Origin of the sequence: Virgisporangium aurantiacum (assembly GCF_016863635.1) — a bacterium.
Classification (GTDB): Bacteria; Actinomycetota; Actinomycetes; order Mycobacteriales; family Micromonosporaceae; genus Virgisporangium; species Virgisporangium aurantiacum.
On record NZ_BOPG01000033.1, the window covers coordinates 286,325 to 343,131 of the forward strand.

Consider the following 56,807-nt stretch of genomic DNA (forward strand, 5'->3'; position numbering starts at 1 on the left):
GCGGGGTCGAGCCACGCGACCACGCCGGCGATCTCCGGCGTCTCGGCGGCGAGCCGGAGCAGGTCGGCCGCCTCGGCGCGGTCGCACCGGCCGCCCTCCACGAGCACCGTGTGCCGCACGCCGACGGCGCTCAGTTCGGCCTGCAGCATCGCCGGCGTGAACGTGCGGCGGATGGGCTCCAGGCCGGCGTCGTCGAGCCAGGTGTAGCCGCCGTCGACCGTCCATAGGTGCTGGTGCGCGTCCACCGTCACCGAAAAATCGGCACTCAAGCTGTGCCTCCGAGGGCGAAAAGCCAAAGCCTCCGGCATGCCCGCCTCCGCTTCGCTCCGGCGATCATGCCGGAACCTGCGCGATCAGCCCGGCCGCCGCGAGCGCCGGCCACAGCTCCGGCGGCGGCCCGTCCGCGAAGAGGTCGGCGTTGCGGCGCACCTGCTCGGGCGTCTCGGCGCCGACGAGCACCGTCGACACGGCCGGATGCCCGGCGGCGTAGGCGATCGCGGCCGCCGGCAGGGTGCTGCCGTGCCGGGCGCAGACGTCGGCGATCGCCTGCGCCCGCGCGACGAGGTCGGCCGGCGCCGCGTGGTACTCGTACGCCAGGCCGGTGCGCGGGTGGTCGTGCGCGAGCAGCCCGCTGTTGAAGACGCCGCCGATGATCACCTTGGTGCCGGCCTCGACGCACGCGGGCAGCAGTTCGGCGAGCGCGGGCTGTTCGAGCAGCGTGTACCGGCCGGCGATCAGCACGGTGTCGGGCCGGCACTCGCGGACGAAGCGGGTCAGGTACGCGGTGTTGGTGGACCCGGTGCCGATCGCGCCGACCACTCCCGCGTCGCGCAGCTCGGCCAGGGCCGGGAACGCCGTGCCGATCGCGGCGTCGGCGTGGCCCTCCGCGTCGTGGATCAGCGCGATGTCGAGGCGGTCGTGGCCGAGGCGGGCGAGGCTGTCGTCGATCGAGCGGCGGACGCCGTCGCGGCTGAAGTCCCAGACCCGCTTGTGGGTGGCGGGCACCAGGAAGTCGGTGTCCATCCCGCCCGCGTCGGTCGGCTCCAGCACGCGCCCGACCTTGCTGCAGAGCGTGTACCCGCCGCGCGGCCGGCCGGCGAGGGCCGCGCCGAGCCTGCGCTCCGACAGGCCGAGCCCGTAGTGCGGCGCGGTGTCGAAGAACCGGACACCGGCGTCCCAGGCCGCGTCCACTATGGACCGTCCCTGCTCGTCGGTGATCTCGACGAACAGGTTTCCCAGTTGCGCGCAGCCGAGCCCCAGCGAAGTCATCGAATGCCTTTCGTGGTCATCGCCACCTTGGCGGCGGGGGGAATGAGGTCCTTGGTAGTTGGCGCGGCTTCAATGCGTAGCAAAGCAGTACCGGTAGTTTGTCTGATATGGGGAGGGTGGTGAAGCGGGCGTTCAAGTTTCGCTTCTATCCCACCGATATGCAGGCGGCTGTACTCGCCCGCACCTTTGGCTGTGTCCGCAAGGTTTACAACCTCGCGCTGGCCGCGCGGTCCGAAGCATGGTCGGTCCGGCGGGAACGGCTCACCTACGACGCCACCAGCGCGATGCTGACCGGCTGGAAGAAGTCCGAGGAACTGGCCTTCCTCAACGAGGTGTCGGCGGTGCCGTTGCAACAGGTGCTGCGGCATTTGCAGACGGCGTTCACGAGTTTCTTCGCCAAGCGGGCCCGGTATCCGAGGTTCAAGAGCAGGAAGCGTTCGCGGAGGTCGGCGGAGTACACCAGGAGCGCCTTCCGTTGGCGTGATGGCCTCGCCGTCGACGGTCACGGTGTCGCAGGACGCGGCCGGACGCTGGTTCGTGTCCCTGCTCTGTGAGGACACCATCCCGGACGCCGCAGCCACGAACGCGGCAGTAGGTGTCGATGTCGGGCTGGACAGTCTGTTGACCTTGTCCACCGGTGAGAAGGTCGCCAACCTGCGGCACGAGCGCCGTGACCGTGACCGGCTCGCCCTCGCTCAGCGTCGCCTTGCCCGCAAGGTCAAAGGCGACGGGGCCAACCGGGCCAAGGCCCGGATCAAGGTCGCCCGGATCCATGCGCGGATCGCCGACCGGCGTCGGGATCACCTGCACAAGCTGACCACTCGACTCGTTCGTGACAACCAAACGATCGTGATCGAGGACCTGACCGTGGCAAACCTGGTCAAGAACCACAGCCTTGCCCGGGCCATCTTCGACGTGGCCTGGCGACAGTTCCGCGAACTGCTGGAGTACAAAGCAGACTGGTACGGCCGCACGGTGGTCGCCGTCGACCGCTGGTTCCCGTCCACCAAGCTGTGCTCGGCCTGCGGCACGCTGGCCGAGACGATGCCCCTGGGCGTCCGCACGTGGATCTGCCGGTGCGGTGTCGTCCATGACCGTGATGTGAACGCGGCACGCAATCTGCTCGCCGAAGGGCTTTCGGTGATTGCCTGTGGAGGCGGTGTCAGACCTCAACGGGAGTCCTCCCGGATGGGGCAGTCGTCTGCGAAGCAGGAAACCCAGCGGGCGACCGCTGGACTCCCACCTTTGACAGGAGAGAGATGCCAACCGATGAATGTACGGGGCAGAAAATGTTCGCGGTAGCGTGTCCGGGCGACCGGTGGGGCTCCGACGTCTCCTTCGACAGCCCCGACCGAAGGAGAAACCGATGAAGTACATGATCCTCCTCTACGGCTCCCAGCAGGACTACGACGTGCTCGGCGGCAAACCGCCCGCGGAGGGCTACACCGGGCAGCCGATGACGCCCGACGAGGTGGCGGCCATGCACCAGTACATGGGCGACTACAACCAGAAGCTGGTCGACTCGGGCGAGTTCGTCGACGGCCGCGGCCTCACCGCGCCGGTGCACGCCCGCCGGGTGCAGTTGAAGAACGGGGCGCCAGTGATCACCGACGGTCCGTACCCGGAGACGCAGGAGGTGCTCGCCGGGTTCACGATCGTCGAGTGCGCGAGCTACGACCGGGCCGCCGAGATCGCCGCGGGGTTCGTGAACCCCGGCAACCCGGGTGAGTACGTCGACATCCGGCCGGTGGCCGAGGGCTTCGAAGAGCTGATCTGAGCGTGGCCGGCTTGCCGTCCGAGGACCTGTTGCGCCGGTTGGCGCCGCAGGTCCTCGGCGCGGTCGTGCGGCGGTTCGGCCACTTCGACACGGCGGAGGACGCCGTGCAGGAGGCGCTGCTCGCCGCGACCCGGCAGTGGCCGGTCGAGGGCGTGCCCGACAACCCGTTGGGCTGGCTGATCCGGGTGGCGTCGCGGCGGCTCACCGACCTGCTGCGCAGCGAGCAGGCCCGCCAGCGTCGCGAGTCCCGGGCGCTGCCGGTCGACCAGCCGGTGGTGTCCGACGTCGACGACACGCTGATCCTGCTGTTCATGTGCTGCCACCCGGCGCTCGCACCCGCGTCCCAGATCGCCCTGACCCTGCGCGCCGTCGGCGGCCTGACCACCGCGGAGATCGCGCGGGCGTTCCTGGTGCCGGAGCCGACGATGGCGCGGCGGATCAGCCGGGCCAAGCAGAGCATCCGCGCCAGCGGGATCCCGTTCGGGATGCCGACGGGCGAGGAGCGGCTCACCGCGGTGCTGCACGTCCTCTATCTGATCTTCACCGAGGGTTACCGCACCACCGCCGGCCCGCACCTGCACCGCGCCGACCTGTGCGCCGAGGCGATCCGGCTGGCCCGGATCGTCCACCGCCTCCTTCCCGACGACGGTGAGGTCGCCGGCCTCCTCGCCCTGATGCTCCTCACCGATGCCCGCCGGCCGGCCCGAACCGCACCCGACGGCGCGCTGATCCCCATGGCCGAGCAGGACCGCACCCGCTGGAACGCCGACGACATCGCCGAGGGCGTCGCCCTGATCACCGCGGCGCTGCCGCGCGGCACCACCGGCCCGTACCAGTTGCAGGCCGCGATCGCCGCCGTCCACGACGAGGCGCCGAGCGCCGACGGGACCGACTGGCCCCAGATCCTCGCCCTCTACGAGGTGCTGCTGAAGCTCAACGACAACCCGATGGTGTCGCTGAACCACGCGGTGGCGGTCGCGATGGTGCACGGCCCTCTCGCCGGCCTCTCGCTCGTGGACGATCTGCGGCGCGACCCCCGGATCGCCGAGGACCACCGCGTGTTCGCCGTCCGCGCCCACCTGCTGGAGAGGGCCGGGGACCCGGCCGGAGCCCGCGCGGCCTACGAGGCGGCGGCCGAACGCACGATGAGCCAGCCGCAGCAGCGCTACCTGCGCGCCCGTGCCTCTAGGGTTGGGGGATGAAGGTCCGGTTCGGGGTCGGGCTGGGAACGTCGAACGTGCTGGGGGAGCCGGCCGCGTTCGCGACCCTGGTCGACAAGCTGGAAGAGTTGCGGTTCGACTCGCTGTGGATCTCGGAGCGGGCCACCGGCCCCACCCTCGACCCGTTGACGGCGATCGCGTTCGCGGCCGGCCGCACCCGGCGGCTCAAGTTCGGCACCAGCGTGCTGGTGGTGCCGGGCCGCAACCCGGTGCTGCTGGCCAAGGAACTCGCCACGGTCGACGCGCTCAGCGGCGGCCGGCTGCTGCCCGCGTTCGGGCTCGGCACGCCCGACCCGCGCGAGCACGCGGCGTTCGGCGTCTCGCGGGGCGAGCGCGCGGCGTGGTTCGAGGAGGCGGTGCCGTTGATGCGCCGGCTCTGGTCGGAAGACCATGTGACGCACGAGGGGCCGCGCTTCCCGGTGAGCGACCTGTCGTTGTGGCCGAAGCCGGTGGGCCGGATGGAGGTGTGGCTCGGCGGCCGCGGCCCCCGGGAACTCGACCGCACCGGCCGGCTGTCGCAGGGCTGGCTCGGTGCGTTCCAGTCCCCTTCCGAGGCGGGTCGGTCGCGGGAGCAGATCGAGGCGGCGGCCGCGAAGCACGGCCGCACCGTCGACGACGACCACTTCGGCACCGTGCTGCTGTACGCGCGGTCCGGCGCGCTCCCGCCGGCGGTGGTGGAGCGGATCGCCCGGGTGAGCCCCGGCACGCCGATCGGCGACGTGGTGCCGACCGGCGCCGACGGGTTCACCGACCTGGTGCGGCGGTACGTCTCGGCCGGTATCACGAAGTTCGTGCTGGTACCGGTCGCGAAGCCGGAATCGTGGGCGGAGGAACTCGCCTGGCTGTCGCCGCTCGTGCGGGGCTTCGAGGAGACGTAGCACGGTTGCCAGTCGCTCTGTCGCGCCGCTATTGTCTACCGGAACGATAGAGAATGCCGGAAAGACAGGTTGACTGGTATGCGCAAGCTCGTCCTCCTCGCCCTGGTCGGGCTGGGTGCCCAGCTGGTCGACGGCAGCCTGGGCATGGCCTACGGCGTCACCTCGACGACCCTGCTCCTGGCGATCGGCACCAACCCGGCCGCCGCCTCGGCCACCGTGCACCTCGCCGAGATCGGGACCACGCTGGTGTCCGGGGTGGCGCACTGGCGGTTCGGCAACGTCGACTGGAAGGTCGTGCTGAAGATCGGCGTGCCCGGTGCGGTCGGCGCGTTCGCCGGGGCCACGTTCCTGTCGAACCTGTCCACGTCGACCGCGGCGCCCCTGATGTCGGTGATCCTGCTGGCGCTCGGCGTCTACATCCTCACCCGGTTCACGGTCGCCGGCCTGCCGAAGGACCAGCTGCGCAAGCCGCTGCGCAAGCGGTTCCTGTCACCGTTGGGCCTGGTGGCCGGCTTCGTCGACTCCACCGGTGGCGGCGGCTGGGGCCCGGTCGGCACGCCGGCGATCCTCGCGAGCGGGCGGCTGGAACCCCGCAAGACCATCGGCTCCATCGACACCAGCGAGTTCCTCGTGGCGGTGGCCGCCAGCCTCGGCTTCATCCTCGGCATCGGCGGCGAGGGCGTACAGGCGACCTGGGTGATCGCCCTTCTGGTGGGCGGCATCATCGCGGCCCCGATCGCCGCGTGGCTGGTCCGGCTCCTGCCACCGCGCGTGCTGGGCTCCGCCGTGGGCGGCGTCATCGTGCTGACGAACGTGCGCACGCTGCTCCGCAGCGACTGGATCGACGCTCCTGACCCGGTGCGGTACGCCGTCTACGTCGCTGTCTACGCGGTGTGGGCGGCCGCGGTCACGTACTCGATCCGCCAGCACCGCGCCGAGTCCACCACCGCTCGCCCCACGGAAGCCCGCGACCTGATCCCCACCGGAGCCGGCGCCCGCCGTTGATCCTGCTGCCCGCGCCCTCGGTTGGCCCGTGGGTGCAGCATTTGTGAACCCCGAATTCCGGATCTTGGACTGCATGAGGGGTCATAGCCCCTTCGGGAGTCCAAGATCCGCAAATCAGGCCCACGTCAGCCGGCCACCGGACCCGTGCCCGGTCCACGGAAGGCCGCGACCTGATCCCCGGGCGTCAGTCAGCGGAGCGGCGGCGGTACCACACGGCGCCGCCACTCGCGGCGGCCAGCACCAGCGCCGCCACCAGGAGCCACACGAACGGCGACACGCCCTCGTCGGAGGAGGAGGCGGAGGAGGACGTCGCGACGTCGGCGGGCCGGGTGGTCGCGGGAGCGGCGGCCGCCGAGGTCTCTGAAGCCGACGGAGACGGGCGCGACGCGGCGGGATTCGCGTTCGTGAAGTCGAAGGTCCCCTCGATCGGGTGACCGTCGGCCGAGACGGTGCGCCAGGTGACCTTGATCTGGCCGGGCGGCAGCGCCTTTACCGGCTGGGTCAGCGTCACGTCGGCGACGGTGGCCGGACCGTTGGTCATGTTCACGCCGTCCGGGCCGGCGATCACGATCGTGCTCAACTCGGCCTTCACCGGTCCGCTGAAGGACAGTGTCACCACCGGCAGATCCGCGGTGACCATCTGGCCGGCCTGCGGGTTCGAGCCGGTGAGCTTGGCGTGCGCCGAGGCCGGGGCGGCGGGGAGCAGCACGACGGCGAGCAGCCCGAGCACGGCTGCGGTTACCCACTTCTGCATGGAGGTCATAGTCGTCGGTAATGCCCGATCGGTTCCCACCGGGTCCGATGCCAAAGATAGCTTTGACAACCCGGGATGCCAAAGCTAGCTTTGACATATGCGCGTCACGGATCCGCGGGCGATGCGGGCGCTCGCCCACCCGCTCCGGCTCGACCTCATCGAGGCCCTCACCGTGCTCGGCCCGGCCACGGCGGCGGCCTGCGCGCGTCATCTCGGGTCGACGCAGGCGCTGTGCTCGTTCCACCTGCGGCAGCTCGCCAAGTACGGGTTCGTCGAGCAGGCGGCCGACAGCGGCGACCGGCGGGAGCGCCCGTGGCGCCTCACCGACATCGAGCAGTCCTGGGGCCACGAGAACGCCGAGCACCTCGACCGCGTCTTCCTCCAGCGGGAGGCCGACAAGATGCTCAGCTGGGTCGACCGGTCGAAGACCGAGCCGGACACGTGGCGGCAGGCGGCGTTCGCCGGTGGCGCGACGCTGCCGGTCACGGCGGACGAGCTCGCCGACATCGCCACCCAACTGCGCGCCGTGCTCGCCCCCTACGTCGACCGGCTCACCGACCACGAGCGAAGGCCGGCCGGCGCCCGCTCGGTCCGGATCATGCTCGCCGGCACCCCGCAGCATCCACTGGAGGAGCGCGATGATGCCTGAACTCACCAAGGTCCGCGACCTGCGCGCCGGCATCTGGGTCCCCGCGGACCACCCGCAACCCCTGCCCGGCCTGGTCGTCGTCGACGGCTCGGGCGACGGCGCCTTCGACGACTTCGGCGACTGGCCGGCCCGGCTCGCCGGCTGCGGGGCCGCGGTGCTCGTCCACGACAAGCCGGGCTGCGGCGGATCGCCCGGTCACTGGACCGACCAGACCATCGACGACCGTGCCGAGGAGACGCTGGCCGCGATGGCGGTGCTGCGGCGCCATCCCGCGGTCGCCGGCCGCCCGGTCGGCCTGCTCGGCATCAGCCAGGGCGGCTGGGTGTCGCTCCGGGCCGCGGCGCAGGGCCCGGTGGATTTCGTGGTCACGCTGTCGGGCCCCGGCGTCGGTCCGGCCGCGCAGGAGCGCGTCCGGATCGAAAGAGAACTTCAATATGACGGCGTGAGCGCGGCCGACGTTCGCGAAGCGCTCGGGTGGGTCGACGAGCGCACCCGTCGCCTCATCGACGGTGAACCGGTCACCGACGTGATCGCCCACCAGTCGCGGTTCGCCGACCGTCCCTGGTTCACGATCGCCACGCAGCACTTCGACGACCCGGCGACGATGCGGTTCCTCGCCGGGATCCTCGCGTTCGACCCGGTGCGGTACATGCCCGACGTCACCTGCCCGGTGCTGGCGCTGTTCGGCGCCGCCGACCCGCTCGTGCCGGTGCCGGAGAGCGTGGTCGCGTTCGCCACCCACCTCCGCGAGACGCCCGGCATCGCCGTGTTCCCGGGCGCCGACCACGGCCTGTTCACCGCGCCGCCCGACCCGACCCGGTCGCGCGCCGACCAGTTGGCACCCGGCTTCCTGCCGATGCTCACCGGTTTCCTGGCAGCGCGGGGTCTGGAGCGGGTCTAGACGTGTACCGTCGGCCGGCCCACGGCGTCGATGACCTCGGTGAGCACGCGTTCGGCGTCCTCGTGCGGCACCTGGCAGGTGCCGGCCGCGACGTGCCCGCCGCCGCCGTACCGGAGCATCACCGACCCGATGTCGGCGGGTGACGAGCGGTCGAGGATCGACTTGCCGACAGCCAGCACCGTGTTCAGCTTCTGCCGGCCCCACATCACGTGGATCGACACCCGGGCGGCGGGGAACAACGCGTAGACGAGGAAGCGGTTGCCCGCGTAGATCGTCTCCTCGTCGCGCAGGTCGACGATGACCACGTCGTGCACCATCCGGCTCACCCGGCGCAGCTGGTCCTCGAACAGCCGCCCGTGTGCGCGGAAGAGGTCGGCCCGCTCGGCGACGTCGGGCAGCGCGAGGATGTCGTCGACCTCGTCGTGGTCCATGCACGCCTCGATGAGCCGCATCATCAGGTCGTAGTTGGAGATGCGGAAGTCGCGGAACCGGCCCAGCCCGGTGCGGCTGTCCATCAGGAAGTTCAGGAGCGTCCAGCCGGTGGGGTTGAGGATCTCGTCGATCGTGTACGCGGCGGAGTCGGCCCGGTCGACCGCGTCCATCAGCTCGACGGAGACGTCCGGGAAGCGCTCCGCGCCGCCGTAGTGGTCGTAGATCACCCGGGCGGCCGACGGGGCGTCCGGCCGGATGATGTGGTTGCTCGCGATGGCGCCGAGGCGCAGCGTCTCCGAGTGGTGGTGGTCGAACACCAGGTAGGCGAGGGGCAGGTAGGGAAGGTTCGTGAGGATGTCCCGGCCGGACACCTCGACCGCGCCGTCCTGGACGTCCTTGGGGTGCACGAACGTGATGTCGTCGACCATGTCCAGATGCCGCAGGAGCACGGCACAGACCAGGCCGTCGAAGTCGCTGCGGGTGACGAGTCGGTACTTCACGCTGGAGGCCTTCCGTCCGGAGTACATCTCCCGGATCGGCGCCCGGTCGGGGCAGCTGAGGACTTCGGTACCGTCGAATCATGATCGTGGGCAGGGTGGCGTCGCTCTTCCGGTATCCCGTCAAGGCGATGGCGGCCGAGCCGGTCGAGTCGGCGGAGGTGTCGTGGCACGGGCTGGAGGGCGACCGCCGGTGGGCGTTCGTGCGCTCCGGCCAGGCCCGCAACGGGTTCCCGTGGTTCACGTTGCGCCAGCACCCCGGCCTGCACGGGTACCGGCCGGTGTTCGGCACGCCGATGCTCGTCCACACGCCGTCCGGTGACAAGTTCGAGGTCGACGATCCCGAGCTCGCCGCCGAGCTCTCCGTCGCCGGGCCGGTGTCCGCGCAGAAGCTCGACCGCGGCACATTCGACTCGGCCCCGCTGTCCCTGCTCAGCGTGCAGACGGTCGACGCCGTCGGTGCCCACGTGGGCATCGATGTCAGCCCGTTGCGGTTCCGGCCCAACATCGTCGTGGAAACCCTCTCGGGCACGCCGTTCGCCGAGGATTCGTGGGTCGGCGCCACGGTGTCCGTCGGGCCCGTGCGGGTCCACGTGGAGCGGCGCGACAAGCGGTGCATGGTGATCAACATCGACCCGGCGACGGGCGAGCGCGATCCGGCGGTGCTGCGCGGGGTGGCGCAGCTCAACGACGTCACCTGTGGGGTGTACGGGTCGGTGCTCGTCCCGGGTCGGATAGCCGTAGGTGACCCGGTCGATCTCGCATAGCTGCGGTACCGTCACGGCCGTGCCCACCGGAGACCTCGCCATCGATTACGGAACGTCGAACACGGTGGCGCTGGTGCGTGGCTCGGACGGCCGCACCCGGCAACTCCTGTTCGACGGCTCGCCGCTGCTCCCGTCCGCTGTCCTGGCCGCGGCCGACGGCGGCGGCCTCCAGGCCGGCCGCGACGCCGTGCGCGCCGCCCGCGTCGACCCCGCGCGGTACGAGCCGAACCCGAAACGCCGCATCGACGAGTCGGAGGTGCTGCTCGGCGAGCGGGTGTACCCGGTCGGCAACCTGATCGCGGCGACGCTGGCGATGGTCCGCGCCGAGGCGCAGCGGATCACCGGTGACCTCCCGGCGCGGGTCCTGCTGACCCACCCGGTCGCCTGGGGCGCCACCCGCCGCGCGGTCCTCTCCGACGCGTGCGTGCGCGCGGGCCTCCCGGCACCGACGCTGATCCCCGAGCCGGTGGCCGCCGCCACGTACTTCGCCGCGCTGCCGTACGTGCGGATCGGCTCCGGGCAGGCGGTCGTCGTCTACGACCTGGGCGCCGGAACGTTCGACGTGAGCGTGGTGCGCAAGGGGCAGCAGGGCTTCGAGACGCTGGGCTACAACGGCCTCGACGACGTCGGCGGCCTCGACCTCGACGCGGTGGTGGTGCAGCACGCGCTGGGCCCGCTGGCGCAGGCGAACCAGCCGGTGTGGCAGCGGCTCACCCACCCCCGCAGCACCGACGACCGCCGGCACCACCGCATGCTCTGGGACGACGCCCGCGAGGCCAAGGAGACGCTGTCCCGCCAGCAGAAGGCCACGTTCCCCCTCCCGCTGACCGACGGCGACGCCATGATCACCCGGGCCGAGTTCGAACGCAGCGCCCAGCCGCTGCTCCTGCGCACGGTCGAGGTGACCACCGAGGCCATCCGCCAGTCCCGGGTACCCGCCGACCAGTTGGCCGGGGTGTTCCTGGTGGGCGGCGGAAGCCGGATCCCCCTGGTGGCGACGCTGCTGCACCAACGGCAGGGGGTGGCACCGACGGCGCTGGAGCAGCCCGAGATCGTGGTCGCCGAGGGCGCGCTGGCCGTGGTCTACGGCGGCGGCATCCGCCAGCCGCAGCAGGGATCGGGCGGTCCTCCGGCCGCGGCCGGCCCGGTCGGCAGGCCGCCGTCGCCGCCGGTCGGGGTGGGTGCCGGTGGTGGCCGCCCGCCCGCGGCGAACCCGCCGGCCGACCGCCCGCAGTCGGGCGCCGGTGCCGGCGCGGCGACCCCGGGACTGTTGTGGCCCGGCGCCACCTACACCCCGCCCACCCAGCCACCGACCCCGCCGCTGAGCGGCCCGCCCGCCCAGTCCCCGTCGAACCGGTCGGCCTCCGGCGGCGCCGGATCCGACGATCCTTTCGGTCCGCCACCGGCGTTCAACGTCCCGCAGCAACCGTCGATGCTGTGGCCGGACGCCCCGTTCGAACACGGTCCACCCGACAGCCGGTCCGCCGGCAGCGCCCGCCCGGGTTCCGGTAGCGCCCGGCCGACCTCCGGCAGCGGCTATGCCGGTGGCCCGGCCTCGGGTGGCCCGGCCTCGGGTGGCCCGGCCTCGGGTGGCGCCCGGCCGACGTCCGGCAGCGGCTACAGCGGTGGCCCGGCCTCGGGTGGCGCCCGGCCGACCTCGGGCAGCGGCTACGGCGGTGGCCCGGCCTCGGGCGGCGCCCGGCCGACGTCCGGCAGCGGCTACAGCGGTGGCCCGGCCTCGGGCAGCGCCCGGCCGACCTCCGGCGGCGGCTACGGGTCCGGACCGTCGTGGCCGTCCACCGAACCCGGCGGTCGCGGATCCGCTCCACCGCCCGGCGGCTCACAGGGTGTGGCGCAGAACTGGTCGGGTGGCGCCCGCCCGACCCCACCGTCGACGGGTCGGGCCTACGGGCGCCCGGCCCGCGCCCGCCAGGTGTTCGCGGCCACCGACCTGCTGTGGCTGGTGCCGGCCCTGGTGTGGATCGCCGTCATGTTCGGCGTCACCCGGAACGACAGCAAGCCCGCCCTGTTCACGATCGCGTCGCTGGCGCTGTGCCTGCTCGGCTACCCCCTCGACACCCGCTTCGGCCGTCGTCTGCCCTGGTGGGGCAAGCTGGCCATCCCCGCGGTGGGCGGCGTCGCCGCCGGTGTGGCCCTGGCCGCCACGCCGTACCCGACCCCGTTCGCCGTACTGGCGCTGGTCGCCACCGTCGGGGTCGCCTGGCTGGTCATGCGCCGCCGCTGACCCGCGCCGCCGCTGACCCGAGTCCGCCGATCTTGGACTCCCTGAGGTGCCAGGGCACCGCAAGGAGTCCAAGATCGCGAAAGCGTGGGGCCGCCCGCCGCGCGCGGCCGCGCAGGTCAACGGGTTAGGTGGCGAGCACCACGACCAGGGTGCGGGGGCCGTGGACGCCTTCGACCCGGTGCAGTTCGATGTCGCTCGTCGCCGACGGGCCGCTGATCAGCGTCAACGGGCGGTGCGGGTCCAGCCGCGCGATCAGCTCGGGCACCGTCTGCACCACCTGCTCGGCGCGCACCACGCACACGTGCAGGTCGGGCACCAGCGTGATCGCGCGACGGCCCTGGCCGGCCGATCCGTCGAGGGCGATCGTGCCGGTCTCGGCGGCGGCCACCGTGCACTCCGTGAGCACGCCGTCGAACGCGTCGAGGTCGTGCGGGGTCAGGTCGCCCGGGTCCACCACCGCGTCCGGCACGGTCAACGACGACGGCAGGCCCGGTGGGACCACGAACCGCGCGCCGGTCGGGATCGCCGACGCCACCGCGGCGGCGAGACCGTCCACAGTGGACCGGATAACCGTGGCCTTGTAGTCGACGAGCCGGTCGGTCAGCAGCTCCAGCAGTTCCGGTGCGCCCGGCGCGAAGGAGCCGTGCGAGCGGTAGTCGCGGGGAATGTCCACAGTGGACCGTGACAGGCCGATCGCGGACCGCACCCGGGCCAGGATCTCGTCACGCATCGGCGTTCCCGGACGTGCGGCGCCACCAACTGCGGAACGTCTCGCGGGGCGGCAGGGGCGCGTCGCGCGTCGCGGTCCAGGCCGACAGGGGCGGTGGCAGGGACCGGATGCGGCCGCGCCGCCCGAGGATGCGTCCGCCGCGCGCGGCCCGGCCCGCACCCGCGAAGAGCTTCGGTGACGACATGACCCAGCCCGCCGCGGCCATCGCGACCGACTCGGCCGTCGGCATCCGCTTCTCCTCGACGACCCGCGCCCGCAGGTGCACCAGCAACTGAGGGATGTCGATGCGCACCGGGCAGGCGTCGAAGCACGCTCCGCAGAGCGACGACGCGTACGGCAGCGTCGCGTTGTCGGCGACGCCGGTGAGCTGCGGGCTGAGCACCGCGCCGATCGGGCCCGGATACACGGATCCGTACGCGTGGCCGCCGGTGCGTTCGTACACCGGGCACACGTTGAGGCAGGCGCTGCACCGGATGCAGTGCAACGCCTCGCGGCCCACCTCGTCGGCCAACGTGGCGGTGCGTCCGTTGTCGAGCAGCACCAGGTGGAACTCCTGCGGCCCGTCGCCGGGGGTGACCCCGGCCCACATGGACGTGTACGGGTTCATCCGCTCACCGGTCGACGAGCGGGGCAGCAGTTGCAGGAACACGCCGAGGTCGTCCCACGTCGGCACGATCTTCTCGATGCCCATCACGGTGATGAGCGTCTGCGGCAGCGTGAGGCACATGCGTCCGTTGCCCTCGGACTCGACCACCGCGAGCGTTCCCGTCTCGGCGACCGCGAAGTTGGCCCCCGACACCGCGACCCGCGCCGTGAGGAACCGGCGGCGCAGGTGCGCGCGGGCGGCCATGGCGAGCCGGCGCGGCTCGTCGGTGAGGTCGGCCGGCGCGTCGGCCATCTCGCGCTGGAAGATCTCCCTGATCTCGGACCGGTTGCGGTGGATCGCGGGCACCAGGATGTGCGACGGCTTGTCGTGTCCCAACTGGACGATCAGCTCGGCCAGATCCGTTTCCACGGCGGCGATCCCGGCCTCTTCGAGCGCCTCGTTGAGCCCGATCTCCTGCGTGGCCATCGACTTGACCTTCACCACCTCGGTGGCGCCGGTCGCCCGCACCAGCGAGGTGACGATCCGGTTGGCGTCGTTCGCGTCGTTGGCCCAGTGCACGGTGCCCCCGCGCGCCGTCACCTCGCGTTCGAGCCGCTCCAGGTGAACGTCCAGCGAAGCCATCGTGGCGCGCTTGATGGCCGCGCCGGCGAGCCGCAACTCCTCCCAGTCGGGCACCTCGCCCACCACCGCCGCGCGCTTGTCGCGGATCGTGCGGGTGGCGTGGCCGAGGTTCTTCCGCAGCTGGGTGTTCGCCAGCGCCTCCCGCGCGGCCACCGGGAACGTCTGGGAGCCGCGGAGGGCGCCGACGCCGCGCGGCGCGGTCGGCAGTCCGAGGTAGGTCTTCATTGGACACTCGCAAGGATCTCGGCGAGGTGGACGGTGCGGGTGCCGGTCTGCAGCCGCGACAGCCCGCCGCCGATGTGCATCAGGCACGACGAGTCGCCGGCGCACACCGCCTCGGCGCGCGTCGACAGCACGTTGCGCATCTTGTCGGCGAGCATCGCGGTGGACGTGTCGGCGTTCTTCACCGCGAACGTGCCACCGAACCCGCAGCACTGGTCGGCGTCGGGCAGCTCGACGAGGTCGATCCCGCGTACGTTGCGCAGCAACCGCAGCGGCTTCTCGCCGACCCGCAGCATGCGCAGCGAGTGGCAGGTGGGGTGGTACGTGACGCGGTGCGGGTAGTACGCGCCGACGTCGTCGACCCCGAGCACGTCCACCAGGAACTCCGACAGCTCGTACGTCCGCGAGGCGACGGAGGAGGCGCGCGAGGCCAGTCCGCGCGATCCCGCCCGCGACGCCACGAACGAGTGCTGGTGCCGCACCGACCCGACGCACGACCCGGACGGTGCGACGATCGCGTCGTACGGGTCGAACACCTCGGCGTGATGCTTGATCAGCGGCAGCGCGGCCCGTTGGTAGCCGGTGTTGACGTGCATCTGCCCGCAGCAGGTCTGGTCGGCCGGGAACACCACCTCGTGTCCGAGGCGGCGCAGCAGGCTGGTGGTGGCCTTGCCGACGTCCGGAAACAGCGCGTCGACCAGGCAGGTCACGAAGAGTGCGATCCGCACGGGGCGACCATACGCCACGCCGGCCGGTAAAAGCGATCTTGGACGCCGGTCCGGACCGTCGCCGAACACGGCTCTTGACGGGCGCACACACCGGAACTAGCGTGCGTGGCTACCGGGTTTGAATCGATTCACCATTCCGCCCCGAACACTCGTGAAACGATTCATGCCCCAAGGAGGACGATGTCACCGCCAGGACCGCCACCCCTGCTCGCGCTGAGCGGCGTCCAGAAGAGCTTCGGCGCCGTGGCCGCGCTGCGCGACGGGCGCCTCGACCTCCACGCCGGCGAGGCCCACGCCCTGGTGGGTGAGAACGGCGCGGGCAAGTCCACGCTGGTGCGGATCCTGGCCGGCGTGCACCCGCCCGACGCGGGATCGATGACGCTCGACGGCGAGCCGCTCGTGCTGCGGGGCCCGGCCGACGCCCGCGCCGCCGGCATCGCCGTGATCTACCAGGAACCCACGCTGTTCCCCGACCTCTCGGTCGCCGAGAACATCTTCATCGGGCGGCAGCCGCAGAAGTCCTGGCGGCGCATTGACACCGCCGCGATGCGGCGCAAGGCGACGGAACTGTTCGACCGCCTCGGCGTCCACCTCGATCCGGACCGCCCCGCGCGCGGCCTCTCGATCGCCGACCAACAACTCGTGGAGATCGCCAAGGCGCTGTCGTTCGACGCACGGATCCTCGTCATGGACGAGCCGACCGCCGCCCTGTCGGGCGTGGAGGTCGAGCGGCTGTTCGCGGTGGCGCGGTCGCTGCGCGACGCCGGCGCGGCCGTGCTGTTCATCTCACACCGCTTCGACGAGGTGTTCGCGCTGTGCCAGCGCGTCACCGTGATGCGCGACGGCGCCTGGGTCTCCACCGACCCGACCGACGCGATGACCGTCGACGGCCTGGTGCGGCGCATGGTCGGCCGCGACATCTCCGCGCTGTTCCCGCATGTGGACAAGACCGTCGGCGACCCGGCGATCGAGGTGCGCGGCCTCACGAGCGCGGGCGTCTTCGACGACGTGAGCTTCACCGTGCGCGCCGGCGAGATCGTGGCACTCGCCGGGCTGGTCGGCGCCGGGCGCAGCGAGGTCGTCCGGGCGGTGTTCGGGGTCGACCGGTACGACAGCGGCGAGGTGCTGGTGGCCGGCCGCCGGCTGCCGACGGGCAACCCGGGCGCCGCCATCGCCGCCGGGCTCGCGCTCGTTCCCGAGGACCGTCGTCAGCAGGGTCTGGTGATGGATCTCTCGGTGGAACGAAACGCCACGCTGGTGCGCCGCTGGAAACTGAGTCGACTGGGCCTGCTCGGGTTCGGCGCCGAACGACGGAGCGCCCAGACGTGGACGCAACGCCTGCAGGTCAAGGCCGGCAGCCTCGGCGCCGACGTGTCGACGCTGTCCGGCGGGAACCAGCAGAAGGTCGTGCTGGCCAAGTGGCTGGCCACCGAGCCGACGGTGCTGATCGTCGACGAACCCACCCGGGGCATCGACGTCGGCACGAAGGCGGAGGTGCACCGGTTGCTCTCCGAGCAGGCGGCGCGCGGCGTCGCGGTGCTGATGGTGTCGAGCGAACTGCCCGAGGTGCTCGGGATGGCCGACCGGGTGCTGGTGATGCACGAGGGCCGGCTGGTCGACGACATCCCCAGCGACCGGGCCGACGAGGAGTCGGTCATGTTCGCGGCCACGGGGTCGGCGTCATGACCACGATCGCGAAGGCACCGGAGCAGGCGACGGCGTCGACGGGCGTCGTGCACAAGGTCTTCCTCGTGCGCGAACTCGGCATCGCCCTCGCGCTGCTGATCCTGATCGCGGTCACCGCGATCACCGAGCCGCGCTTCCTGTCCGCGCAGAGCGTCAAGGACCTGCTGCTCGGCTCGACGATCCTGGCCGTGCTCGCGGTCGGGCAGGCGATCGTGGTGATCACCCGCAACGTCGACCTGTCGGTCGGCTCGGTTCTCGGCCTCTCCGCGTTCGCGACCGGCACGCTGTTCGTCAACACGCCCGGCCTGCCCATCCCGCTGGCCGTGCTGGCCGGAATGGCGCTCGGTGCGGCGTGCGGGTTCGTCAACGGCGTGCTGATCGCGGCGGCGCGGGTGCCGGCCCTGGTGGTCACGCTCGGCACGCTGTACGTCTTCCGCGGCATCGACTACACCTGGGCCACCGGTCGCCAGATCAACGCCGCCGACATGCCGACCGGCTTCCTGCACATGGGAACGAACACGATCCTCGGCGTACCCGTGCTGACGCTGTACGCCGTCGTGGTGCTGGCGATCGCCGGGTACTACCTGCGGTCGTTCCGCAGCGGCCGCGAGTTGTACGCGATCGGGTCGGAACCCGCGGCCGCGCGGTTGTCGGGCATTCCGGTCGGGCGCCGCGTATTCGCCGCGTTCGTCGTGTCCGGGACGCTCGCCGGGCTCGCCGGTGTGCTCTACGCGGCCCGGTTCGGCACCCTCGACGCCAACGCCGGCAGCGGACAGGAACTCGAGGTGGTGGCGGCCGTCGTGGTCGGCGGCGTGGCCATCTTCGGCGGCAGCGGTTCGGTGTACGGGGCGGCGCTGGGCGCCGTGCTGCTCACCACGATCGGCAGCGCGCTGCCGGTGCTCGGCGTCAGCCCGTTCTGGCAGCGGGCGGCCGTCGGCGCGCTGATCCTGGCCGCGATCGGCCTGGACCGGGCGCTGGCCGCGCGGATAGCCATCCGGCTACGGGGGAGGAGGGCGCGCCGTGGCTAGAGACCTGCGGAAGTCAGCGTGGGACATCGCCGTGATCGTGGCGCTGGTGCTGTTCATCGCCGTCGCCGGCCAGACGATCGACGGGTTCGGCACGGCCAAGTTCTGGCGCTTCGTGGCGCTGGAGGTCATTCCGGTCGCGCTGATCGCGCTGCCGCTCGCGCTGGTGGTGATCACCGGCGAGATCGACCTGTCGGTGGCCTCGGTGCTCGGGCTGACGTGCACGGTGTTCGGCAAGCTGTGGGCCGCGGGCGTCACCTCGTTGCCCCTGCTCGTCGTTCTCTGCCTGCTGCTGGGTGGGTTGCTCGGTGCGCTGAACGGCCTGTTTATTACCGGGTTCGGGCTGCCGTCGTTGGCGGTGACGATCGGCACGCTCGCGCTGTACCGCGGCCTCGCGTACGTGGTGCTGGGCGACAAGGCCGTCGCCGACTACCCGATCTCGTGGACCAGCAACGCGATCGCGCCGATCCCGGGGCTCACCATCCCGTGGATGGTGCTGGTGGTCCTCGGCGTCGCGGTGATCCTCGGCGTCGTGCTGCACGCCACCCCGATCGGACGCGGGCTCTACGCGATCGGCAACAACGACGAGGCGTCGGCGTTCGCCGGAATCCGGGTGGCCCGCACCAAGTTCTGGCTCTTCGTGCTCACCGGCACCATGTCCGCCCTCGCCGGTGTGTTCTGGACGTTCCGCTTCGCCAGTGCCCGCGCCGACAACGCGACGGGTCTGGAACTGGCCGTCGTCGCCGCCGTGCTCCTCGGCGGCGTCTCGATCTTCGGGGGACGCGGCGGCATCGTGGGCGTGCTCGCCGCCGTCGTGCTGCTGGCCACGCTCCGCAACGCACTGCAACTCGCCGACGTACCGGCGAACACCCTCACCATCGTCACCGGATCGCTGCTCATCGCCTCCGTGGTGGGCCCCAACCTCGTCACCCTCACCCGCGACGCCCTCCACCGGCGTCGAACGAAAACCGCCCTCACCCTCGCTGCCTCGAAGGGAGCCTCCCCATCATGAAGAAGGTCCTCACCGCCTCGTTAGCCGCGTTGCTCGCGGTCAGCCTGGCCGCCTGCGCCGAAGACGGTGACAGCGACACCGGTACCGGCGAAACCACCAACGGCATCAAGTCCGGCCTGAAGATCGCCTTCCTGCCCAAGCAGGTCAACAACCCGTACTTCACCTCCGCCGGCACGGGCGGCAAGAACGCCGTCACCGAGTTCAAGGGCACCTACAGCGAGACCGGCCCGTCGGAAGCGTCGGCGTCGTCCCAGGTGAGCTACATCAACACGCTGTCGCAGCAGGACACCGACGTGATCGTGGTGTCGGCCAACGACAAGGACGCCATCTGCGGCGCGCTCTCCGAGGCGAAGTCGGGCGGCACGAAGATCGTCACCTACGACTCCGACACCAAGCCCGAGTGCCGCGACGTCTTCGTGAACCAGGCCACCGCAGACGGCATCGCCAAGTCGCAGATCAAGCTGATCTCCGACGCGGTCGGCCCGGCCGGCGGGAAGATCGCGATCCTCTCGGCGACGGCGAACGCCACGAACCAGAACACCTGGATCGAGAAGATGAAGGCCGAACTGGCGAAGCCCGAGTACAGCAAGCTCCAACTCGTGGCGACCGTCTACGGCGACGACAAGGACGAGAAGTCGTTCCAGGAGGCGCAGGGCCTGCTCGCCAAGTACCCGGACCTGAAGGGCATCATCTCGCCGACCACCGTCGGCGTGGCCGCGGCGGCCCGGTACCTGAGCGGCTCGACGTACAAGGGCAAGGTGGCGCTGACCGGTCTCGGCACGCCGAACCAGATGCGCGCGTTCGTGAAGGACGGCACCTGCAAGGCGTTCGCGCTGTGGAACCCGGAGGAGCTGGGTTACCTGGCCGCGTACGCGGCGGGCGCGCTGGCGTCGGGCACGATCAGCGGCAAGCAGGGCGACAAGTTCACCGCCGGCAAGCTCGGTGAGTTCACCGTCGGCGCCAACGGCGAGGTGCTCCTCGGCGACCCGACCACCTTCGACGCGTCGAACATCGACAAGTTCAACTTCTAGGTAACCAATGAAACGCGTCTGCTTCACGCTGCAGGTCCGGCCCGACCGCCTGGACGAATACCGTCGACGGCACGCGGCGGTCTGGCCGGACATGCTGCGCGCGTTGCGCGACGCGGGCTGGCACGACTACTCACTTTTCCTGCGCGACGACGGGCTCCTCGTCGGGTACCTGCTGACCGAAGACCTGGCCGCCGCACAGGCGGCCATGGACGCCACCGACGTGAACAGCCGGTGGCAGGCCCAGATGGCCGAGTTCTTCGAGGGTCTGGACGACGGCCGTCCGGACCTGGGTTTCCAGGTACTCGACGAGGTGTTCAACCTGGACGATCAGTTGGAGGCGATCGATGACTCCTGAGACCCGCACACGGGTGCTGGATGCATTGCGGCGGCAGCACATCGAACTACCGTCGTGGGCGTTCGGCAACTCCGGCACGCGGTTCAAGGTCTTCCCCCAGGAGGGCGTGCCACGCACCCCGCAGGAGAAGATCGCCGACGCGGCGACGGTGCACCGCTTCACCGGTGTGGCGCCCAGCGTCGCGCTGCACATCCCCTGGGACAAGGTCGACGACTACGCGGCGTTGTCGGCGTACGCCGCGTCGGAGGGCGTGCAACTGGGCGCCATCAACTCGAACGTGTTCCAGGACAACGACTACAAGCTCGGCAGCGTCACCAACCCCGACGCGGGCGTGCGCCGCAAGGCGACCGACCACCTGCTGGAGTGTGTGTCCATCATGGACGCCACCGGGTCGCGCGACCTGAAACTGTGGTTCTCCGACGGCACCAACTACCCGGGCCAGGACTCGATCCGCGGCCGCCAGGACCGCCTGGCCGCCGCGTTGTCGGAGGTCTACGACCGGCTCGGCGACGAGCAGCGGATGCTGTTGGAGTACAAGCTGTTCGAGCCGGCGTTCTACACCACCGACGTGCCCGACTGGGGCACGGCGTATGCGCACTGCCTGCGGCTGGGCGGGAAGGCGCAGGTGGTGATCGACACCGGTCACCACGCACCCGGCACGAACATCGAGTTCATCGTGGCGTTCCTGCTGCGCGAGGGGAAGCTCGGCGCGTTCGACTTCAACTCCCGCTTCTACGCCGACGACGACCTGATGGTGGGCGCGGCCGACCCGTTCCAGCTGTTCCGCATCATGTTCGAGATCGTCTCGGCGGGCGCGCTCGACCCCGACTACGGGATCGCGTTCATGCTCGACCAGTGCCACAACATCGAGGCGAAGATCCCGGCCGTGATCCGCTCGGTGATGAACGTGCAGGAGGCGACGGCGAAGGCGCTGCTGGTCGACGTCGAAGCGCTTGCGGACGCCCAGGCGGCCGGCGAGGTCCTCGACGCCAACGCGGTGCTGATGGACGCGTACAACACCGACGTGCGTCCCCTGCTGCGGGACCTGCGCGAGGACATGGGCCTGGACCCCGAACCCCTGAAGGCGTACGCCAGGTCGGGCTACGCCGAGAAGGTCAAGGCCGACCGGGTCGGCGGCGAGCAGGCCGGTTGGGGCGCCTAAAGATCCTTCTCGAAGAAGTGGTGGCCGTAGACCTCGTCGTTGAAGCGGTCGACCTCGCGGTAGCCCGAGGTGCGGTACATCCGGATCGCCTCGGGCAGCGCCCGGTTCGTCTCCAGATGGACCTTCGTGTGGCCGCGCTCCCGCGCGGTCCCCTCGAGTTCGCGCAACAGGCGACGGCCGAGACCGAGCCCGCGGACCGTGCGTGACACCCACATCCGCTTGATGTACGCGGGCTCGCCGGGGTGGAACAGCAGCGCGCCGCAGCCGACCGGCTCGTCGGCGAGCGTGGCCACCAGGAGCAGGCCGTTCGGCGGGCGCAGGTCGGCTTCGCCGGTGGCGCTCGCCGCGGGGTCGAACCCCTCCTCGAACCGCTCGGCCAGCTCCGCGTAGTAGGAGCCCAGGCAGAACCGGGCGTGCGGGTGGCCCGGGTCGACGACGCCGACCCGCACCGTCGACGCGATCAGCAGCCGCTCGACCTCGCCCATCGCGGCGACCAGGCGGTCGCGCTCGGCCGGGCTCAGGCCGCCGAGCATGTCGGCGGCCATCGTGTCGGAGCGCCGGTCGAGCTCCGCGCGTTCGGCGCGGCCCTCGTCGGTGAGCCGGGCGGTGCGGACGCGCGCGTCGGCGGCGCTGTTCTCGACCCGCACCAGCCCGTCGTCGGCCAGCGCGCGCAGGAGGCGGCTCAGGTACCCGGAGTCGAGCCCGAGGCGGGCCCGCAGGGTACGGATGTCGACACCGTCGGTGCCGATCTCCCACAGCACCCGGGCCTGGCCGAGCGGCCGGTCGAGGGCCAGGAAGTGGTCGTCGAGGGCACCCACCCGCTGGGTGACCGTGCGGTTGAACCGGCGCACCCGCGTCACCGCTTCTTGTGAATCCATTCTCTGACTTTAGTCAGAGGAATCCGTCCTGTCATGGAACAGCCGGTCCGAAACGCTCTCCTGGGCGAGCCGGCGCAGGCCGGCGAGCAGCGCGTCGCCGAGGATCGTGCCGACCACCGCCCGGTAGACGACCGTCTCCGGGTCCGCGGCCTGCACCAACTGGAGATCGAGTTCGGCGATCCGCTCGACGGCCGCCGCGTACTCGTCGATCATCTCGACCTGCTTGGCGTTGTCGAGCCGACGCAGCGCCGCGATCACCTCGGCGACCCGCCGCCGGGCCGGCGCCTCCTCCGACACCAGCCAGCCGCGCCGGCGCAGCAGGTCGTCGACCTCCAGTTCGGCGGTCGCGACGTCGCCGGTGGCCGGCGGCTCGGGACCGCCGGCGGGTGCCGACTTCAGGGCCCGGCCGAGCGCGTGGTGCAGGTCGGGGTCGGGCCGGTCGAGGTCGGCGAACAGGTCGCGGATCGCGGCGACCGGCAGCCGCCCGACGTCGATCAGCACCCGCACCAGGCGCAGCCGCTGGAGGTGCCGCTCGTCGTATCTGGCCTGGTTGGCGCGGATCGACTCGCCGGGTGGAAGGAGCCCCTCCCGCAGGTAGTACTTGATCGTCGGCACCGGGACGCCGCTCCGCTCGCTCAACTCCGCGATCCGCACCCTTGACCCCCTCGCGTGTTCGATGGATAGTGTAGCTATCGATAGCGGATAGCACCGCTATCCATTCTTGGGAGGGATCATGAACGCGCCCCGACTGCACCGGCCGCTCGCGGTCACCGCCGTGGCCATGGCGGGACTCGCCGCCGTCGCGGCCGCCGGGATCGTCGTCGACGACCGGGTCCTGCTCGGCGTCCCGATCTGGCTCAAGCCGTTCAAGTTCGCGATCTCCCTGGTCGTCTACACCGGAACGCTGGCGTACCTGATCGGCTCGCTGCAGGACGGCTCGCTGCGGGGCGGCTCGCAGCAGGACGGCTCGCTGCGGGGGAGGCCCGCCCGGCACGCCGGCTGGCTCGGCAACGTGATCGTCGCGGCCTCGTTCGTCGAGATGGCGGTCATCGTCGGGCAGGTGGTCCGGGGTCGGCGCAGCCACTTCAACGTCGAGACGCCGCTCGACAGCGCGCTGTGGGGCGTCATGGCCGTCACGATCCTGATGCTGTGGATCGCCACCGCGCTCATCGGCGTCGTCCTGCTCCGCCACTACCAGGGCGACCGGCCGACCGTGCTCGCCGTGCGCTACGGCCTGCTCATCTCGCTCGCCGGCATGGCCATCGGGTTCCTGATGACGCAGCCGACCGCGGAGCAGCAGGCCGGATTCGCCGACGGCCCGCCCACCCTCGTGGGTTCGCACAGCGTCGGTGTGGCGGAGGGCGGCCCCGGCCTGCCGCTGGTCAACTGGAGCACCACCGGCGGCGACCTGCGCGTCGCGCACTTCATCGGGCTGCACGCCCTGCAGGCCCTGCCGCTGCTGGCGTTCGGGCTCGCGCGGGCCGCGCGGCGCTGGCCGGTGCTGCGTCCCGACCGGGTACGCAACCGCCTGGTCGGGCTCGGTGCCGTCGGCATGGCCGGCATCACCGCGCTCACCACCTGGCAGGCCCTGCGCGGCCAGCCCGTCGCGTCCCCCGACACGCTCACGCTGGGCTCCGCCGGCCTCCTCGCCGCCGGGCTCGCGGTGGGCGCGGCGGTCGCGCTCCGCCGTCCCGTTGTTCGTGACGCGGTGCGCGTCGGATGACCGAGTTGGCGTTCAACCTGGCCTTCCCGTTGGCTGTGCCGTTCTGGGCGCTGATGATCGTTGCCCCGCACTGGCGCTGGACCCGGACGATCGTCAGCTCGCCGCTGATCGTGCTGGCGCCGCTCGTGGCGTACCTGTTCGCGGTGATCCCGATCTTTCCGGAGTTCGCCGCCGAGATGGTCAATCCGAGCTTCGACGGCGTGCGCGAGATCGTGAGCACCGCCGACGGGACGGCGTTGGTGTGGGCACACCTCACCGCGTTCGACCTGTTCGTCGGGCGGTGGATGTACCTCGACAGCCGGGAGCGGGGGATTCCGGCCCTGGTGATGGCGCCGCTGCTCGTCCTGACGATCCTGCTCGCGCCGTTCGGGCTGACTATCTACCTGGCGCTGCGTACCCGGTGGGCGGCGCCGGCATGAAAAGCTGGGACCCATGCGCATCACCTGGTGGGGACACGCCACCGTCGCCATCGACGACGGGGGTACCACCGTCCTCACCGATCCGGTGCTGCGGAGCCGGTTCGCGCACCTGTACCGGAGACGGGGCCCGGCACCGCGGCTGCCCGCCCCGAACGCGGTCGTCATCTCGCACCTGCACGCCGATCACTGTGACCTGGGCTCGTTGCGCGGGCTGCCGGCGTCCACCGCTCTGGTCGTGCCGAAAGGCGCGGGCGCGTTTCTCCACCGCAAGCTCGGCGGCGTCCGCGAGATCCAGGAGGTCGTCGCCGGCGACGAGGTGACCGTCGGCAGCCTCCGGATAAGCGCGGTGCCGGCGGTGCATCCGGCCGGGCGGTCGCCGGGGTCGCGGATCCGGGCCGCCGCCGTCGGCTACCTGGTGAAGGGCAAGCGGACGGCCTGGTTCGCCGGCGACACCGACCTCTTCGACGGCATGAGCGGGTTCGGACCGGTCGACGTGGCGCTGGTGCCGGTGTGGGGCTGGAGCTGGACGATCGGCCCCGGTCACCTCGGTCCGGCGGAGGCCGCCGAGGCGGTGCGGCGGGTAGCGCCGGGCTGGGCGGTGCCGGTCCACTGGGGCACGCTGTGGCCGGTCGGCTTCGCCCGCGTGCGGCCCGACCGGTTCACCGAACCCGGCCCGGAGTTCGCCCGGTTCACGGCGGAGAAGGCCCCGGAGGTCCGGGTCCGCGTGCTGCCGCCGGGCTCGAGCCTGCAAGTGGACGACGTGAGGTCGCCCCAGTGACCACGATCGGCGCCGTTCTGGCGGCCCTGGGGACCACGTTCGCGCTGGTGCTCGTCGGTTCGATCGTGCCGGTCGTGCCGACCGGTGCCGTGGTCAGTGCCACCGCCGTCGTCGCGCTGCACCGCGACCCGGTCACGCCGGTGCTGGTGATCGCGATCGGCGCGCTCGCCGCCTACCTCGGCGACGGCGTGGTGTTCTCGATCTGCCGGCGCGGCGGCGAGGCGGTCACCCGGCGGCTGCACCTGTCGGCGAAGCCGGTCAAGGCGGCCGAGGCGGTGCGGGAACGGCTGCGGAAGCGGCCGGTCACCGTGCTGCTGATCTCGCGGCTGATCCCGGCCGGCCGGATTCCGGTGCTGCTCGCCGCCGCCCTGGTGAAGCTGCCGTGGCGGCACTTCCTGGTGGCGAACTGGCCGGCGTGCCTGCTGTGGTCGACGTCGTACGCGGCGATCGGCGTGCTCGGCGGCTCGGTGTTCCCGGAGCCGTGGCAGGGGATCGTCGCGGTGATCGTGCTGGTGCTGGTCGTCACCCAGGTGGCGTCGATGATCCAGAAGCGCGTTCAGACCGACACGGACTCGGGCTCCGGCTCCGCCGAAGGCGCCGCGCGCAGCCCCAGTTCGTCGAGCCAGTCCACCAACTGACGGTAGACGGCGTCCGGCCCGCGGATGTCGTCGTGCTCGCGGTGCCAGGTCGCCGGGTACACCAGCACGGCATCGGTCTGCCAGCCGCCGATGCCGCCGTGCGAGCCGACCAGTTCCTCGAACGCCGCCACCTCCTCGGTGCCGCGGTCGAGGCGGCTGACCGCCACGATGTCACCGACGTGCGCGATGCCCTGGTGGTCGAGCAGGTCGCGGGCGGCGTGCGGGCCGTACCGCAGCAGCGGGTCAATGCCGTCGACGTGACCGTCGCGCAGCCGGTGGCGTCCGATCTCACCGATCGCGACCGGGCCGTCGATCGCGGACTCGACCACGACGAACCCGACCCCCGGATGCCGGACCAGGCCCGGCACCAGGTCGGGGTGCAGGTGGTCGAGGTCCTCCAGGGTCAGCCGGTGCGGCTGGCCGGTCAGGTAGATCATGGCGAGGTTGCCCGACGCGACGGTGACCACCGGCTGGCCTTCCGGCAGCGCGCGGCCCGCGCTGAGCCGGTCGCGGCGCTGTTCGGGCGCGCAGGCCCGCACCGCCGCACCCTTGACGCCGCGCTGGTGGGCCATGCCGGTGAGCAGGACGTTGACCCGGCCCCACTCCTCGGCGTTGCTCCCGCCGTCGGCGCTCGGGTCACCGTCGTCCTCCGGGACGTGCACCAGCTTCGTGACCACGTCTTCGAACGTCTCGCCGTACCGCTGCCGGAACGTGGCGCCCTGGCTCTGCCCGTGGTCGGAGAGCACCACGATCTCGTACCGGCGGGCGGCTGAGTCGGCGAGCCGGTGCAGCGTGCCGAGCACCCGGTCGAGCCCTTCGAGCGATTCCATCGCCTCCGGCCGCAGCGGCCCCGCGTGGTGGGCCACCTCGTCGTAGTCGACGAAGTCGCAGAAGATCACCGGCGCGCCCTTGCTCATCTGCTCGGCGATCAGCGACACGTTGAGGTCGCGGAGGACGACGTTCGTCACGGCCCGCAACGCGACGTAGGCGCCGTGCCGGGCCACCCGCGGGTAGACGTCGCGGCGCCGCTGCCGGCGGGCCTGCTGGATCTCCTTGAGCATCTCGCCGATCGACAGCACCAGCGCCCGGGCCAGCCCGTACGGGCTCGCGACGAACGACAGGTAACCGCGGGCCGAGCGGCCCGGCAGCGACGCGTTGCTGAACGTGAGCAGGCTGACCGGCGCGTCGCCGGAGAACACGTTGCTGATGCTCACGCCCCCGTCGGCGAGCAGGCCGCGGCCGTTCGAGATGCGCTTCTCGACGTCGGCGGCGTCGCGCGGCCGGTTGGTGACGACGAGCCGCTGCGTCTCCTTCTCGTACCAGCGGAACGCGGGCACCTGGCCGACCTCGCCGTGCATGATGCCGGCCTGGCTGGCCGGGGTGGTGGCCGGCATGCCGGTGTGCCAACCGGTCATCGCGTGGCTGCCGTTGCGCAGCCAGCGGCCGAGGTTGGGCAGGTTGCCGGCCTTCACGGCCCAGTTCAGCAGCGGCTCGCTGAGCCCGTCGAGCTGCACGATCAGCACGCCGGGGCGGTTCGGCGGCTCGTCGAGCGGGCTCCGGGCCATCTGCCGCAGCGTCTGGCGCAGGAAGACGTCGTCGCTGCCGGCATCGGCCAGCCAGTTGATCGTGGCGGCCAGGATCGCCGCGATCCAGCTGGCCACCCACGCGTCGGCGAAGTTGTTGGCGGACACCCCGTCGGAGATCAGCAGCCCGGTGTACATGACGATCGCCTGCAGCACCGTGCCGAGAGCCAGCACCCCGATGCCGCCGACGAGCACCGCGACGCCGAGCAGCACCCAGCGCATCACCATGCCGACGAGCGCCAGCACCACCATCAGCTCGACCAGCGCCGCCGGCCCGCCGCTGGCATAGACCCCCGGCAGCAGCCAGAAGGTGACGGCGAGCACGCCGAAGCTGGTGGCGCCGCTGCGCAGCATCGACCTGGCCCAGGCCATCGTCGGCCGCCATTCGCGCCAGAGCCGCAGCGTGAGCACCAGGCGTCGACGCACGGTCCTAACGTTCACCCTGCAAGGTTACGGGCCGTCAGTCGATCAGGGCCTGATACACGAGCTGGCGCAGCTGCGGTCGCAACGGCCACCGGCTCGACGGCACCAGCTGCGTGAACAGCATCGCGGTGAGCTGCTCCACCGGGTCGACCCAGAACGCCGTGCTCGCCAGCCCGCCCCAGTAGTACTGGCCGACGCTGCTGAGCGTCTTGCTCGGCACCGGGTTCTCGATCACCGCGAAGCCCAGCCCGAACCCGATGCCCTCCATCGTGGTCTCGGCGAACCCGCCGGCCGAGAACGTGTCCAGGTCGGCGCCGCCGGGCAGGTGGTTACGGGTCATGAAACGCAGCGTGTGCGGGCCGAGCAGGCGCACGCCGTCGAGTTCGCCCTCGCGGAGCAGCATCTGGGTGAACCGGTGGTAGTCGGCCGCGGTCGAGATCAGGCCGTGACCGCCGGCCAGCATCGTCGGCGCGGTGAAGGCGTGCGCGCCCAGCTGCGGCATCGGTACGGCCTTGCCGGTCTGCGGATGGGCGCCGTACAGGGTCGCGGCCCGCGGCGTGCTGGCCTCGTCGACCCACCACCGGGTGTCGGTCATTTTCAGGGGACGCAGGATGCGCTCGGCGAAGAACTCATCCAGTGTCTGCCCGCTGATCACCTCGACGAGCCGGCCGAGGACGTCGGTGGAGACGCCGTAGCCCCACTTGGTGCCGGGCTGGAACAGCAGCGGCAGGCGGGCCCATTCGGCGCAGGCGGCGGCGAGGTCGAGGTCGCGCTCCGGTTCGAGGTCGAAGCCGGCGGCCCGGTACAGCCCGTCGACGACCGACTCCTGCAGGAAGCCGTACGTGAGCCCGGACGTGTGGGTCAGCAGGTGCCACACCCGGATCGGCTCGGTGGCCGGCACCGTGACCGGCGCCTGCATCGAGCCCTTGGCATAGACGCGCAGGTCGGCGAACTCGGGCAGCCACCGGCTGATCTCGTCGGTGAGCTCGAAGTGGCCCTCCTCGTAGAGCATCATCGCGGCGACGGAGGTGACCGCCTTCGTCATCGAGTAGATGCGCCACAGGGTGTCGGTCTCGACCGGCGCGCCGCTGGGCAGGTCGCGCACCCCGTACGTCTCCGACAGCGCGACCTGGCCGTACCTGGTGACCACGATGTGCCACCCCGCGAGCCGGCCGTCGTCGACGTATCGGGCGAAATGCGGCCGGATCCGGGCCAGCCGCTTCGCGTCGAAACCGACGTGATCAGAGTCGATCGTCTGCTGCAGGTTTGTCGCCGAGTGAGGCGACGAGGCCAAGGTCACGCGCCGGAGGATACTCCCCGCAGATACGTAGCGACCTCGTCGTGCTTGCGGAAGGCGGCCCAGCCGGCGGCGTCCTGCTCGAACTCGGTGTCCCTGGTCGAGGGGTCGGCGCCGTGCTTGAGGAGCAGTTCGACGATCTCCTGTTCGCCGTGCGCGGCGGCGTAGTGCAGGGCGGTGATGCCGCCCGACGCGGTCACGTCGAACCCGAGGTCGACGAGCATGCGCACCGCGTCCCACCGTTCGCGGGCGGCCATGTCGCTCACCAGCGGGGTCGACCGCAGCGACGGGTCCTCGCCCAACCGCTCCTCGACGGCGGCCCGGTCGCCGCGCTCGGCCGCCGCGAGGATCGGGTCGGTGGCGGCGAGCGCCCGGTACAGGTCCCGCATCGCCGCGATCTCCGACCCGTGGTGGATCAGCTCGTCGAGTTCGTGCAGCACGAACGCGAACCGGGTCTCCTCGGCGTACGGGCCGGCGATCGGGCCCATCGGGGTGAGCAGGCCGGCCGGGTCGGCGGCCTCGACGTTCCGGGTGAACAGGTCGTAGGCGCGTTCGAGGTCCCGTAGCGCCTTTTCCGCCGACGGCGCCGCGCCGTCGCGGCCGAGGGTGCCGACCGGGGTGGCGCCCAGCCAGGTGGCGTTGCGTTCGCCTTCGAGCACGAAGATGACGTGGTCGATGCGCCAGGCGATCGTGGTGAGGGGCGCCGGCTTGACCGGGAGCGGCGACCCGTCGGCCGTCCACCGGCCGTCGTCGCCGGGCCGGATCGACCAGCACCCGGGCGCGGGCTCCCACCGGTACTCCTCGTCGGTGAGTCCGCGCAGCCGGCCGTGCAGCCGCTGGTAGGCGAAGCCGGCGGTCTTCAGCAGGTCCTGCTTGATGATGTCGAGGTCGGTCATGCGGCGACCGTAACGGCTATCGCGGACAGGGTGAGTCCGCATAGGCTGGGTGACCGTGGAAGGTGCCGCGCGGCTGCTCCGGCTGCTCACGCTGCTGCAGTCCCGGCCGCAGTGGCCCGGTGACGAGCTGGCCGGCCGCCTCGGCGTCACCTCTCGAACCCTGCGCCGCGACGTCACCCGCCTGCGCGACCTGGGCTATCCGGTCGACGCCGACCCCGGCGTGGCCGGCGGCTACCGGCTGGGCCGCGGTGGTCGGTTGCCGCCGCTGCTCCTCGACGACGACGAGGCGGTGGCGATCGCGGTCGGGCTCCGGGTCGCGACGGCGACCGCGGTCGAGGGCGTGGAGACCGCGGCGGTCGCCGCGCTGTCGAAACTGGACGGCGTGCTGCCGGCCCGGTTGCGCGACCGGGTCGACGCCGTGCAGACCGGCACGGTGCAGCTACCCGGGCCCGACGTGCCCCGGATCGACACCGACGTGCTGGTGACGCTGGCCCGCGGCTGCCGCAACACGGAGGGGCTGCGGTTCGGCTACACCGACAATCACGGTGCGGTCTCCGCGCGGTGGGTGGAGCCGTTGCGCGTGGTGCACACCGGCCGCCGCTGGTACCTGGTGGCCCGCGACCGCGACCGCGACGCGTGGCGCACGTTCCGGGTCGACCGGATCGTCTCGCCGGCGTTGACGGGGCAGCGCTACACGCTGGTCGACCCGCCCGACCCGGTGGCGCTGGTGTCGGAGGGCACGGCGGTCGCGCCGTACTCGGTCACCGGATCCGTGCTCGTCTACGCCCCGTACGACCGGGTGCGCCGGGTGATCCCGGCCACGTCGGCCGTCGTCTCCCGCGTCGACGACGACACCGCGCTGGTCCGCGTCGCGGCCTGGGACCTGGCGCCGCTGGCCGATTTCGTCCTCCGCATCCCGTTCGACTTCGAGGTGCGGGACCCGCCCGAACTGCGCGACCGCATCGCCGAGATCGCCGCCAGGATCTCGCGGCGGCACCCCGAACGTGTGACAAACGGCGGCCCGGGTACGTAGCCGCTGTGGCCGAAGATCAGGGCATCAAGGCGATCCTCGCGGCGCTGGGCGCCAACATCGGCATCGCGATCAGCAAGTTCGTGGCGTACCTCTTCACCGGTTCGTCGGCGATGCTGGCCGAGGCGGTGCACTCGTTCGCCGACTCCAGCAACCAGGTCCTGCTCCTGATCGGCGGGCGTCGCTCCCGCAAGCCGGCCACCGACGAACACCCCTTCGGCTACGGCCGCTTCCGGTTCCTCTACGCGTTCGTGGTCGCGATCGTGATCTTCCTGGCCGGCGGGGTGTTCGCCCTGTACGAAAGCTGGGAGAAGTTCGCCGATCCGCACCCGCTGGAGGAACCGATCTGGGCCTTCGGCGTCCTCATCGTGTCGATCGGGCTGGAAAGCTTCTCCCTGCGCACCGCCGTGAAGGAGTCCGCGGCCCGTCGCGGTGACCTGTCGTGGCCCCAGTTCGTGCGCCGCACCAAGGCCCCCGAACTGGTCGTGGTGGTGCTGGAGGATCTGGGTGCGCTGGTGGGCCTGGTACTGGCCCTGTGCGGCGTCACCCTGGCGGTCGTCACCGGCGACGGTCGCTGGGACGCGGCCGGCACCCTCGCGATCGGCATCCTGCTGGTGCTGATCGCCGTGATCCTGGCCACCCAGACCAGCAGCCTCCTCATCGGCGAAGCCGCCGACCCGGTGATGACCGAACGCATCGAACGCGCCCTGGCCGGCGAGGACGGCGTGCGCAGCCTCATCCACCTCCGCACCCTCCACCTGGGCCCCGACGAACTCCTGGTGGCGGCGAAGATCGAGGTCGCGGCGGAACACTCCGCCCGCGAGATCATCGAAGCGATCAACGCCGCCGAGGCGAAGATCCGCGCCGCCGTCCCGTACCGCTGCCTGATCTACCTGGAACCCGACCTCCGCCACTAGGTTGCCGGGAACCGGTTCGGGAAGGCCAGCGCCCGTCCTCGCGAGTCGATCTTGCAGTTGTGTCCGCCCTTTCGTCGGAATTCGCCCGCTTTTCGGCGGGCACAACTGCAAGATCGGCCACGTTGGGTCCGCTGTCTCCGCTGATGCGTCGCTGCGGGGCGGGAACTCGTTTTGGGCCAGCGGGCAAGAACGGGTGTAACGACCCGAACGAGAGGCCAGTGACGGATGAGGACATCGACCGGAACCGCAACGGAGGACGATGCGCACGTCATCGAGCGTTCCCGGGACGAGCCCGAGTACTTCGCCCTGCTCTTCCGTCGGCACGCACCCCACCTGCAGCGATACATCACCCGACGGCTCGGGCCGAACGCCGCTGAGGACGTCCTCAACGAGGTCTTCCTGGTGGCGTTCCGGCAACGCGGCTCGTACGACCGCAACCGCCCCGACGCCCGACCCTGGTTGTACGGCATCGCCACCAACCTGATCGGGCGGCACCGGCGCAGCGAGGTCCGCGCGCTCAAGGCGCTCTCGGCCACCGGCGTGGACCCGGTGACCGAGGCGTTCGCCGAGCGTAGCGACGCCCGCGTGGCCGCGGCGTCCGCCGGGCAAGAGCTCGCGGCGGCGCTCGCGGCGTTGAAGGCGCCGTTCCGGGACGCACTGCTGCTGGTGGCGTGGGCCGACCTGACGTACGAGGAGACGGCCGCCGCACTCGGGGTTCCCGTGGGCACGGTGCGGTCGAGGGTGAGCCGGGCTCGAAGCACGATGCGGGCCGCGCTTGGTGGGGTCGACCCCACATCGATCGACGAGGAGCACCACCGGTGAACGAGATGCACACCCTGCAGGCGATGCGGTCCGAGGTGCCACTACCGCCCGACGACGTGACCCGGGCCGCCGAGGCCCGCCTGATGACGGCGATCCGCCGCGAGCCGCCCCGCCACCGGCAGGGCGTAAGAGTGGGGCGGTTCGCCTGGGCCGCCGGGCTCGCCGCGGGCCTGGCCGCCGTGGTGGCCGTCGGCGTCCTCGCGACGCAGAACGGGCCGATACCACCCAAAAATAAGACACCGCAACAGGAAACACCCCTGAAGCTGACGTCGGCGACCCAGGTCCTCGACCTCGCCGCGACCGCCACGACGGACCAGCCCGACCTCAACCCGCGCCCCGACCAGGTCATCGCGATCCGGTCGAACCACATGTACGTCGCCGACGGTCCGGACGGCCGCTACCTCTACCGCACCGACCGCACGCTGTGGTCGCCGGCCGACGGTGTCCGGGACGGCGCCGTGGAGAGCACCTACCTGGATCCCAAGGCGATTCCGGGTCAGCCGATCCCGCCGTCGGCGCGCAGCCAGGTGGGCCGGAAGGAGGCGAGCCTGATCAAGCGCTGCCCCGGCACACCGGACTGGGCCAGAACCGACTTCGCCCACGTCAGCAAGCTGCCGACGACACCGGAGGGGATGCTCGCCGAACTGCGTCGCGTCCCCGCCAACAAGAACCCGCTCGACCAGCGGACCTTCCAGGCGGCCGCCGACCTGGTGCGGGAGGCGTACCTGCCGCCGGCCCAGCGGGCCGCCCTGTACCGGGCCCTGGCGCTGATCCCCGGTCTGGAACTGATCGAGAACGCGCAGGACGCCGCCGGCCGCACCGGTGTCGCGGTCGGCTACCGCGACACCGCCCGCGGTCTGCGCGAGGAGCTGGTCTTCGACCCGGCGACGTTCCAGTACCTCGGCGAGCGGGAGTTCGTCATCGACGCCGCCAAGGCGCAGGCGCCGGTCGGCACCCAGACCGCGTCGACGGCGCTGCTGTCGGCCGAGGTGGTCGACACGGTGCCGGCGGTTCCGGTCGGCCCGAAGGGCCAGGAGACCTGCGGCTAGACAAGCCGCGCGACGAGTGAACGCACCACCGCCACGAACGCGTCGACGTCCGTGGCGGTGGTGCGCCAGTTCACGATCGCCGGCCGCAGTGCCACCTTGCCGTCGTACACCGTTGTTCCGGCGAAGACCCGGCCATCCGCGAGGAGGTCCGCGCCGAGCTTGCGGTTGAGGTCATCAAGATCTTTTTCTGGGACGCCGTGCGGACGCGCGCGGAAGCACACGATGCACAACGGGACGTCGGCCAGCCGCTCCAGGTCGGGTGCCTCGTCGACGAGCCGGGCCAGCCGCTGCGCGAGGTCGAGGTGCCGCTCGACCATCTCCCGGTACCCGGCGCGGCCGTAGGCGGCGAGCGTCGCCCAGATCGGCATCGCCCGGCTGCGCCGCGACGACTCCGGCCCGAACAACCCGTAGCCACCGGCCGGATCCTGGGGTCCCGGCAGGTACGGCGCGCCCGGCATGCCGAACGCCCGGCCCAGCCGCGACGGCTCGCGGATCAGCGCGAACCCGCTCTCGTATGGCACGTTCAGCCACTTGTGGCCGTCGGCGGTGATCGAGTCGGCCCGCTCGATGCCGTCGGTGAGGTGCCTGCTCCGGGGCGAGACCGCGGCGAACAGCCCGAACGCGCCGTCGACGTGCAGCCAGGCGCCGTACCGCCCGGCCAGGTCGGCGAGGTCGGCGAGCGGGTCGAAGTCGCCGGCGTTGACCTCACCGGCGTTCGCGATGATCACCGCCGGCCCGCACCCGGCCAGCCGCCGTTCGAGCGCGGCCAGGTCGACCCGCCCGACGCCGTCGCGCGCGAACACCTCGACCGTGTTCCGCCCGTGACCGAGCATCTGCAGCGCCTTGCGCGAACTGGAGTGCACGTAGCCGCCGGACAGCACCGGCATCCGGGGCAGGCCGACCAGCCCGGTGTCGGCGACGTCGACGCCCTGCCGCTCGCCCCACCAGTGCGTGGCGCACGCCAGCGACGTGAAGTTCGCGAACGTCGCGCTGCCCACCAGGGCGCCGCCCCACCCGTCGGGCAGCCCGACGAGCTGGCGGAGCCAGTCCAGCGCGACGGTCTCGACCTCGTGCGCGAGCGGCGAACTGATCCGCGCGAACGCGTTCTGGTCGAGCAGGGCGGCGGTCCAGTCGGCGGCGAGCGCGGCCGGCGTGGCGCCGCCGGTGACGAAGTGGAAGAACCGCGGCCCGGACGACGCCGTGGCCGCCGCGGTACCGATCCCGAGCAACCGCTCGACGGTCTCCGGCCCGCCCGTGCCCGTCTCGGGCAGCGCCCCGCCCAGCCCGTCGAGCAGCTTGGCGGCGTCGGGATCGACGACGGGACGCGTGGCGAGCGACGCGAGGTACGGCGCCGCGGCGTCGTGCACCAGGGCGAGCGGCTGTGCGGCGGAGTCGAGTTCGTGCAGCGGATCGGCCACTAACGATCTACCCCCTCGGAATACAGACAACCCCCGGGGCTGACCGCGCGAGTGGAATGTCCGCTCGAGCGGGCCGACTGGACTGGCCGGCACCCCGGGGGTCGGGTAGTTGTCTGGACTTACACAAGCCGCCGTGCGGCCCGTACTGCAAAAGTGGGACGGACGGGGGCTAGTGGACAGCCACCTCACGTGTCCAATTAATACTCAACTTTGGACCACCTCCTTTCGCGTGTACGGCCAATTTAGCGCCCGGAGCGATCAGCGACAACGGTGATTAACAGAAGGCGAACTCGGGGTAGAACCGGCGTGTGACCCCTCACGACGACCAGGACATGCGCGACGAGACCCCGATCGAACGCGCCGACCGGAACTACAACGAACTTCTGCAGGAACTGCGGGTCGCGCAGACCGGGATCCAGATCCTGTTCGCCTTCCTGCTGACGATCCCGTTCCAGCAGCGGTTCGCCGAAGAGGTCGGCACCGGCCTCCGCCAGGAGTACCTGGCCACCCTGGGCGTCACGGCGATGGCCACGGCGCTGCTGATCGCGCCGGTCACCATGCACCGCCTGCTGTTCCGGCAGGGGCTCAAGCCGCAACTGGTCACCACGGCCGACTGGCTCGCCAAGGCCGGCCTGGCCTGCCTGGCGGTGGCGGTGCTGCTGGCCGTGTTCCTGATCGTCGCGGTGGTGTCGGCCCAGAGCACCGCGTTCTGGTTCGTCGCCGGCCTCGGGCTGCTGTTCGCGGTCACCTGGCTGATCATCCCGCTGGTCGTCCGCGCGAAGTACTAGCGCCCGGGACGATCAGGGGACGCTCATCGGACGAAAGGCTGAAAAGCCTCCAAATCACGCAAACAACCACCAGTCGGCGACGAGGATTCCCCGGGAAGTTGCCGAGAGGTTTGCTTCAGGTCGCCGACGGGTGCGCCGAAGCTCTGGGCGAGGCAAGCAGGACGGTTGCGAGCCGGTCGCACGTAAGGGGAAACGCGATGTTCAGGAACCTCCGCATCACGGTCATCGCCGCCGCCGGGATCTTCGCCGGTGGCACCGCACTCCTGGTCGGTGCGCCGGCGCAGGCCGCGACGACCACCCCCACCCTGGCCAAGTCGGTCGCCTACGCCCGCGACGGCGCGATCTACACCAGCAAGGGCGCCGGCGAGACCAAGCTGACCGCCACCGCCGGCAACAGCCGCCCGCGCTGGTCGACCGACGGCCGCACGCTCGCCTACCTGCACGCCGGCGAACTGTGGCAGATGAACGCCGACGGCACCGCCCAGCACAAGGTGACCGAGGGCAAGGCGGCCGGTGCGGCCTTCTCCCCGGACGGCCAGTGGATCGCCTACTCGGCGCCGGACTGCCTCGGCGGCTCGGGCGTGTACCGGATCCGCGCGGCCGCGCCGCACGGCGTCCCCGAGGTTCTTTTCCCGGCCGCGTGCCGCGAGCAGGCCCTGCCGGCGCCGACCGCGCCGACCGCCGCTGACGCTGCCGGCCAGGCCGCCTCGCTGACCGACCGCCTCCGCACCGACGACGCGATCGCCTGGTCGCCCGACGGCAAGCGCATCGCGTTCAGCGGCGGCGACTGCGAGAGCATCTTCGACGACTGCCTGAGCATCGGCAACATCGAGACCGGCATGGAGCGCACGATGGCCGGCTTCGGCGGCGGCGGCTCGGAGGACGGCTTCGCGGTGGTGCCGGCCTACCGCCCCGACGGCGCGAAGGTCGCCTGGACCACGTTCGACGGCACCGCGATGACCATCACCGAGGCGGCCGCCGACGGTAGCGGCCGGCGCCAGGTCGGCACCAGCAACGACCGCGAGCTTGCCTACGTCGACGCCGACCGCGCGCTGGTGACCGCGAAGTACCAGGGCCACTCGTGGGTCACGCTGGTCGACCTGAACACCGGCACCCGGGTTCCGTTCCAGGCCGGCTCGCAGGCGAGTGTCCAGCCGTAAGTTCGGAAAAATGCAAGGGGACCCGCGAGCGGGTCCCCTTTCCGCATCAGGTCGACGCCGGCAGGTGGATCCGGAACGTCGAGCCCCGGCCCAGTTTCGAGCAGACCGAGATGGTGCCGCCGTGCTCCTCGACGATCCGGCGCGCGATCGTCAGGCCCAGCCCGGCGCCCTGCACCGCGGCCCGGGTCGCCTGGGTCGTCCGGAAGAACCGGTCGAACAGGCGCGGCAGGTCCTCCGCCTCGATGCCGACCCCCTCGTCGACCACCGCCAGTTCCACCTCGCCGTCCGTGCGCCGGCCGAGCACCCGGATCGCGGCGCCGTCGGGGCTGAACTTCACCGCGTTGGTCAGCAGCGCGCGGGCGGCCCGTTCCAGGTGGGCGGCGTCGGCGAGCACCGGGCCGAGGTCGGGGTCCAGCCCCACCTCGATTCGTTGCGACCGGGCGTCGGCCAGCCCGGTCACGGCCGTCACCGCCCGGTTCACCAGCCCGGGCAGCGGGGTCGACTCGAGCTCGAGGTGCAGGTTGCCGGCGTCCATCTGGTTGACCAGCAGCAGGTCCTCGATCAGCGCGCGGAGCCGGCCGGCGTTGCGGGCCATCGTCTGGAGCATCCGCTGCTGGTGCTCCGGCACCGGCCCGGCGTCGCCGTCGAGCATCAGTTCGAGGTAGCCGCTCATGCTCGTCAACGGCGTGCGGAGCTCGTGCGAGACGGTCGCCACGAAGTCGTCCTTCGCCTGGTCGAGCTTCTTCAGCCGGGCGGCGTTCGCGCGTTCCCGCTGCAGCGCCTCCTGCAACGCCTCCTCGCCCCGCTTGCGGTCGCGGATGTCGTGCAGGAACGCGTTGAACCGCCAGGAGTCGCCGTCCCGCCGGGCCCAGATCGCGAGGTCGACCGGGAACTCACCGGTGTCGGGCCGCCACGCCGTGATCTCGATGCGTCGGCCGATCACCGTCTGGACGCCGGTGGCGAGAAACCGGGCGATGCCGCTGCGGTGCGCGTCGCGCAGGTGCGGCGGCACGATCGTCTCGGCCAGTGACTGCCCGAGGGCCAGGTCGCGGGGGATGCCGAACATCTGCTCGGCGGCGGCGTTCCAGGCCTGGATCATGCCGTCGGCGTCCATCTCGACGAACGCCTCGGCCGACGTCTCGATGATCTCCTCCAGGCGCCGGGCGGCCGTCTCGACCTCCCGCTGCGCGGAGACCCGGTCGGCGACCCGGCCGAGCTGGGTGCCGATCGTGCCCAGCGCCCGCAACAGGTCCTCCTGCGGTTCCAACGGCACCCGGCTGAAGAACTCCAGCACCGCGATCACCCCGGCCCGGCCGATCACCGGCAGTGCCATCGCCGAGACGATCCCGAGGTTCGTGCCGTCGTCGGCGCGGATGAAACCGGGGTCGGACACCACGTCGACCGACCACACCGGCGCGCCGGTCGCCGCGACGGTGCCGGGCAGGCCGACCCCGCGCGGGAACCGGAGCGGGTCGGTGACCCGGCGCAGCGGGCCGTAGTCGGCCGCACCCGCGTCGGGCAGCGCCCAGACGCCGCTGGACACGAGCACCGTCGGATCGTCGGCATCGGGAACGCACAGGTGACCCGCCGGCCACTCGGTGAACCGGCAGACCGCGTGCAACGCGACGCTACCGGCCTCCTCGACGGAGTCGGCCTCGTTCGCCGCGCGGGCGACCTCTTCGAGCAGCATCAGCAGCGCCGAACCGGAAGGGCCGGCGTGCAGCACCGCGGTCTGTGCGTCCGTCATCGCCCTTCCAGGGTGACGGCGAAACGGCGGGGACGCTCAGGTTTGCACGAATACCGCAACCGTTCTCGCCGGCACCGTGAACGTGCCGGCGTCGAACGTCGCCCGGCGGGCCACCGCGTCGGCGCCCTTCGCCTGCACGGGGTGCAGCGCGATCCGGGCGCCCGCCAGCGCGTCGACCCGTTGCGTCTGCCGCTGCGGCGTCGCGTTGAACACCACCACGATGCTCTTCCACCGCCGGTCGACGCCGCGCGCGTCGAGCGTCATCGTGATGACGCCCGGCGTGGCCGACGGCCCGGCGAGCGGGAACGCCAGCCGGCGCTGCACCTCCTCGGCGGTCGGCAACGCGAACACCGGCGACGACCACCGCACCGCCAGCAGGTCGGCGTAGCGCTCGCCGCTCGCGGCGATCTCGCCGCAGTCGGGCACCAACGCGGGATCGGCGAGCAGCGGACGCGCGTACGGCCACTTGTCGGCGTTGTCGGCCGCCGGTGGCAGGCCGTGCCCGAACCCGTTGCCGCTGCGGCAGTTCCACCGGATCGCGTTGAACCAGTCACCGGAGTTGTAGGAGTTACGGTCGAGCGACTTCGACCGCAGCAGGTCGGACCCGGCGGCGACGAACCCGGTGCCCTGCCCGAGCACGGTGGTCGCCAGCGACAGCGTCTGCATGCGCGACCGGTCGGCCGCGGCGGTGCTCTGCGGCAGCTTGAACGCCAGCGCGTCGTACAGGATCTCGTTGTCGTGCGCGTCGACGTAGGTCACCGCCTCGGCCGGCGCGGCCGTGTACCCGGCCGGCGAGCCGTTGTAGTCGACCTGCTCACCCGTGACGGTGCGCCCGTCGGACGCGGTGAACGTGTACGAGCGCAGGTTTCCGGCCAGCCCCAACTGCACCACGTCGTGGTAGTGCAGGAGGCGCTCGCGCTGGTAGTCGAGGGAGCCGTTCACCGGGTCGCCGTTCGGGTCGGTGTAGAGGCCCGATCCGAAGCCCTGCAGGCGCGGGTTGGGGTCGAACGGGCCGCCGCCGCGCACCGCGTCGCGCAGCCGGTCGGAGAACGTGGCGATGCCGGTGCCGGCCATGTTCCGCTGGGTCGCCTGCTCGAACCGCTGGTTCCCGGACACCTCGCCGAAGTCCCAGCCCTCGCCGTACAACAGGATCCGCTTGCCGTCGACGCCGTCGCGCTGGACCGTCAGTTCGTCGAGGGCCTTGCGGACGGCGAGCAGGTTCGCCTTCGGGTGGTGACCCATGAGGTCGAACCGGAAACCGTCCACTTTGTACTGTCGGGCCCACAGCACCACCGAGTCGACGACGAGCTTGCCCATCATCATGTTCTCGGGCGCGGTGTTGGCGCAGCAGGTGGAGTTCGCGACGGTGCCGTCGTCGAGCAGCCGTTGGTAGTAGCCGGGCACGATCTGGTCGAGCACCGAGTACCGATGTGTGCCCGCCGCGGGCGTGTGGTTGTAGACGACGTCGACCACCACCCGGAGTCCCGCGTGGTTGATCCCGGCGACGGCCTGCCGCAGTTCCCGGGTGCGGGCCGGCCCGTCCGGGTTCGTGGCGTACGAACCCTCCGGAACGTTGTAGTGAAACGGGTCGTAGCCCCAGTTGTAACCGTCGGTGTCCCGCACCTGTTCGACACACGCCTGCTGTTCCGCGGAGTCCGGCGGAAGGGCCGCGAGGTCGCACGGTGGTTGCGCCTGGTCGGCGCGGCGCTCGGGAATCGTCGCGATGTCGAAGACGGGCAACAGATGGACGTAGTTGGCGCCCGCCCGGGCGAGGCTCCGCAGATGCCGCATCCCCGTGCCGTCGCGGTCGGCGAACGCCAGATACGTGCCCCGGTGCTCGGCCGGCACCGACTCGTCGGCGATCGAGAAGTCGCGGACGTGCACCTCCTGGATCTGCGGCCGGGCCGGCAGCGCGGGCTTGCGCAGCCCCCGCCAGTCCGGCGGGGCGAGGGCCGGATCGTTGAGGTCGACCAGTTGGCTGTGCGTCGAGTTGGCCGACAGCGCCACCGAGTACGGGTCGGTGACGCTCGCGGTGACGACCGCCTGCGCGGCCGGCTGCCACGCCGTCACCCGGAACCGGTAGTACCTGCCGCTCCACGCCCGCTCGCCGGTGGTCTTCCAGACGCCGGTGGCGTCGTCGCGGCGCATCTGCTTCACGGCGGCGACCGACGTGGGCGTGTCGAACAGTTCCAGTTCCACGGTGCGCGCGGTCGGCGCCCAGACGGCGAGCGACGGCCGTCCACTGTGGAACTGCGGGCCGAGCCGCTCGGCGGCGGCCCGCCGGTAGACGTCGTCGAGCGCGCCGGGGATCTGCACGCCGGTGGCGAGCGTCAGCCGGTCTGCCTGGTACTCGGCGAACACCGGTTGCGAGCGGAGCGCCTCGACCACGCGGTCGCGGTCGGCGGGGTCGACGCTGAACGCGGTGTACGCCCACAGGTGCGGGTACTTCTGCCGCTGCGCCTCGGTGAGCGCGCCGGCCGGCTGCAGCCGCAGCGCGGCGCCACCGACCAGCTGACCGTCCACAATGGACATCCCGCCGGCCGGGTCGTACCGCAGCTCGTACCGCCGGCCCTCGGTCTGGTCGGCCCGGACCGCGATGGTGTCGCGGTCGATCCAGACCGCACGCTGCCGCGTGATGTCGGTGTCCGGTGCGCCTTCGAGCGACATGGGTAGCAGGTACCTCGGTTCGCCGGAGAGGATCCACACCTCGGAGCCGATCCCGGCAAGATCGAGGAACTGGTCGTCGGGAAGGTCCTTGGTGTCGCCTTTGTGGAGTATGTACGCCAGAGTGGTTGCGCCGCTGGCCAACGGTACCCGGAACACCGCTCCGAAGGGGTCGATCCGCTCCGGGAGCAGCGGTGCCGCCCAGCTGGTGGGAGTGGCCGCGCCGTCCCAGACGTGCAGGCCCCACCCGGTGTAGTCGCCGTCGGCGCGCCGGTAGTGCAGCACGGCGGTGTGTTCGGCCGCGGCCGCCGAGCGGTGCACGGTCGCGTCGCCCGGGTTTATCCACGCCTCGCCCTGCGTGGCCGGGGTCAGCGTCAGGTCGTTCACCGGATCCTTCGTGTCTCCACTGTGGACGATGACTTTGAACGGCTGGTCCACCCGGCCGACCGGCACGTTCCAGCGGGCGCCGAACGCGTCGCCGCCGTCGGGTGGGCGGGGCGCCGCCCAGTCGGTGCGCGCCTCCGGCGCCACGCCGTCACCCCAGAGGTGCAGCCCCCAGCCGGGCTGGCTGCGTCCATAGTGGACGGTGACGGTGCCGGTCGCGGCTGCGCGCGAGGAGTGCGCGTCGTCGTCGCCCTGCTTGAGCCAGACCTCGGCGGACCGGGACGGATCGACGGAGACCGAGATGTCCTCGACCCCGCCGGGCCCGACCACGCTCAGCTCGACGACCCCGGTGGCGGTGACCCAGGCGAACCGGCCGTACGTGTCCTCGCCCGCGAACGGGTACGTGGCTTCGCCCACCTGGAGCTGCCAGCCCGTGTAGTCGCCGGCCGGGCGCTGGTAGTGCGCCACGAGGTACCCGCCGGCCGCCGTCGCGCGTGGCGCGGCCGTCGCCGGCGTACCGCCCAGTAACAGGGACAGGGCGGCGAGCAGGATGCCGACACCGCGGACCCATCGCGTCCGAACCGGAAAGGCTGGCAGACTGTGCGGCATGGCGGCGCCTCCCGAGTGGGGATCCGTTGGCGCAACCTATCGGCGTTTGTCACTCGATCACAAGCTGAGTCATTACTCACCCTGTCTGGTGGCGGCAACCTTCACCGGGTAGTGAGGAACGATGTCCGACGCACTCCTCCCGATCGGCGTGGGCCTGGGCATCCTGGTCGCCGGTTTCGCGGTGCTGTGGGTCCTGCACCTGCTGCTGGCCCGGATCGCCCGGCGCAGCCCGGTTGCCGCCGCGATCTCGCGGCACGGCCGCAAGCCCGCCCACCTCGGTGTCGTCCTGCTCGCCTGCCACGCCACCCTGAACGGGCTGCCGGCGGCCGACTGGCACGAGGGCGCGAGACACGTCCTCTACCTCGCCGACATCGCCGTGCTCGCCTGGGGCGCCATCGCCGCCCTCATGATCACCATGGACCTGGCGCTGTCGCACTTCCGCACCGACGTGCGCGACAATCGCCACGCCCGCCGTGTCCACACCCAGATCAGCGTGATCCGGCGGTTCGGCATGGCCGTGTTCGCGGTGGTGGCGGTGGGCGCCATGCTGCTCACGTTCCCCGCGTTCCGCGCCGCCGGTGCCAGCTTGCTCGCCTCGGCCGGCATCGCCGGTGTGATCGCCGGCCTGGCCGCGCAGAGCCTGTTGAGCAACGTGATCGCCGGCATGCAGATCGTGTTCAGCGAGGCCCTGCACCTCGACGACGTGGTCGTCGTGGAGGGCGAGTGGGGCCGCATCGAGGAGATCACGCTCACCTACGTGGTGGTCCGGATCTGGGACGATCGCCGGCTGGTGCTGCCCACGTCCTACTTCCTGACCACCCCGTTCGAGAACTGGACCCGCACCGAGGCCGCCGTGATCGGCGCCGTCGAGCTGGACCTCGACTGGTCGGTGCCGGTCGAGTCGCTACGCTCCGAGCTGGAACTGGCCGTGAAGGAGAACGAACGCTGGGACGGCCGCACCTGCACGCTGCAGGTCACCGGCGCAACCGGCTCGTTCGTGCGGATCCGCGCCCTGGTCAGCGCCCACGACGCCCCGACGCTGTGGGACCTCCGCTGCGACGTCCGCGAACGCCTCGTCGAGTGGATCAGGCTGGAACACCCGACGGCCCTGCCGCGGCTCCGCGCCGAGGTGGCCGCCCCGGAACCCCTGCGGCTGGAGGCCCCACGGGCCCGCGACGAACGCCTGAGCTCCGGCGGCGGCCCCGACGCCGAGTCCGACTAGTTCGCGGGGGGACTCTGCTCGGGGCACCTCAGGCGCAGCTCGCGGTAGCCGAAGGCGGCGTCGACGTAGTGGCAGTGGTGCGGGAGGTTCGTGCCCGGGTGGGCGTAGCCGTCGAAGAAGCGGCAGGTCAGGCAGATCCGCGTCACCGGGATGCGGCCGGCCCGCTGCAGGGCGGCGATCTGGTCGGTCACCAGGTTGAGGACCTTCTCCTGCGCGGCCTCGTCGAGGTTCTCCACCTCGCCCAGCAGGGCGTCGGCCCAGTTCGCGAGCTCGGGGACGGCGGCCCGGCCCTTCGTGGTCAGGATCACCCGTACCTCGTCCGGGGCGTAGGACGGGCTCGGGCGCATCTGCACCAGGCCCTCCCGGGCGAGGGCGCCGCTGGTGGACACCGCGGTGCGCACGGTCATGCCGAGCAGGCTGGCCAGTTCGGTGAGGCGGTAGGTCTCCGCACGGCGGGCCAGGAGCAACAGCATCTGCTGCTGGGCGACGGTGCGCTCGATCTTCGGTTCCTCGCCCGGCGCCACGGTGTCGGTCTGCGCCGTGACCGCGACGCGGACCAGTCCGGCGGCGAGCCGGTTGGTGAGGGAGTCGGCGTCCACGGTTCACCCCCGGCGATTTTGCGTTGAGTGATCAACTAACTGCGAACTGTTGAAACGTCCGTCACTGTAGTCACGCCGGTCATCGCTGTAAAACTATCGGCTGACGCCGGTACGTTTGTCCGACACGAGACGGCCGTCGGCGAGCGTCACCACCCGGTCGGCCATCGAGATCACCGCTTCGTCGTGGCTGGAGATCAGCACCACGTTGCCGGCGTACGCGTGCCCGCGCAGGATGCCGAGCACCAGGTCGATCCGGCCGCGGTCCTGGTGACCGGTGGGCTCGTCGCCGAGCAGCAGCGGCGGATGCAGGCGCAACGCCCGGGCCACCGCCGTGCGCTGCTGCTCGCCACCCGAGGTCATCGACGGGTACCGGTCGGCGAGGTGCCCGATCTCGAACCTCTCCAGCAGCTCCTCGGCGGGTTCGCCGCGAAGCGCCGACGGGTCGAGCAGCGCCGGCATCTCGACGTTCTCGCGCACGGTCAGCTCGTCGAGCAGGGCCAGGGCCTGCGGGACGAACGCCAGGTCGCGCCACGTCATCGCCAGCGGATCGGCCCCGACCGGCAGCGGCGACTCGAACCGCACCGCGCCGGCGTCGGCCGTCTCGAAGCCCGCGATGATCGACAGCAGCGTGGTCTTGCCGGACCCGGACGGCCCGGCCGCCACGGTCAGCTCGCCGGGGTTGAGCACCAGCGTGACGTCGTCGAGCGCCGTCACGGTCTCCGCGCCCCGCCGGAACCGCTTCGTCAGGTTCTCCACGACAACGGTCATGTGACGACCTGCCCGTCGCGCATCTGGATCACCTGATCGGCGCGCCCCGCCACCACCGGGTCGTGGGTCGCGGCCACCACGGCCACCCCCGTCGACGCCAGCACGGCGAACGCCGCCAGCACCGAGTCGACGGTGCCGTGGTCGAGCTGGCCGGTGGGCTCGTCGGCGACCAGCACGGCCGGCGGACCGATCGCCGCGAACCCGATCGCCGTGCGCTGCTGCTCGCCGCCGGAGAGCTGGTGCGGGAGATGATCGGCCCGGTCGAGCAGGCCGAGGCGCTCCAGCATCGCCGTCACCTCGGAACCGGACCGGCGCAGACCGCGCAACTGCGCGCCCAGCTCGAGGTGCTGCCGCACCGACAGGTACTCGAGCAGGTTGTCGGCCGGGCTCTGGAACATGAAGCCGATCCGCTTGCGGCGCATCCGCACCCGGCGGCCGCGCGACAGCCGGGTGACGTCGGTGCCGTCGATCAGCACCTGCCCGCGGTCGGCCCGGTCGACGCAGGCGAGCAGGCGCAGCAGCGTCGACTTGCCGGAACCCGACGGCCCCACCAGCGCCGTGAACGAGCCGCGCGGGATCGTGAGGTCGACCCCGCGCAGGGCCGGCACCTCGGCGGCGTCCAGGTGATACGCCCGCTCCACGCTCCGGCAGGCAACCGCATCAGGCGACCTCACGTAGCACCTCCGCTGGAGTCGCCCTGCCTACCCGGCGCTGGGCGTAACCGATGGCGAGCAGCGCGATGACGGCCACCGCCGCCGCCGTCACCGCGAGGACCGGGTAGGGGATGGCGACGACCGTACCCGGCGGCAGCGTCGTGTTGATCTCGAACTCGTCGGAGACGACGGCGACGATCGCGAACGCCAACGCCGTCCCGCCGACCAGCCCGGCCGCGAGCGGCGCCGACAACTCGACCGCGAGCGCCGTACGGTGCGACCCGGGCCGGAACCGCATGCGCCGCAGCAACGCGTAGCCGCGCCGGTGCGCCGGTGCCCGGCTCTCCAGGTACAGCAGCAGCCCGACGGCCGTGATCAGGCCGGTGAGCAGCGACAGCGCGGCCAGGTAGTCGAAGGTGTAGGTGACGGCCTCGAACACCGTGTCGCCGTACAACTCGCGGGCCACCGAGATCCGCGACACCGGCAGGCCGGCGTCGGTCAGCTGCTGCCGGATCTCCGCCGCGTCGCCCCGGATCCACAGCTGCGGCGTGCCGCGCTGAACCAGGTCGCCGGCCGTCTCCCGGGACATCAGCATCGTCGGGTAGCTGCCCTGGCTGGCCATGAGGCCGTCGACCGCGGTCACCGGCACCGACGGGTACTCCCGGCCGATGTAGGTGATCTTCTGGTCGCCGGTCTTCAGCGGACGGGCACCGACCGCACCGCCGTCGCGCACGATTCGCATCGCGTCGTCGTCGGAGAGCCCGATCGGGCGGTCGTCCCAGGCCGCGTCGCGGGTGAACGTGGCCGGGTCGATCACCAGGATGTCGGTCTGGATCCCGCCGACGAGCACGCTGCCGACCCGCGACACCTCGGTGGTGCGGCCGGCGAGCGACGGCGGAACGGCGGCCGGCTCGGCGAGCGTCACCACGACGTCCGCTCCGATCATGAAGCCGGCCTCGGCCTGCAGCGTCGCGCGGACCGAGCCGTTGACGGTGGCACCGTACGCGGCGAAGGCGATCGGCACGGCGGTGGCGCCGGCCAGCATCGCGGCGATCGCCGCCTCCCGGCTGAGGCGCCGGCCCGCGAGGAAAAGAGCGGGGCGACGGGACCCGGGGTGCAGCGCGCGCCGTCGCAGCCAGCGGGTGCCCAGCCGGCCGCCGAACGCGGCCAGCCCGATGATCACCAGGATCGGGACGATCAGCAGCCGGCCCGGCACCTGGGCCACCGCGCCGAAGCCGTCGGAGGTGGCCTCGGTGCTGTCGTCGAGCCGGAACCAGGCGGCGACACCGGCCGCCACCAGGGTCAACTCCCACGGCAGCGCGAACAGGCGGACCCGGCGGTGCCGCGTCACCACGTCGGTGAGCGACCGCGACCGCATGCCGGCCGCGACCGCGACCACCGCGAGCGCCGCCGCCAGCGCCGCGGCGGCGGCCAGCATCGACCGGGGCCGGGCGTCGGCGGTGAGGACGGACGACGGCCCGACGCCGCGCACCAGCACGAACGCCGCCCACCAGCCGGCGGCGGCGCCGACGACGAGGGCCGGCAGCGCCTCCAGCAGCGCCTTCACGCCCAGCGGCACCGGGCCGACCCCGTGCGCGGCCAGCACGGTGAGCTCGCGGCGGCGGCGCTGCACCCAGAACAGCGCCGCGGCGGCCACCACCAGCAGGCCGACCGACACGCCGGCCGAGGTGATCGCCAGCACCGGCGGCACCAGGCTGCGCCGCACCAGGTCGGTACGGGGGACGTACTGCGGCATGTACCCGATGAACGTCAGGCTCGCGTTGGTCCGCGGGTCGCGCTGCAGTTCCTGCCGCATGCGGTCGACGCCGGCGGCGAGGCGGGCCGCGCTCGTGACGTCGATCTTCGGGTCGACGAGCGCGAAGTCGGCGTCGTTCCGCATCTGCGGCGCGCTGACGTTGATCGCCCCGCTCATGAACGTGGGCTCGTCGATCAGCACCAGCGGCGCGATCGGCCGGTTGGTGAACTCCTGGCCGGGCTCGCCCTCGTACAGCACCCGGTGCGCGCACCAGTACGGGTCGAACGGGGTCTGGCGCAGGTCGGTGTAGATCGCGGCGACCGGCAGGACGGCGTTGCGCGCCGCCTCGGCCGGGGCGCCGATCACGGCCCGGCTGTAGCCGACGATCGTGAACTGGTCGCCGACCTTGAGCCCGGCCTGGTTGGCGAACCGGTCGGGCAGCCACACGCCCGGGCCGGTGCCGCCGCTCTGCAGCTTGACGTGCTCGGCGAAGCCGTCGCGGGTCATGTAGTTGACCGGGCCGAGGTCCTTGCCGTTGCCGGCGCCGCCGGTGGTCATCCACACGCTGTGCACGGGCGCGGTGAGCCCGGCCGGCGCGAGCTGGGCGAGCTTGGCCTTCCGGTACGCGACCAGTTCGGGGTCGCTGATCGGCGGCTGCCCCGCCTGCACCGACGTGACCGCGAGGCTCGCCGTGACGTGCGCGCCGGAGCTCCACCGGCACGACTGGGCGATCTGGTTGCTGAGCGCCGCGTTGCGGGCGGAAGCGAGGAAGAGCGGGGCCGCCGCGGCCGGCAGGCTGGCCACGAAGGCGGCGGCGAGCAGCGCGAAGGCGACGCCGGGACGGGCGAACAGCAGCAGTGGTGCGCGGATCCATGGCGCGAGCCTGAGCATCGTCCTCCCAATTCGCCGCAGATTTCTGAAGGGACCGTTCCGGCCGCCCCACGGATGCTTCCTATATCGAATCGTGACCTTTGCGGCGCGGCAATTGACCCCGCGCCTGCCCGGCCGTCCCGAGAGGACTATTCTGCGGTCGACAGCAGAACCGCAGTTCAACGCATCGGGTGCGGGAAATTCCGGTGCTTGCGCGCAGGAGGCCGTTCGTGACCACCGTCGCACCGAAGCCGATCGTGACCCGGCCCTACCCGGTCCGGCGGGCCGTCAAGGGCTCGATGATCGGCCGCTTGTTGCGAACCACCGACGCCAAGTTGATCGGGCTGATGTACCTGGTCACCTCGTTCGTCTGGTTCTTCGTCGGCGGGTTCCTGGCGCTGCTGATGCGCGCCGAACTGGCCCGGCCGGAGCTGCAGATCTTCTCGGTCGACCAGTACAACCAGCTGTTCACGATGCACGGCACGATCATGCTGCTGTTCTTCGCCACACCGATCGTGTTCGCGTTCGGCAACTTCGTGGTGCCGCTGCAGATCGGCGCGCCCGACGTGTCGTTCCCGCGGCTGAACGCGTTCGCGTACTGGCTCTACGCGTTCGGCAGCACCCTCGCCGTGCTCGGCTTCGCCACGCCGGGAGGTGCCGCGAACTTCGGCTGGACGGCGTACACGCCGCTCTCCGACGCCACGCACTCGCCGGGCGTCGGCGCCGACATGTGGATCCTCGGCCTGGCGGTCAGCGGTCTCGGCACGATCCTCGGTGGCGTCAACATGATCACCACGATCCTGACGCTGCGCGCGCCCGGCATGACGATGTTCCGGATGCCGATCTTCACCTGGAACATCCTCATCACCAGCCTCCTGGTGATCATGGTGTTCCCGCTCCTCGCGGCGGCGCTGTTCGCCCTGGAGGCCGACCGGCGCCTCGGTGCGCACGTGTTCGACCCCGCCACCGGCGGCCCGATGCTCTGGCAGCACCTGTTCTGGTTCTTCGGCCACCCCGAGGTGTACATCATCGCGCTGCCGTTCTTCGGCATCATCAGCGAGGTCATCCCGGTCTTCAGCCGCAAGCCGATCTTCGGCTACAAGGGCCTGGTGGGCGCGACGATCGCGATCGCGGGCCTCTCGCTGGCGGTGTGGGCGCACCACATGTTCGCCACCGGCCAGGTGCTCCTGCCGTTCTTCTCGTTCTTCACGTTCCTCATCGCCGTGCCCACCGGCATGAAGTTCTTCACCTGGATCGGCACGATGTGGCGCGGCCAGTTGACGTTCGAGACGCCGATGCTCTTCGCCGTCGGCTTCCTCGTGACGTTCCTCTTCGGCGGCCTGTCGGGCGTGCTGCTGGCCAGCCCGCCGATCGACTTCCACGTGTCCGACAGCTACTTCGTGGTGGCCCACTTCCACTACGTGCTCTTCGGCACGATCGTGTTCGCGGTGTTCGCCGGCGTCTACTTCTGGTTCCCGAAGATGTTCGGCCGCATGCTCGACGAGCGCCTCGGAAAGATCCACTTCTGGCTGACCATGATCGGGTTCCACACCACGTTCCTGATCCAGCACTGGCTCGGCAACCGCGGCATGCCCCGCCGGTACGCCGACTACCAGGTGGGCGACGGCTTCACCACGTGGAACATGATCTCCACGGTCGGCGCGTTCATCCTGGGCGCCTCGACGCTGCCGTTCATCTGGAACTGCTACAAGTCGTACAAGGCCGGCCGGCTCGTCGAGGTCGACGACCCGTGGGGCCACGGGATGTCGCTCGAGTGGGCCACCACCTGCCCGCCGCCGCTGCGCAACTTCGACCGCATGCCGCGCATCCGGTCGGAGCGGCCCGCGTTCGACGCGAAGTTCCCCGAGCACGCGCCGGGCCACTCGCTGAGCAGCCCGCCGGCCGGCGGTGCCCGCCCGCTGTCGTCGGAGAGCGACGGCGGCGCCACGTACGAGGAAGACACGCCGTCCCGCCACTGAGGCCCACCAGCGCCGATTCCGGACCCCTGCCCAGTTGGGTGGGGGTCCGGAATTTTTTATCTGAGAACTCACAGGAACGGATGTTGGAGCGCTCCCATTGACGATCGGAAAGCTAGGGACCGGTGTTATTGCTGATCATGACGGTGTCGGAAGGTGGGGAGCCGCCAAATCGTTCGTGATCTTGTTGTAGGGTGTCGCCGGAGTGTAACCAAAGTTGACCTGGAGGGTGACGGTGCGTGATTTCAATGCTGGCGCACGGACCCGAGGTCCGCTACGCTCTCATTTCCTAGGGCACCGTCCCTAGACCGTTTCCTCGGGAGCGAACCCAGTGAGTTTGTCGATCAAGACAGGCGCGCAGGCCGACCGGACCTTCGTCATAGCCCTGCGCGGCGAGGTGGACTACACCACCGCACAGCAGTTCCGCGAAGAGGTTTCAATGCTATTGGCCGGCGGCGAGTTGAAGGTGCTCGTCATCGACCTCAAGGAAGTCTCGTTCCTCGACTCCACGGGGGTAGGCACCCTGGTGGTGGCGAGCCGCATCTGCGTCGACTGTGGCGTGCGAATGCTGCTCCGCGACGTCAACCCGTTCATCGCCAGGCTGTTCTCGGTGCTCGGGGTGTCCGACGTGCTCGGGGTACCGGCACCTGCCGGTGTCGTCGCCCAGCGACGAATTCCGGGGCAGCTCCCCGGACAGGCCGTCGCCCAACCGGTGTGACACGCCGGGAGCCGGCGCCATACTCGCGCCGGCTCCCCTCGAACAATTCAGGAAGCGCTGACGATCGGGGTGCCCACCAGGGTCACCCCGGCGTCGCGTAGCTGGGTGAGCGCCGTCTCGGTCGTCGCCGGCGCCACCCCGGCGGTGTGGTCGAGCAGCACCGTGGTCGCGAATCCCTCCCGGGCCGCGTCCAGCGCCGTGGCCCGCACGCAGTGGTCGGTGGCGATGCCCACCACGTCGACCGCGGTGACGTCGCGGGCGCGCAACCACGAGGCGAGGCCCTCGTCGTCGGCGAATCCCTCGAACCCCGAGTACGCGGCCGCGTGCTCGCCCTTCGTGAACACCGCCTCGATCCCGTCGGTCACGAGTGCCGGGTGGAAGTCCGACCCGGCCGTGCCGACGACGCAGTGCACGGGCCACGAGTCCACGTAGTCGGGCGGGTTGCCGAAGTGGGCGCCCGGGTCGACGTGGTAGTCCTTCGTGGCCACCACGTGGTCGTAGGACGCCATCAGGGCGTTCACCGACGCGGCCACAGCGGACCCGCCGGTGACGGCCAGGGAGCCGCCCTCGCAGAAGTCGTTCTGCACGTCCACCAGGATCAGCGCGCGGGTCATCTCAGGAACCTCCAGAGGTCACTACCGTCACCGGGACCGCCGGGTCGCCGGCCGACAACTTCAGGCCTTCCCACGGAATCGAGATCAGATTCTGCCGCAGCAGGTCGCGCGACTCCGCGAGCGTCGGCAGATCCTGCACGACACCGCCGCGCACGAACGGACGCTGCAGCGCCCGGTCGTGCGGTTCGGAGGACGGGGTGCAGGACGCCGCCACGATCTCCTCCACCGCCGTGCCGGTGGGCTTGTGCCGCCGCACGGCCGTCTTGCGGCCGCCCACCGTCGCCTTGTTCTCCGACCGCTTCACCACCGCTTTCCCGGCCACCTCGACCAGCTTGTAGACGAGGCCGGCGGTGGGCGCACCGGAACCGGTGACGACCGCGGTACCGGCGCCGTACCCGTCGACCGGTTCGGCGGCCAGCGCGGCGATCGAGTACTCGTCGAGGTCGCCGGAGACGATGATGCGCGTGTCGGTCGCGCCGAGCGAGTCGAGCAGGTCCCGCGCGTGCCCGGCCAGTACCGACAGGTCGCCGGAGTCGATCCGCACGGCGCCGAGTTTCGGGCCCGCCACCTCGACCGCGTTGCGGATGCCGGTGGTGATGTCGTACGTGTCCACCAGCAGCGTGGTGCCCGGCCCGAGCACCGCCACCTGCGCCGCGAACGCGGCCGGTTCGTCGTCGTGCAGCAGGGTGAACGCGTGGGCCGCGGTGCCCGCGGTCGGTATCGAGTACCGGGCTCCCGCCGCCAGGTTCGACGTCGCCGCGAAGCCGGCCAGGTACGAGGCCCGCGCGGCCGCGACCGCCGCCTCCTCGTGCGTGCGCCGCGAGCCCATCTCGATGATCGGGCGGCCCCGCGCCGCCGTCACCATCCGGGCCGCGGCGGCCGCGATCGCCGCGTCGTGGTTGAGCACGGACAGGATCAGCGTCTCGAGGACGACGCACTCGGCGAACGTTCCGGAGACCGTGAGGATCGGCGACCCGGGGAAGAACAGTTCCCCTTCGGCGTAGCCGTCGATGTCTCCGGAAAAGCGGTAGTTCGCGAGCCAGTCCAGCGTCTGCTCGTCGACCACGCCGGCCGTGCGCAGGTAGGAGAGCTCGTCGGGCCCGAAGCGGAAGGCCGACACGGCCTCGATCACCCGCGCCGTACCGGCCACCACGCCGTACCGGCGCCCCGACGGCAGCCGGCGCGCGAACACCTCGAACACGCACGGCCGGTCGGCGGATCCGTCGCGGAGCGCGGCGCTGACCATCGTCAGCTCGTAATGGTCGGTGAGAAGTGAGGTGATCACGCCTCTGAGGGTAAGCGCTCGGCGAGATCGGGCAGGGCACGAAGGGCGGTGGCCAGTTCCGTGCGTCCGCTCACACCGAGCTTGGCGTAGACGCGCATCAGGTGGTTGTCGACCGTCCGCGACGAGAGGAACAGCCGCTCGGCGATCTCCTTGCTGGCCACCCCGCCGGCGGCGAGCAGGGCGATCTCGCGCTCCCGGTTCGTCAACGCCGGCTGCCTGACCCGCAGCGCCGGTGTCCGCGCGCCCGGGCAGCCGGCCAGCAGGTTCGCCAGCTCCTCGGCGGCACCGCCGGCGGCGGCCGAGCGCACCGCCCGGAGCAGGCTCACCGCGACGGCGGCCGCCTCGGCGGCGTACAGGTTCATCCCGAGCCGCTGGAACCGCTCCATCGCCGTCAGCAGGGCCGGGCCGTCGCGGCGGGCCATCGCGTCGGCGTACCAGGTGACGGTCTCGGCGAGCTGGTTGTCGGAGTACGCGGCCAGCCACTGCAACCGCCGGGCCACGTCGCCCGCGGCGCCGAGCCGTACCAGGTCGAGCAGCGCGAGCAGTTCGTGCCCGTGGAACCCGTCGTTGCCGAGCCGTTCGGCGAGCCGGCGCAGGATCGTCACGCCGCCGGCCTGGTCGCCCCCGGCGACGACCACCCAGGCCCGGGCCTGCTCGAACCACGGGTCGAGCACCGCCATCGCCGGCACGCGCCGGGCGTCGGCGTCGGCCATCGCGGACCGCGCCAGGTCGGCGTCGCCGCACAGGGCCGCCACGTGGGCGCGCTCGGCGTGCGCGAGCCCGGCGTACACGCGTCCGTCGGCCAGCAGCGCGCAGGCCTCGGCCGCGAGCTGGCCGGCGGCCGCGAGCTGGCCGCGGAGCCGGGCCGCCTGTGCGGCGAGCACGGCCCGGTAACCGGAGCGGACCGCGAATCCGTCGCCGTCGTCGGTGCCGACCAGCTTGTCGATCCCGGCCACGTCGCCGGCGATGAGCAGCGCGGTGCCGTGCGCGAGCTCCGCGGCGAGGCCGAGGTACGGGTTGCCGGTGGGCTCCACCATCGCCCGCGCGCGGGCCGGCGCGCCGCCGGCGGCCAGGAGGTGGGCCATGGCGGTGCGGGCGAGGGCCCGGGGGCCCGGCGGGCTCGCCGGATCGTCGAGGACCTCGCCGGCGAGCTGCCGGGCCGCGCGGGGTTCGCCGTGGTGCAGGCGCATCAGCGACTCCAGCGCCCGCGTCCAGGACTGTTCGACGGGACGCGCGTGCGCGCGACGGCCGTCGGCCAGCGCGTCGGGTGCGGTGGTGTCGAAGTGCCCCCAGTACGCGACGACGCCGCGCAGGCACCGCCACCGCAGGCTGGATCCGCTCTGCGCGTCGAGCACCGCGAGGGCCTCGCCGGGCCGGTCGGTGAGAAACAGCACAGTGGCCAGCACCTCGGCGGCCTGGAACCCGCCGCCGCCGTCGGCGAGCGCGGCCCGGCTCAACCGGGCGGCGAGCGGCAGTCGGTGCAGCCGGAACGCCTGCCGGACGGCCTTGAGCAGGCGGCGCGGGTCGGTGCCGGTGTCGCTGTCGACCCGCCAGGCCGCGATCCGCAGGACGTCGTCGTCGCGCCGGGCGCCGGTGGCCTCGATCAGGTGGGCGAGGTCGGCCTGGAGGCGGCGGGCCCGGGTGAGCGGGCAGCGCTGCCGCACCACCTCGCCGTAGAGCGGATGGGCGAGGCGCACGGTGGTGCGCCGGTCGTCGCGCGTCACCGTGATCAGGCCGCGCTCCTCGGCCTGTTCGGCCGCCGCGCTGTCGGTCGCCTTGACCAGCAACGGCAGCCCGAGGGGCGCACCGAACGCGACCAGTTCGAGCACGTCGCGCACCGCCGGTTCGAGCGGGCCGATGCGGTGGTCGACCACGTCGGTGAGGGTGGGCGTCAGCGCGAACCGGCCGGTCCAGCGCCAGATGCCGCACGCCTCGACCAGGTCGCCGCTCGTCCGCGCCGCGGTGACGAGTTCCCGGAGCAGCAACGCGTTGCCGGTGGTCAGCCGCCACAACCGGTCGACCGACCGCGCCTCGACGGGCCCGCCGAGCACGGCCTGCAGCAGGTCGGCGGTGTCGCCGGCGCTGAGCGGCCCGAGGTCGACGCGGTCGACCAGGTCGTCGATCCACAGCGCCCGCACCGGTTCCGGCGTCGGTACGCCGGTGCGGATCGTGCCGATCACGGTCGCCTGCCGGGTGCGGGCGAGGTGGTGCACCAGCGCGGCCGACAGCGGGTCGAGCAGGTGGGTGTCGTCGACGGCGAGCACGATCGGTCGGCCGGCGGCGAGCCGGTGCAGGGCGTCGAGCGCCCAGCGCACCAGCCCGGCATGGCTCGCGACGGCGTTCGGGCCGACCCCGTTCTGCGGGCTGACGACGAGGTCGCCGGGCAACGCGGGCGCCAGGCTCGCGAGCGCCAGGCCGGCGGTGGCGGCGGTACCGGTGACCGCGACGAGCGCGTACCGACCCGGATCAAGATTTTCGGTAACGGATCTCAGCAATCGACTTTTGCCAATTCCTGGTGCGCCGCCAAAGATCAGGCCGCACCCGCTGGCACCCGTGGCGGCCTCGAACATGCGACGCACTTCCGCCGCGCGTCCGATGAAAGTCCAGGGGGCCACGGGCGGAGCATATAGACATTGCCATCACTCTGCGCGCCCGGACGTGTACCCAAGAGTGTTCCGACGTGGTATTACTGACGGGCCGAGCCGAGCGACGAAATTCTCGGAACAAATCGTTGAACATCAATGTGCCATCGGGAGGATCGAATCATGACCCCGGTTGTGCTGTCGGGTAGGTCGGCGCCGCAGAGTGATGGCGATGGCTCGGCGGGGGATTCCGATCCGGACGGAGACCGGGCAGGTGTTTCGATGAACCGACCCGTGAAACGGCCGGCGCCGGCCCGTGCCGGCAGCGCGGTCGAGCCGCCACCGGTACGGCCCACCGTCGTGTTCGCCGGCACCGGGCAGCACGGGCTCGCGGCCGCCCTGCTCGGCATGGCGGTGCCGGAGAGCGCGCCGTCGGCGTTCGTGGTGTTCCGGCACGGTCCGGCCGGTGCGCGCGCGTTCATCCCGGGTCACCGCGAACCCCGCGACATCGCGACCGGCACCGGCCCGCTCACCCGGCCACCGCGCCGGGTCGCCCTGTCGGTGCCCGCGCCCACGCTGGAGTACGTGCACCTGATCGTCGCGCCCGACGGCATGCCCGGTACGGCGCGCACCACCGTGGTCGCCGACGCCGTGCGCTGCGCCGACGGGCTGGTCTACCTGATCGACGCGGGGGAGCCGCTGTCGCCGGCGCGCCGGGCCGAACTCGCCGCGCTGGCCGCGGTGGCCGGCCGCGTCGTGCTGATCGCCGTCCGCGACTCGAACGACGCCGAGCGGGCCGCCGTGGTCGGCCAGATTCCGGCGCTCGCGGCCGCCGTGTGGTACCCGATCGAGGACGTCACGGCGATCGCCGCCGACCTGCGGTCGCCACACTGGCTGTCGGGGCCGGCGTCGGCCCGGGTGCCCACGCCGCGGTCGGCCGACCCGGTGGAACTGTGTCCCGCGCCCGT

The 56,807-nt window shown here is 71.7% G+C and carries 52 protein-coding genes (2 of these 52 running past the window's edge); 30 read left to right on the forward strand and 22 right to left on the reverse strand.

The window, feature by feature from the left end:
* Together Vau01_RS26935 and Vau01_RS26940 are read right to left on the reverse strand one after the other, a co-directional pair.
* A protein-coding gene (locus Vau01_RS26935; RefSeq protein WP_239151868.1) for an amidohydrolase family protein crosses the window boundary here: on the reverse strand, positions 1-269 show its beginning. 601 nt of this gene lie to the left of the window's left edge; the window shows 269 of its 870 coding nt (coding positions 1-269); it begins with the start codon at positions 267-269; its stop codon lies beyond the left edge, outside the window.
* A 64-nt stretch (positions 270-333) separates the two neighbouring features.
* Entirely contained in the window at positions 334-1,269 is a 936-nt protein-coding gene (locus Vau01_RS26940; RefSeq protein ID WP_203997787.1) for an aldo/keto reductase, read from the reverse strand.
* Positions 1,270-1,388: 119 nt separating this feature from the next.
* On the opposite strand from Vau01_RS26940, the gene Vau01_RS26945 reads away from it, so the two are divergent.
* From Vau01_RS26945 to Vau01_RS26970, 6 genes are all read left to right on the forward strand, one after another.
* Complete coding sequence (locus Vau01_RS26945; protein WP_203997790.1) at positions 1,389-1,823, forward strand: helix-turn-helix domain-containing protein; 435 nt, start codon at positions 1,389-1,391, stop codon at positions 1,821-1,823.
* Positions 1,753-2,571: an RNA-guided endonuclease TnpB family protein gene (locus Vau01_RS26950; protein ID WP_203997793.1), complete on the forward strand. Its 819-nt coding sequence runs from the start codon at positions 1,753-1,755 to the stop codon at positions 2,569-2,571. The genes Vau01_RS26945 and Vau01_RS26950 overlap by 71 nt, the downstream gene beginning before the upstream one ends.
* Positions 2,572-2,635: 64 nt before the next feature.
* On the forward strand, positions 2,636-3,046 hold the full coding sequence (locus tag Vau01_RS26955; protein WP_203997796.1) for a YciI family protein: 411 nt from the start codon (positions 2,636-2,638) through the stop codon (positions 3,044-3,046).
* 2 nt (positions 3,047-3,048) lie between these two features.
* Positions 3,049-4,248 carry an RNA polymerase sigma factor gene (locus Vau01_RS26960; protein WP_203997798.1) on the forward strand — a complete coding sequence of 400 codons (1,200 nt, stop codon included), beginning with the start codon at positions 3,049-3,051 and terminating at the stop codon, positions 4,246-4,248.
* Complete coding sequence (locus Vau01_RS26965; RefSeq protein WP_203997801.1) at positions 4,245-5,144, forward strand: LLM class flavin-dependent oxidoreductase; 900 nt, start codon at positions 4,245-4,247, stop codon at positions 5,142-5,144. The genes Vau01_RS26960 and Vau01_RS26965 overlap by 4 nt, the downstream gene beginning before the upstream one ends.
* Before the next feature lie 78 nt (positions 5,145-5,222).
* A complete protein-coding gene (locus tag Vau01_RS26970; RefSeq protein ID WP_203997804.1) occupies positions 5,223-6,149 on the forward strand; it encodes a sulfite exporter TauE/SafE family protein in 927 nt (308 codons plus the stop codon).
* A 184-nt stretch (positions 6,150-6,333) separates the two neighbouring features.
* On the opposite strand, the gene Vau01_RS26975 is transcribed toward Vau01_RS26970, so the two are convergent.
* A complete protein-coding gene (locus tag Vau01_RS26975; RefSeq protein ID WP_203997807.1) occupies positions 6,334-6,903 on the reverse strand; it encodes a copper resistance CopC family protein in 570 nt (189 codons plus the stop codon).
* Positions 6,904-7,000: 97 nt separating this feature from the next.
* On the opposite strand from Vau01_RS26975, the gene Vau01_RS26980 reads away from it, so the two are divergent.
* The gene (locus tag Vau01_RS26980) at positions 7,001-7,552 is read left to right on the forward strand and encodes an ArsR/SmtB family transcription factor (protein WP_203997810.1); all 552 of its coding nucleotides are present in this window, start codon (positions 7,001-7,003) and stop codon (positions 7,550-7,552) included.
* Positions 7,545-8,453, forward strand: a complete 909-nt coding sequence (locus Vau01_RS26985) for an alpha/beta hydrolase family protein (protein ID WP_203997813.1) — start codon at positions 7,545-7,547, stop codon at positions 8,451-8,453. Before Vau01_RS26980 ends, Vau01_RS26985 begins: the two co-directional genes overlap by 8 nt.
* On the opposite strand, the gene Vau01_RS26990 is transcribed toward Vau01_RS26985, so the two are convergent.
* Entirely contained in the window at positions 8,450-9,385 is a 936-nt protein-coding gene (locus Vau01_RS26990; protein WP_203997816.1) for a DHH family phosphoesterase, read from the reverse strand. The two genes, Vau01_RS26985 and Vau01_RS26990, sit on opposite strands and share 4 nt — an antisense overlap.
* An 80-nt stretch (positions 9,386-9,465) precedes the next feature.
* On the opposite strand from Vau01_RS26990, the gene Vau01_RS26995 reads away from it, so the two are divergent.
* Both Vau01_RS26995 and Vau01_RS64695 read left to right on the forward strand, forming a co-directional pair.
* Complete coding sequence (locus Vau01_RS26995) at positions 9,466-10,149, forward strand: MOSC domain-containing protein (RefSeq protein ID WP_203997818.1); 684 nt, start codon at positions 9,466-9,468, stop codon at positions 10,147-10,149.
* Between the two features lie 19 nt (positions 10,150-10,168).
* Positions 10,169-12,394, forward strand: coding sequence for an Hsp70 family protein (locus tag Vau01_RS64695; protein ID WP_203997821.1), 2,226 nt, complete (start codon positions 10,169-10,171; stop codon positions 12,392-12,394).
* Positions 12,395-12,518: 124 nt separating this feature from the next.
* Here the strand turns inward: Vau01_RS64695 and Vau01_RS27005 are convergent, their stop codons facing one another.
* The 3 genes from Vau01_RS27005 to Vau01_RS27015 are packed head-to-tail and all read right to left on the reverse strand — an operon-like array spanning position 12,519 to position 15,302.
* On the reverse strand, positions 12,519-13,124 hold the full coding sequence (locus Vau01_RS27005; RefSeq protein WP_203997825.1) for a LutC/YkgG family protein: 606 nt from the start codon (positions 13,122-13,124) through the stop codon (positions 12,519-12,521).
* On the reverse strand, positions 13,117-14,577 hold the full coding sequence (locus Vau01_RS27010; protein ID WP_203997828.1) for a LutB/LldF family L-lactate oxidation iron-sulfur protein: 1,461 nt from the start codon (positions 14,575-14,577) through the stop codon (positions 13,117-13,119). Before Vau01_RS27010 ends, Vau01_RS27005 begins: the two co-directional genes overlap by 8 nt.
* Complete coding sequence (locus Vau01_RS27015; RefSeq protein WP_203997832.1) at positions 14,574-15,302, reverse strand: (Fe-S)-binding protein; 729 nt, start codon at positions 15,300-15,302, stop codon at positions 14,574-14,576. The genes Vau01_RS27010 and Vau01_RS27015 overlap by 4 nt, the downstream gene beginning before the upstream one ends.
* A gap of 180 nt (positions 15,303-15,482) precedes the next feature.
* On the opposite strand from Vau01_RS27015, the gene Vau01_RS27020 reads away from it, so the two are divergent.
* Genes Vau01_RS27020 through rhaI form a run of 6 tightly spaced genes read left to right on the forward strand, consistent with a single transcriptional unit; the run spans position 15,483 to position 21,573 of the window.
* A complete protein-coding gene (locus Vau01_RS27020) occupies positions 15,483-16,988 on the forward strand; it encodes a sugar ABC transporter ATP-binding protein (protein ID WP_203997835.1) in 1,506 nt (501 codons plus the stop codon).
* Positions 16,985-18,016 carry an ABC transporter permease gene (locus Vau01_RS27025; protein ID WP_203997838.1) on the forward strand — a complete coding sequence of 344 codons (1,032 nt, stop codon included), beginning with the start codon at positions 16,985-16,987 and terminating at the stop codon, positions 18,014-18,016. Before Vau01_RS27020 ends, Vau01_RS27025 begins: the two co-directional genes overlap by 4 nt.
* A 31-nt stretch (positions 18,017-18,047) precedes the next feature.
* A complete protein-coding gene (locus Vau01_RS27030; RefSeq protein ID WP_239151869.1) occupies positions 18,048-19,025 on the forward strand; it encodes an ABC transporter permease in 978 nt (325 codons plus the stop codon).
* Positions 19,022-20,056: a rhamnose ABC transporter substrate-binding protein gene (gene rhaS / locus Vau01_RS27035; protein ID WP_203997841.1), complete on the forward strand. Its 1,035-nt coding sequence runs from the start codon at positions 19,022-19,024 to the stop codon at positions 20,054-20,056. The genes Vau01_RS27030 and rhaS overlap by 4 nt, the downstream gene beginning before the upstream one ends.
* Positions 20,057-20,063: 7 nt before the next feature.
* On the forward strand, positions 20,064-20,411 hold the full coding sequence (locus Vau01_RS27040) for an L-rhamnose mutarotase (protein WP_203997844.1): 348 nt from the start codon (positions 20,064-20,066) through the stop codon (positions 20,409-20,411).
* Complete coding sequence (gene rhaI / locus Vau01_RS27045; protein WP_203997847.1) at positions 20,401-21,573, forward strand: L-rhamnose isomerase; 1,173 nt, start codon at positions 20,401-20,403, stop codon at positions 21,571-21,573. The genes Vau01_RS27040 and rhaI overlap by 11 nt, the downstream gene beginning before the upstream one ends.
* On the opposite strand, the gene Vau01_RS27050 is transcribed toward rhaI, so the two are convergent.
* Positions 21,570-22,451, reverse strand: a complete 882-nt coding sequence (locus tag Vau01_RS27050; protein WP_203997849.1) for a MarR family winged helix-turn-helix transcriptional regulator — start codon at positions 22,449-22,451, stop codon at positions 21,570-21,572. The genes rhaI and Vau01_RS27050 overlap by 4 nt on opposite strands.
* Positions 22,452-22,460: 9 nt before the next feature.
* Entirely contained in the window at positions 22,461-23,105 is a 645-nt protein-coding gene (locus Vau01_RS27055; RefSeq protein ID WP_203997852.1) for a MerR family transcriptional regulator, read from the reverse strand.
* Between the two features lie 79 nt (positions 23,106-23,184).
* Here Vau01_RS27055 and Vau01_RS27060 point away from each other — a divergent pair, with 79 nt between their 5' ends.
* Genes Vau01_RS27060 through Vau01_RS27075 form a run of 4 tightly spaced genes read left to right on the forward strand, consistent with a single transcriptional unit; the run spans position 23,185 to position 26,009 of the window.
* Complete coding sequence (locus Vau01_RS27060) at positions 23,185-24,174, forward strand: hypothetical protein (protein WP_203997855.1); 990 nt, start codon at positions 23,185-23,187, stop codon at positions 24,172-24,174.
* A complete protein-coding gene (locus Vau01_RS27065) occupies positions 24,171-24,593 on the forward strand; it encodes an ABA4-like family protein (RefSeq protein ID WP_203997858.1) in 423 nt (140 codons plus the stop codon). Before Vau01_RS27060 ends, Vau01_RS27065 begins: the two co-directional genes overlap by 4 nt.
* A 13-nt stretch (positions 24,594-24,606) precedes the next feature.
* The gene (locus tag Vau01_RS27070) at positions 24,607-25,371 is read left to right on the forward strand and encodes an MBL fold metallo-hydrolase (RefSeq protein WP_203997861.1); all 765 of its coding nucleotides are present in this window, start codon (positions 24,607-24,609) and stop codon (positions 25,369-25,371) included.
* Positions 25,368-26,009, forward strand: a complete 642-nt coding sequence (locus Vau01_RS27075; protein WP_239151870.1) for a DedA family protein — start codon at positions 25,368-25,370, stop codon at positions 26,007-26,009. The genes Vau01_RS27070 and Vau01_RS27075 overlap by 4 nt, the downstream gene beginning before the upstream one ends.
* Here the strand turns inward: Vau01_RS27075 and Vau01_RS27080 are convergent.
* From Vau01_RS27080 to Vau01_RS27090, 3 genes are read right to left on the reverse strand one after another with little or no spacing between them, the layout of a single operon-like run.
* Positions 25,928-28,033, reverse strand: coding sequence for a phage holin family protein (locus Vau01_RS27080; RefSeq protein WP_239151871.1), 2,106 nt, complete (start codon positions 28,031-28,033; stop codon positions 25,928-25,930). The genes Vau01_RS27075 and Vau01_RS27080 overlap by 82 nt on opposite strands.
* Before the next feature lie 19 nt (positions 28,034-28,052).
* Positions 28,053-29,315: a serine hydrolase domain-containing protein gene (locus tag Vau01_RS27085; RefSeq protein ID WP_373320319.1), complete on the reverse strand. Its 1,263-nt coding sequence runs from the start codon at positions 29,313-29,315 to the stop codon at positions 28,053-28,055.
* Positions 29,312-30,208, reverse strand: a complete 897-nt coding sequence (locus tag Vau01_RS27090; RefSeq protein ID WP_203997864.1) for a DinB family protein — start codon at positions 30,206-30,208, stop codon at positions 29,312-29,314. The genes Vau01_RS27085 and Vau01_RS27090 overlap by 4 nt, the downstream gene beginning before the upstream one ends.
* A gap of 49 nt (positions 30,209-30,257) precedes the next feature.
* On the opposite strand from Vau01_RS27090, the gene Vau01_RS27095 reads away from it, so the two are divergent.
* The 4 genes from Vau01_RS27095 to Vau01_RS27110 all read left to right on the forward strand — a co-directional run bounded on the left by Vau01_RS27095 (position 30,258) and on the right by Vau01_RS27110 (position 34,026).
* A complete protein-coding gene (locus tag Vau01_RS27095) occupies positions 30,258-31,241 on the forward strand; it encodes a helix-turn-helix transcriptional regulator (RefSeq protein WP_203997867.1) in 984 nt (327 codons plus the stop codon).
* Between the two features lie 5 nt (positions 31,242-31,246).
* Positions 31,247-32,155, forward strand: a complete 909-nt coding sequence (locus Vau01_RS27100; protein ID WP_203997870.1) for a cation diffusion facilitator family transporter — start codon at positions 31,247-31,249, stop codon at positions 32,153-32,155.
* 225 nt (positions 32,156-32,380) lie between these two features.
* A complete protein-coding gene (locus Vau01_RS27105) occupies positions 32,381-32,977 on the forward strand; it encodes an RNA polymerase sigma factor (protein WP_203997873.1) in 597 nt (198 codons plus the stop codon).
* 5 nt (positions 32,978-32,982) lie between these two features.
* Entirely contained in the window at positions 32,983-34,026 is a 1,044-nt protein-coding gene (locus Vau01_RS27110; protein WP_239151901.1) for a CU044_5270 family protein, read from the forward strand.
* On the opposite strand, the gene Vau01_RS27115 is transcribed toward Vau01_RS27110, so the two are convergent.
* Entirely contained in the window at positions 34,023-35,444 is a 1,422-nt protein-coding gene (locus tag Vau01_RS27115) for a pyridoxal phosphate-dependent decarboxylase family protein (protein WP_203997879.1), read from the reverse strand. The genes Vau01_RS27110 and Vau01_RS27115 overlap by 4 nt on opposite strands.
* A gap of 308 nt (positions 35,445-35,752) precedes the next feature.
* Here Vau01_RS27115 and Vau01_RS27120 point away from each other — a divergent pair, with 308 nt between their 5' ends.
* Both Vau01_RS27120 and Vau01_RS27125 read left to right on the forward strand, forming a co-directional pair.
* Positions 35,753-36,232: a DUF6328 family protein gene (locus Vau01_RS27120; protein WP_239151872.1), complete on the forward strand. Its 480-nt coding sequence runs from the start codon at positions 35,753-35,755 to the stop codon at positions 36,230-36,232.
* Positions 36,233-36,429: 197 nt separating this feature from the next.
* Positions 36,430-37,392: a TolB-like translocation protein gene (locus tag Vau01_RS27125; protein ID WP_203997880.1), complete on the forward strand. Its 963-nt coding sequence runs from the start codon at positions 36,430-36,432 to the stop codon at positions 37,390-37,392.
* A 46-nt stretch (positions 37,393-37,438) separates the two neighbouring features.
* Here the strand turns inward: Vau01_RS27125 and Vau01_RS27130 are convergent, their stop codons facing one another.
* Together Vau01_RS27130 and pulA are read right to left on the reverse strand one after the other, a co-directional pair.
* Complete coding sequence (locus Vau01_RS27130) at positions 37,439-39,139, reverse strand: ATP-binding protein (protein ID WP_203997884.1); 1,701 nt, start codon at positions 39,137-39,139, stop codon at positions 37,439-37,441.
* A gap of 36 nt (positions 39,140-39,175) precedes the next feature.
* Positions 39,176-42,796 (reverse strand): pullulanase-type alpha-1,6-glucosidase, encoded by a 3,621-nt coding sequence (gene pulA / locus Vau01_RS27135; RefSeq protein ID WP_203997887.1) that lies wholly within the window; start codon positions 42,794-42,796, stop codon positions 39,176-39,178.
* Between the two features lie 121 nt (positions 42,797-42,917).
* Between pulA and Vau01_RS27140 the strand changes: the two genes are divergently transcribed.
* Entirely contained in the window at positions 42,918-44,018 is a 1,101-nt protein-coding gene (locus Vau01_RS27140; protein WP_203997890.1) for a mechanosensitive ion channel family protein, read from the forward strand.
* Here Vau01_RS27140 and Vau01_RS27145 read toward each other — a convergent pair.
* The 4 genes from Vau01_RS27145 to Vau01_RS27160 form a co-directional block, all read right to left on the reverse strand.
* Positions 44,015-44,617, reverse strand: coding sequence for a winged helix DNA-binding protein (locus tag Vau01_RS27145; protein WP_203997893.1), 603 nt, complete (start codon positions 44,615-44,617; stop codon positions 44,015-44,017). The two genes, Vau01_RS27140 and Vau01_RS27145, sit on opposite strands and share 4 nt — an antisense overlap.
* Before the next feature lie 93 nt (positions 44,618-44,710).
* Complete coding sequence (locus Vau01_RS27150; RefSeq protein WP_203997896.1) at positions 44,711-45,385, reverse strand: ABC transporter ATP-binding protein; 675 nt, start codon at positions 45,383-45,385, stop codon at positions 44,711-44,713.
* Entirely contained in the window at positions 45,382-46,059 is a 678-nt protein-coding gene (locus Vau01_RS27155) for an ABC transporter ATP-binding protein (RefSeq protein ID WP_203997899.1), read from the reverse strand. The genes Vau01_RS27150 and Vau01_RS27155 overlap by 4 nt, the downstream gene beginning before the upstream one ends.
* Positions 46,046-48,685, reverse strand: coding sequence for a hypothetical protein (locus tag Vau01_RS27160; RefSeq protein ID WP_203997902.1), 2,640 nt, complete (start codon positions 48,683-48,685; stop codon positions 46,046-46,048). Before Vau01_RS27160 ends, Vau01_RS27155 begins: the two co-directional genes overlap by 14 nt.
* 209 nt (positions 48,686-48,894) lie before the next feature.
* Here Vau01_RS27160 and ctaD point away from each other — a divergent pair, with 209 nt between their 5' ends.
* Positions 48,895-50,643 (forward strand): aa3-type cytochrome oxidase subunit I, encoded by a 1,749-nt coding sequence (ctaD, locus tag Vau01_RS27165; RefSeq protein WP_203997905.1) that lies wholly within the window; start codon positions 48,895-48,897, stop codon positions 50,641-50,643.
* 328 nt (positions 50,644-50,971) lie between these two features.
* Complete coding sequence (locus tag Vau01_RS27170) at positions 50,972-51,358, forward strand: STAS domain-containing protein (protein ID WP_203997908.1); 387 nt, start codon at positions 50,972-50,974, stop codon at positions 51,356-51,358.
* A gap of 47 nt (positions 51,359-51,405) precedes the next feature.
* On the opposite strand, the gene Vau01_RS27175 is transcribed toward Vau01_RS27170, so the two are convergent.
* The 3 genes from Vau01_RS27175 to Vau01_RS27185 are packed head-to-tail and all read right to left on the reverse strand — an operon-like array spanning position 51,406 to position 55,872.
* Complete coding sequence (locus Vau01_RS27175) at positions 51,406-51,972, reverse strand: isochorismatase family protein (RefSeq protein WP_203997911.1); 567 nt, start codon at positions 51,970-51,972, stop codon at positions 51,406-51,408.
* A gap of 1 nt (position 51,973) precedes the next feature.
* Positions 51,974-53,218 carry a nicotinate phosphoribosyltransferase gene (locus Vau01_RS27180; protein WP_239151902.1) on the reverse strand — a complete coding sequence of 415 codons (1,245 nt, stop codon included), beginning with the start codon at positions 53,216-53,218 and terminating at the stop codon, positions 51,974-51,976.
* A 35-nt stretch (positions 53,219-53,253) separates the two neighbouring features.
* Positions 53,254-55,872 (reverse strand): helix-turn-helix transcriptional regulator, encoded by a 2,619-nt coding sequence (locus Vau01_RS27185; protein WP_203997917.1) that lies wholly within the window; start codon positions 55,870-55,872, stop codon positions 53,254-53,256.
* 249 nt (positions 55,873-56,121) lie between these two features.
* On the opposite strand from Vau01_RS27185, the gene Vau01_RS27190 reads away from it, so the two are divergent.
* On the forward strand, positions 56,122-56,807 hold the 5' portion of the coding sequence (locus Vau01_RS27190; RefSeq protein ID WP_203997920.1) for a hypothetical protein. 625 nt of this gene lie beyond the right edge of the window; 686 of the gene's 1,311 nt are visible here — the first part of the coding sequence; its start codon is at positions 56,122-56,124; the stop codon falls past the right edge of the window.

Coding starts and splice junctions, on each gene's coding strand:
- Vau01_RS27110 (WP_239151901.1), top strand. CDS start 32,983: ATGCACACCCTGCAGGCGATGCGGTCCGAGGTGCCACTACCGCCCGAC.
- Vau01_RS27010 (WP_203997828.1), bottom strand. CDS start 14,577: ATGAAGACCTACCTCGGACTGCCGACCGCGCCGCGCGGCGTCGGCGCC.
- rhaI (WP_203997847.1), top strand. CDS start 20,401: ATGACTCCTGAGACCCGCACACGGGTGCTGGATGCATTGCGGCGGCAG.
- Vau01_RS27175 (WP_203997911.1), bottom strand. CDS start 51,972: ATGACCCGCGCGCTGATCCTGGTGGACGTGCAGAACGACTTCTGCGAG.
- Vau01_RS27040 (WP_203997844.1), top strand. CDS start 20,064: ATGAAACGCGTCTGCTTCACGCTGCAGGTCCGGCCCGACCGCCTGGAC.
- Vau01_RS27140 (WP_203997890.1), top strand. CDS start 42,918: ATGTCCGACGCACTCCTCCCGATCGGCGTGGGCCTGGGCATCCTGGTC.
- Vau01_RS26955 (WP_203997796.1), top strand. CDS start 2,636: ATGAAGTACATGATCCTCCTCTACGGCTCCCAGCAGGACTACGACGTG.
- Vau01_RS26975 (WP_203997807.1), bottom strand. CDS start 6,903: ATGCAGAAGTGGGTAACCGCAGCCGTGCTCGGGCTGCTCGCCGTCGTG.
- Vau01_RS26995 (WP_203997818.1), top strand. CDS start 9,466: ATGATCGTGGGCAGGGTGGCGTCGCTCTTCCGGTATCCCGTCAAGGCG.
- Vau01_RS27105 (WP_203997873.1), top strand. CDS start 32,381: ATGAGGACATCGACCGGAACCGCAACGGAGGACGATGCGCACGTCATC.
- Vau01_RS27050 (WP_203997849.1), bottom strand. CDS start 22,451: ATGGATTCACAAGAAGCGGTGACGCGGGTGCGCCGGTTCAACCGCACG.
- Vau01_RS27070 (WP_203997861.1), top strand. CDS start 24,607: ATGCGCATCACCTGGTGGGGACACGCCACCGTCGCCATCGACGACGGG.
- Vau01_RS26980 (WP_203997810.1), top strand. CDS start 7,001: ATGCGCGTCACGGATCCGCGGGCGATGCGGGCGCTCGCCCACCCGCTC.
- Vau01_RS27005 (WP_203997825.1), bottom strand. CDS start 13,124: ATGCGTGACGAGATCCTGGCCCGGGTGCGGTCCGCGATCGGCCTGTCA.
- Vau01_RS27180 (WP_239151902.1), bottom strand. CDS start 53,218: ATGGTCAGCGCCGCGCTCCGCGACGGATCCGCCGACCGGCCGTGCGTG.
- Vau01_RS27065 (WP_203997858.1), top strand. CDS start 24,171: ATGACCGAGTTGGCGTTCAACCTGGCCTTCCCGTTGGCTGTGCCGTTC.
- pulA (WP_203997887.1), bottom strand. CDS start 42,796: ATGCCGCACAGTCTGCCAGCCTTTCCGGTTCGGACGCGATGGGTCCGC.
- Vau01_RS27150 (WP_203997896.1), bottom strand. CDS start 45,385: ATGACCGTTGTCGTGGAGAACCTGACGAAGCGGTTCCGGCGGGGCGCG.
- Vau01_RS26965 (WP_203997801.1), top strand. CDS start 4,245: ATGAAGGTCCGGTTCGGGGTCGGGCTGGGAACGTCGAACGTGCTGGGG.
- Vau01_RS26950 (WP_203997793.1), top strand. CDS start 1,753: ATGGCCTCGCCGTCGACGGTCACGGTGTCGCAGGACGCGGCCGGACGC.
- Vau01_RS27160 (WP_203997902.1), bottom strand. CDS start 48,685: ATGCTCAGGCTCGCGCCATGGATCCGCGCACCACTGCTGCTGTTCGCC.
- Vau01_RS27020 (WP_203997835.1), top strand. CDS start 15,483: ATGTCACCGCCAGGACCGCCACCCCTGCTCGCGCTGAGCGGCGTCCAG.
- Vau01_RS27125 (WP_203997880.1), top strand. CDS start 36,430: ATGTTCAGGAACCTCCGCATCACGGTCATCGCCGCCGCCGGGATCTTC.
- Vau01_RS27130 (WP_203997884.1), bottom strand. CDS start 39,139: ATGACGGACGCACAGACCGCGGTGCTGCACGCCGGCCCTTCCGGTTCG.
- Vau01_RS26985 (WP_203997813.1), top strand. CDS start 7,545: ATGCCTGAACTCACCAAGGTCCGCGACCTGCGCGCCGGCATCTGGGTC.
- Vau01_RS27025 (WP_203997838.1), top strand. CDS start 16,985: ATGACCACGATCGCGAAGGCACCGGAGCAGGCGACGGCGTCGACGGGC.
- Vau01_RS26940 (WP_203997787.1), bottom strand. CDS start 1,269: ATGACTTCGCTGGGGCTCGGCTGCGCGCAACTGGGAAACCTGTTCGTC.
- rhaS (WP_203997841.1), top strand. CDS start 19,022: ATGAAGAAGGTCCTCACCGCCTCGTTAGCCGCGTTGCTCGCGGTCAGC.
- Vau01_RS27090 (WP_203997864.1), bottom strand. CDS start 30,208: ATGACCGACCTCGACATCATCAAGCAGGACCTGCTGAAGACCGCCGGC.
- Vau01_RS27060 (WP_203997855.1), top strand. CDS start 23,185: ATGAACGCGCCCCGACTGCACCGGCCGCTCGCGGTCACCGCCGTGGCC.
- Vau01_RS26970 (WP_203997804.1), top strand. CDS start 5,223: ATGCGCAAGCTCGTCCTCCTCGCCCTGGTCGGGCTGGGTGCCCAGCTG.